At 59.5% G+C, this 56,434-nt stretch carries 54 protein-coding genes and 3 tRNA genes (2 of these 57 cut by a window edge); 11 read left to right on the forward strand and 46 right to left on the reverse strand.

From position 1 onward, the window contains the following. On the reverse strand, nucleotides 1-3,396 hold the 5' portion of the coding sequence (gene dnaE / locus ACP7E0_RS03845; RefSeq protein ID WP_426123100.1) for a DNA polymerase III subunit alpha. The gene continues 111 nt to the left of window position 1, outside the view; the window shows 3,396 of its 3,507 coding nt (coding positions 1-3,396); it begins with the start codon at nucleotides 3,394-3,396; its stop codon lies beyond the left edge, outside the window. Between dnaE and ACP7E0_RS03850 the strand changes: the two genes are divergently transcribed. Both ACP7E0_RS03850 and ACP7E0_RS03855 read left to right on the forward strand, forming a co-directional pair. Further along, complete coding sequence (locus ACP7E0_RS03850) at nucleotides 3,395-3,691, forward strand: hypothetical protein (protein ID WP_426123102.1); 297 nt, start codon at nucleotides 3,395-3,397, stop codon at nucleotides 3,689-3,691. The genes dnaE and ACP7E0_RS03850 overlap by 2 nt on opposite strands. 168 nt (nucleotides 3,692-3,859) lie before the next feature. Further along, on the forward strand, nucleotides 3,860-4,441 hold the full coding sequence (locus ACP7E0_RS03855; protein WP_426123103.1) for a hypothetical protein: 582 nt from the start codon (nucleotides 3,860-3,862) through the stop codon (nucleotides 4,439-4,441). A gap of 48 nt (nucleotides 4,442-4,489) precedes the next feature. On the opposite strand, the gene ACP7E0_RS03860 is transcribed toward ACP7E0_RS03855, so the two are convergent. The 23 genes from ACP7E0_RS03860 to ACP7E0_RS03970 form a co-directional block, all read right to left on the reverse strand. After that, complete coding sequence (locus tag ACP7E0_RS03860; RefSeq protein WP_426123104.1) at nucleotides 4,490-5,173, reverse strand: ABC transporter ATP-binding protein; 684 nt, start codon at nucleotides 5,171-5,173, stop codon at nucleotides 4,490-4,492. Between the two features lie 18 nt (nucleotides 5,174-5,191). After that, nucleotides 5,192-6,499 carry a lipoprotein-releasing ABC transporter permease subunit gene (locus ACP7E0_RS03865; RefSeq protein ID WP_426123106.1) on the reverse strand — a complete coding sequence of 436 codons (1,308 nt, stop codon included), beginning with the start codon at nucleotides 6,497-6,499 and terminating at the stop codon, nucleotides 5,192-5,194. A gap of 11 nt (nucleotides 6,500-6,510) precedes the next feature. After that, nucleotides 6,511-7,839 carry a proline--tRNA ligase gene (proS, locus tag ACP7E0_RS03870; RefSeq protein WP_426123107.1) on the reverse strand — a complete coding sequence of 443 codons (1,329 nt, stop codon included), beginning with the start codon at nucleotides 7,837-7,839 and terminating at the stop codon, nucleotides 6,511-6,513. Between the two features lie 685 nt (nucleotides 7,840-8,524). Next, a complete protein-coding gene (locus ACP7E0_RS03875; RefSeq protein ID WP_426123108.1) occupies nucleotides 8,525-8,794 on the reverse strand; it encodes a DUF1467 family protein in 270 nt (89 codons plus the stop codon). A 129-nt stretch (nucleotides 8,795-8,923) separates the two neighbouring features. Next, entirely contained in the window at nucleotides 8,924-9,328 is a 405-nt protein-coding gene (gene mce / locus ACP7E0_RS03880; protein ID WP_426123109.1) for a methylmalonyl-CoA epimerase, read from the reverse strand. A gap of 18 nt (nucleotides 9,329-9,346) precedes the next feature. Then, nucleotides 9,347-11,014: a ribonuclease J gene (locus ACP7E0_RS03885; RefSeq protein WP_426123110.1), complete on the reverse strand. Its 1,668-nt coding sequence runs from the start codon at nucleotides 11,012-11,014 to the stop codon at nucleotides 9,347-9,349. A gap of 38 nt (nucleotides 11,015-11,052) precedes the next feature. Further along, on the reverse strand, nucleotides 11,053-11,817 hold the full coding sequence (locus ACP7E0_RS03890; protein ID WP_426123111.1) for a biotin--[acetyl-CoA-carboxylase] ligase: 765 nt from the start codon (nucleotides 11,815-11,817) through the stop codon (nucleotides 11,053-11,055). Beyond that, nucleotides 11,814-13,256, reverse strand: a complete 1,443-nt coding sequence (nuoN, locus tag ACP7E0_RS03895) for an NADH-quinone oxidoreductase subunit NuoN (RefSeq protein ID WP_426123112.1) — start codon at nucleotides 13,254-13,256, stop codon at nucleotides 11,814-11,816. Before nuoN ends, ACP7E0_RS03890 begins: the two co-directional genes overlap by 4 nt. Nucleotides 13,257-13,274: 18 nt before the next feature. Next, nucleotides 13,275-14,786: an NADH-quinone oxidoreductase subunit M gene (locus tag ACP7E0_RS03900; RefSeq protein WP_426123114.1), complete on the reverse strand. Its 1,512-nt coding sequence runs from the start codon at nucleotides 14,784-14,786 to the stop codon at nucleotides 13,275-13,277. Then, nucleotides 14,786-16,783 (reverse strand): NADH-quinone oxidoreductase subunit L, encoded by a 1,998-nt coding sequence (gene nuoL, locus ACP7E0_RS03905; protein WP_426123116.1) that lies wholly within the window; start codon nucleotides 16,781-16,783, stop codon nucleotides 14,786-14,788. Before nuoL ends, ACP7E0_RS03900 begins: the two co-directional genes overlap by 1 nt. Nucleotides 16,784-16,790: 7 nt before the next feature. Next, a complete protein-coding gene (gene nuoK, locus ACP7E0_RS03910; protein WP_318417772.1) occupies nucleotides 16,791-17,099 on the reverse strand; it encodes an NADH-quinone oxidoreductase subunit NuoK in 309 nt (102 codons plus the stop codon). Between the two features lie 27 nt (nucleotides 17,100-17,126). Further along, on the reverse strand, nucleotides 17,127-17,741 hold the full coding sequence (locus ACP7E0_RS03915) for an NADH-quinone oxidoreductase subunit J (protein ID WP_426123117.1): 615 nt from the start codon (nucleotides 17,739-17,741) through the stop codon (nucleotides 17,127-17,129). Between the two features lie 139 nt (nucleotides 17,742-17,880). Continuing rightward, entirely contained in the window at nucleotides 17,881-18,372 is a 492-nt protein-coding gene (gene nuoI / locus ACP7E0_RS03920; protein WP_113314430.1) for an NADH-quinone oxidoreductase subunit NuoI, read from the reverse strand. A gap of 64 nt (nucleotides 18,373-18,436) precedes the next feature. Next, nucleotides 18,437-19,480: an NADH-quinone oxidoreductase subunit NuoH gene (nuoH, locus tag ACP7E0_RS03925; protein WP_426123118.1), complete on the reverse strand. Its 1,044-nt coding sequence runs from the start codon at nucleotides 19,478-19,480 to the stop codon at nucleotides 18,437-18,439. 21 nt (nucleotides 19,481-19,501) lie between these two features. Continuing rightward, complete coding sequence (gene nuoG / locus ACP7E0_RS03930) at nucleotides 19,502-21,583, reverse strand: NADH-quinone oxidoreductase subunit NuoG (RefSeq protein WP_426123119.1); 2,082 nt, start codon at nucleotides 21,581-21,583, stop codon at nucleotides 19,502-19,504. 107 nt (nucleotides 21,584-21,690) lie between these two features. Continuing rightward, entirely contained in the window at nucleotides 21,691-22,377 is a 687-nt protein-coding gene (locus ACP7E0_RS03935) for a hypothetical protein (RefSeq protein ID WP_426123121.1), read from the reverse strand. A gap of 5 nt (nucleotides 22,378-22,382) precedes the next feature. Continuing rightward, nucleotides 22,383-23,687, reverse strand: coding sequence for an NADH-quinone oxidoreductase subunit NuoF (nuoF, locus tag ACP7E0_RS03940; protein ID WP_060641218.1), 1,305 nt, complete (start codon nucleotides 23,685-23,687; stop codon nucleotides 22,383-22,385). A 12-nt stretch (nucleotides 23,688-23,699) separates the two neighbouring features. After that, nucleotides 23,700-24,824 (reverse strand): NADH-quinone oxidoreductase subunit E, encoded by a 1,125-nt coding sequence (locus ACP7E0_RS03945; RefSeq protein ID WP_426123124.1) that lies wholly within the window; start codon nucleotides 24,822-24,824, stop codon nucleotides 23,700-23,702. Nucleotides 24,825-24,839: 15 nt separating this feature from the next. Then, nucleotides 24,840-25,106 (reverse strand): hypothetical protein, encoded by a 267-nt coding sequence (locus ACP7E0_RS03950; RefSeq protein WP_426123125.1) that lies wholly within the window; start codon nucleotides 25,104-25,106, stop codon nucleotides 24,840-24,842. Continuing rightward, complete coding sequence (locus tag ACP7E0_RS03955; RefSeq protein ID WP_426123126.1) at nucleotides 25,106-26,296, reverse strand: NADH-quinone oxidoreductase subunit D; 1,191 nt, start codon at nucleotides 26,294-26,296, stop codon at nucleotides 25,106-25,108. Before ACP7E0_RS03955 ends, ACP7E0_RS03950 begins: the two co-directional genes overlap by 1 nt. Nucleotides 26,297-26,353: 57 nt before the next feature. Further along, nucleotides 26,354-26,959 carry an NADH-quinone oxidoreductase subunit C gene (locus ACP7E0_RS03960; protein ID WP_426123128.1) on the reverse strand — a complete coding sequence of 202 codons (606 nt, stop codon included), beginning with the start codon at nucleotides 26,957-26,959 and terminating at the stop codon, nucleotides 26,354-26,356. A gap of 17 nt (nucleotides 26,960-26,976) precedes the next feature. Next, nucleotides 26,977-27,555: a NuoB/complex I 20 kDa subunit family protein gene (locus ACP7E0_RS03965; protein ID WP_426123129.1), complete on the reverse strand. Its 579-nt coding sequence runs from the start codon at nucleotides 27,553-27,555 to the stop codon at nucleotides 26,977-26,979. Further along, on the reverse strand, nucleotides 27,546-27,911 hold the full coding sequence (locus tag ACP7E0_RS03970; protein WP_113245918.1) for an NADH-quinone oxidoreductase subunit A: 366 nt from the start codon (nucleotides 27,909-27,911) through the stop codon (nucleotides 27,546-27,548). Before ACP7E0_RS03970 ends, ACP7E0_RS03965 begins: the two co-directional genes overlap by 10 nt. 546 nt (nucleotides 27,912-28,457) lie before the next feature. Between ACP7E0_RS03970 and ACP7E0_RS03975 the strand changes: the two genes are divergently transcribed. Further along, nucleotides 28,458-28,721, forward strand: coding sequence for a DUF982 domain-containing protein (locus tag ACP7E0_RS03975; protein WP_426123131.1), 264 nt, complete (start codon nucleotides 28,458-28,460; stop codon nucleotides 28,719-28,721). 224 nt (nucleotides 28,722-28,945) lie between these two features. Beyond that, nucleotides 28,946-29,173, forward strand: coding sequence for a hypothetical protein (locus ACP7E0_RS03980; RefSeq protein WP_426123132.1), 228 nt, complete (start codon nucleotides 28,946-28,948; stop codon nucleotides 29,171-29,173). Between the two features lie 87 nt (nucleotides 29,174-29,260). Here the strand turns inward: ACP7E0_RS03980 and ACP7E0_RS03985 are convergent. The 3 genes from ACP7E0_RS03985 to ACP7E0_RS03995 form a co-directional block, all read right to left on the reverse strand. Continuing rightward, nucleotides 29,261-29,337: transfer RNA gene (locus ACP7E0_RS03985), tRNA-Asp, on the reverse strand. 52 nt (nucleotides 29,338-29,389) lie between these two features. Beyond that, nucleotides 29,390-29,466, reverse strand: a tRNA-Asp gene (locus ACP7E0_RS03990). A gap of 95 nt (nucleotides 29,467-29,561) precedes the next feature. Continuing rightward, nucleotides 29,562-29,855, reverse strand: a complete 294-nt coding sequence (locus ACP7E0_RS03995; protein ID WP_426123134.1) for a hypothetical protein — start codon at nucleotides 29,853-29,855, stop codon at nucleotides 29,562-29,564. A gap of 17 nt (nucleotides 29,856-29,872) precedes the next feature. On the opposite strand from ACP7E0_RS03995, the gene ACP7E0_RS04000 reads away from it, so the two are divergent. Both ACP7E0_RS04000 and ACP7E0_RS04005 read left to right on the forward strand, forming a co-directional pair. After that, a tRNA-Val gene (locus ACP7E0_RS04000) sits at nucleotides 29,873-29,948 on the forward strand. A gap of 171 nt (nucleotides 29,949-30,119) precedes the next feature. Further along, the gene (locus ACP7E0_RS04005; protein WP_426123135.1) at nucleotides 30,120-30,377 is read left to right on the forward strand and encodes a hypothetical protein; all 258 of its coding nucleotides are present in this window, start codon (nucleotides 30,120-30,122) and stop codon (nucleotides 30,375-30,377) included. 52 nt (nucleotides 30,378-30,429) lie between these two features. On the opposite strand, the gene ACP7E0_RS04010 is transcribed toward ACP7E0_RS04005, so the two are convergent. From ACP7E0_RS04010 to ACP7E0_RS04025, 4 genes are all read right to left on the reverse strand, one after another. Next, nucleotides 30,430-30,804 (reverse strand): CAP-Gly domain protein, encoded by a 375-nt coding sequence (locus tag ACP7E0_RS04010; protein WP_426123136.1) that lies wholly within the window; start codon nucleotides 30,802-30,804, stop codon nucleotides 30,430-30,432. A 154-nt stretch (nucleotides 30,805-30,958) separates the two neighbouring features. Next, on the reverse strand, nucleotides 30,959-31,357 hold the full coding sequence (locus ACP7E0_RS04015; protein ID WP_426123137.1) for a (R)-mandelonitrile lyase: 399 nt from the start codon (nucleotides 31,355-31,357) through the stop codon (nucleotides 30,959-30,961). A gap of 137 nt (nucleotides 31,358-31,494) precedes the next feature. Continuing rightward, nucleotides 31,495-34,971, reverse strand: coding sequence for an AAA family ATPase (locus ACP7E0_RS04020; RefSeq protein ID WP_426123138.1), 3,477 nt, complete (start codon nucleotides 34,969-34,971; stop codon nucleotides 31,495-31,497). Next, the gene (locus ACP7E0_RS04025; RefSeq protein WP_426123140.1) at nucleotides 34,971-36,248 is read right to left on the reverse strand and encodes a metallophosphoesterase family protein; all 1,278 of its coding nucleotides are present in this window, start codon (nucleotides 36,246-36,248) and stop codon (nucleotides 34,971-34,973) included. The genes ACP7E0_RS04020 and ACP7E0_RS04025 overlap by 1 nt, the downstream gene beginning before the upstream one ends. A 197-nt stretch (nucleotides 36,249-36,445) precedes the next feature. Between ACP7E0_RS04025 and ACP7E0_RS04030 the strand changes: the two genes are divergently transcribed. After that, entirely contained in the window at nucleotides 36,446-36,907 is a 462-nt protein-coding gene (locus ACP7E0_RS04030) for a MarR family winged helix-turn-helix transcriptional regulator (protein WP_426123141.1), read from the forward strand. A gap of 87 nt (nucleotides 36,908-36,994) precedes the next feature. On the opposite strand, the gene ACP7E0_RS04035 is transcribed toward ACP7E0_RS04030, so the two are convergent. The 7 genes from ACP7E0_RS04035 to ACP7E0_RS04065 form a co-directional block, all read right to left on the reverse strand. Next, nucleotides 36,995-39,190: an esterase-like activity of phytase family protein gene (locus ACP7E0_RS04035; protein WP_426123142.1), complete on the reverse strand. Its 2,196-nt coding sequence runs from the start codon at nucleotides 39,188-39,190 to the stop codon at nucleotides 36,995-36,997. Nucleotides 39,191-39,414: 224 nt separating this feature from the next. Beyond that, a complete protein-coding gene (gene hupB, locus ACP7E0_RS04040) occupies nucleotides 39,415-39,687 on the reverse strand; it encodes a DNA-binding protein HupB (RefSeq protein WP_037107702.1) in 273 nt (90 codons plus the stop codon). A gap of 230 nt (nucleotides 39,688-39,917) precedes the next feature. Beyond that, nucleotides 39,918-42,338, reverse strand: a complete 2,421-nt coding sequence (gene lon / locus ACP7E0_RS04045) for an endopeptidase La (RefSeq protein WP_426123144.1) — start codon at nucleotides 42,336-42,338, stop codon at nucleotides 39,918-39,920. Between the two features lie 469 nt (nucleotides 42,339-42,807). Then, nucleotides 42,808-44,085 carry an ATP-dependent Clp protease ATP-binding subunit ClpX gene (gene clpX / locus ACP7E0_RS04050; RefSeq protein WP_068953387.1) on the reverse strand — a complete coding sequence of 426 codons (1,278 nt, stop codon included), beginning with the start codon at nucleotides 44,083-44,085 and terminating at the stop codon, nucleotides 42,808-42,810. 299 nt (nucleotides 44,086-44,384) lie between these two features. Continuing rightward, entirely contained in the window at nucleotides 44,385-45,017 is a 633-nt protein-coding gene (clpP, locus tag ACP7E0_RS04055; RefSeq protein ID WP_426123145.1) for an ATP-dependent Clp endopeptidase proteolytic subunit ClpP, read from the reverse strand. Between the two features lie 270 nt (nucleotides 45,018-45,287). Continuing rightward, complete coding sequence (locus tag ACP7E0_RS04060; protein ID WP_426123146.1) at nucleotides 45,288-46,847, reverse strand: phospholipase D family protein; 1,560 nt, start codon at nucleotides 46,845-46,847, stop codon at nucleotides 45,288-45,290. A gap of 18 nt (nucleotides 46,848-46,865) precedes the next feature. Beyond that, a complete protein-coding gene (locus tag ACP7E0_RS04065) occupies nucleotides 46,866-47,714 on the reverse strand; it encodes an endonuclease/exonuclease/phosphatase family protein (protein WP_426123600.1) in 849 nt (282 codons plus the stop codon). 216 nt (nucleotides 47,715-47,930) lie between these two features. Here ACP7E0_RS04065 and ACP7E0_RS04070 point away from each other — a divergent pair, with 216 nt between their 5' ends. Beyond that, nucleotides 47,931-49,178 carry a cytochrome P450 gene (locus ACP7E0_RS04070; RefSeq protein WP_426123147.1) on the forward strand — a complete coding sequence of 416 codons (1,248 nt, stop codon included), beginning with the start codon at nucleotides 47,931-47,933 and terminating at the stop codon, nucleotides 49,176-49,178. Between the two features lie 309 nt (nucleotides 49,179-49,487). On the opposite strand, the gene ACP7E0_RS04075 is transcribed toward ACP7E0_RS04070, so the two are convergent. The 4 genes from ACP7E0_RS04075 to ACP7E0_RS04090 form a co-directional block, all read right to left on the reverse strand. Continuing rightward, nucleotides 49,488-50,333, reverse strand: a complete 846-nt coding sequence (locus tag ACP7E0_RS04075) for an oxidoreductase (RefSeq protein WP_426123148.1) — start codon at nucleotides 50,331-50,333, stop codon at nucleotides 49,488-49,490. Nucleotides 50,334-50,403: 70 nt separating this feature from the next. Further along, the gene (locus ACP7E0_RS04080) at nucleotides 50,404-50,748 is read right to left on the reverse strand and encodes a cupin domain-containing protein (protein ID WP_426123150.1); all 345 of its coding nucleotides are present in this window, start codon (nucleotides 50,746-50,748) and stop codon (nucleotides 50,404-50,406) included. A 54-nt stretch (nucleotides 50,749-50,802) separates the two neighbouring features. Continuing rightward, complete coding sequence (locus ACP7E0_RS04085; RefSeq protein WP_426123152.1) at nucleotides 50,803-52,083, reverse strand: O-acetylhomoserine aminocarboxypropyltransferase; 1,281 nt, start codon at nucleotides 52,081-52,083, stop codon at nucleotides 50,803-50,805. A 129-nt stretch (nucleotides 52,084-52,212) separates the two neighbouring features. Then, complete coding sequence (locus ACP7E0_RS04090) at nucleotides 52,213-52,641, reverse strand: CoA-binding protein (protein WP_426123153.1); 429 nt, start codon at nucleotides 52,639-52,641, stop codon at nucleotides 52,213-52,215. A gap of 234 nt (nucleotides 52,642-52,875) precedes the next feature. Between ACP7E0_RS04090 and ACP7E0_RS04095 the strand changes: the two genes are divergently transcribed. Next, on the forward strand, nucleotides 52,876-53,712 hold the full coding sequence (locus ACP7E0_RS04095) for an EamA family transporter (protein ID WP_426123155.1): 837 nt from the start codon (nucleotides 52,876-52,878) through the stop codon (nucleotides 53,710-53,712). A gap of 19 nt (nucleotides 53,713-53,731) precedes the next feature. Here ACP7E0_RS04095 and ACP7E0_RS04100 read toward each other — a convergent pair whose 3' ends face one another. The 4 genes from ACP7E0_RS04100 to ACP7E0_RS04115 are packed head-to-tail and all read right to left on the reverse strand — an operon-like array spanning nucleotide 53,732 to nucleotide 55,182. Beyond that, a complete protein-coding gene (locus ACP7E0_RS04100; protein WP_426123156.1) occupies nucleotides 53,732-54,019 on the reverse strand; it encodes a HigA family addiction module antitoxin in 288 nt (95 codons plus the stop codon). Between the two features lie 11 nt (nucleotides 54,020-54,030). Further along, complete coding sequence (locus ACP7E0_RS04105; RefSeq protein ID WP_156383411.1) at nucleotides 54,031-54,114, reverse strand: hypothetical protein; 84 nt, start codon at nucleotides 54,112-54,114, stop codon at nucleotides 54,031-54,033. A gap of 50 nt (nucleotides 54,115-54,164) precedes the next feature. Then, nucleotides 54,165-54,308, reverse strand: coding sequence for a hypothetical protein (locus ACP7E0_RS04110; RefSeq protein WP_426123157.1), 144 nt, complete (start codon nucleotides 54,306-54,308; stop codon nucleotides 54,165-54,167). Between the two features lie 52 nt (nucleotides 54,309-54,360). After that, the gene (locus ACP7E0_RS04115) at nucleotides 54,361-55,182 is read right to left on the reverse strand and encodes an enoyl-CoA hydratase (protein WP_426123158.1); all 822 of its coding nucleotides are present in this window, start codon (nucleotides 55,180-55,182) and stop codon (nucleotides 54,361-54,363) included. 164 nt (nucleotides 55,183-55,346) lie between these two features. Between ACP7E0_RS04115 and ACP7E0_RS04120 the strand changes: the two genes are divergently transcribed. Both ACP7E0_RS04120 and rplM read left to right on the forward strand, forming a co-directional pair. Next, the gene (locus ACP7E0_RS04120) at nucleotides 55,347-55,778 is read left to right on the forward strand and encodes a PaaI family thioesterase (RefSeq protein WP_426123159.1); all 432 of its coding nucleotides are present in this window, start codon (nucleotides 55,347-55,349) and stop codon (nucleotides 55,776-55,778) included. A 226-nt stretch (nucleotides 55,779-56,004) separates the two neighbouring features. Then, nucleotides 56,005-56,434, forward strand: partial view of a 50S ribosomal protein L13 gene (gene rplM, locus ACP7E0_RS04125; RefSeq protein WP_060641245.1) — the 5' portion only. The gene runs 35 nt beyond the window's last position; the window shows 430 of its 465 coding nt (coding positions 1-430); its start codon is at nucleotides 56,005-56,007; its stop codon lies off the right edge, out of view.

Below are 56,434 nucleotides of genomic sequence, written 5' to 3' on the forward strand. Positions count from 1 at the left end.
GTCCTTGATAACGATGAACGACACCAAACCATCGCCGCGCGTATTCAGATGCGTCGCGACCGAGCGTAACGGGCCGCTATCGCGGACATAGACGCGCAGCGCCTTCTGCATCTGCAGCGACCGTTCCTCCAGCGACTGGAGTGTCTGGATGCGCATGCCGATACCCTCCGGCCGCTCTTCGGCCTGCACCGTCATGACCAGCGATTTTCCGGGCTCCAAAAGGTCGCGGTACTGGTTGAGCGCCTCCGAGAACAACACGGCCTCGAACTGGCCGGTCGAATCGGAAAAGGCGATGATGCCCATCTTGTTGCCGGTGCGGGTCTTGCGCTCCTGCTTGGATGTGACCGTCCCGGCTAGACGCCCGGCGGCAGCTCCCTTTTTCACCGATGCAGCGAAATCGGCAAAGGTCTGGACGCGGATCTTGTTCAGCAGCTCATTGTAGGTATCGAGCGGATGGGCAGACAGATAGAAGCCCAGAACCTGGAATTCGCGGTGCAGCTTTTCCGACGCCAACCAAGGCGAATAGGGCGGCAGGTTGATCTTTTCCGGACCGGTCGCCGCGCCTGCGCCAAACATGTCGCTCTGGCCGCTGATCTTGTTGGCCTGGGCAATCTGCGCAAAGCCGAGAATACGGTCGAGGCCACCCACCAGTTCGGCCCGGTCATACCCAAAGCAATCGAAGGCACCCGCGCAGATCAGGCTGTCGAACACCCGCCTGTTCAAAAGCTTCGGATCGATCCGGAGGCAGAAATCCTCAAGATCTGCGAAAGGCTCATCACCGCGCACCTCAACGATATGATCGACAGCCGCTTCGCCGACGCCCTTGATGGCCGAGAGCGAATAGTAGATGCGGTTGTCGCCGGTCTCGAAACGGCGGAACGAGGTCTGCACCGACGGCGGGATGACCTCGATACCGAGCCGGTTGGCGTCCTGGCGGAAGTCGTTGATCTTGTCGGTATTCGACATGTCAAGCGTCATCGACGCGGCGAGGAACTCGACCGGGAAATGCGCCTTCAGATAGGCCGTCTGATAGGAAACGATGGCATAAGCCGCAGCGTGCGACTTGTTGAAGCCGTAATTGGCGAACTTGGCAAGCAAGTCGAAGATCAGGTCGGACTGCGGCTTCGAGACGCCGTTATCGACGGCACCCGTGACGAAACGGGCGCGCTGCTTGTCCATTTCCTCCTTGATCTTCTTACCCATGGCGCGGCGCAGAAGGTCGGCTTCGCCGAGCGAATAGCCCGACAGCACCTGGGCGATCTGCATCACCTGTTCCTGGTAGACGATAACGCCCTGGGTTTCCTTGAGCAGGTAATCGATCTTCGGATGGATCGATTCGATCTCTTCTTCGCCATGCTTGCGGGCATTGTAGACGGGAATGTTTTCCATCGGGCCTGGGCGATACAGCGCCACCAGCGCGATGATGTCCTCAATGCAGTCCGGCCGCATGCCGATCAGCGCCTTGCGCATGCCAGCACTTTCCACCTGGAACACGCCGACCGTGTCGCCCTTGGACAGCATCTCATAGGTCTTCTGGTCATCGAGCGGCAACGCCTCGAGCTTGACCTCGATATCGCGCTTCTTGATGAAATCGACGGCGACCTTCAATACCGTCAGCGTCTTCAGGCCAAGGAAGTCGAACTTGACGAGACCGGCCTGCTCGACCCATTTCATGTTGAACTGGGTGACCGGCATGTCGGAGCGCGGATCGCGGTACATCGGCACCAGCTGCGACAGCGGCCGGTCGCCGATGACAATACCGGCGGCGTGGGTCGAGGCGTGGCGATAAAGACCCTCGATCTTCTGGGCGATATCGAGCAGACGGCCGATCACCGGCTCCTTGTCGACCTCTTCCTGAAAGCGCGGCTCCTCCTCGATCGCCTTGGCGAGCGTGGTTGGATTGGCCGGATTGTTCGGCACCATCTTGCAGATCTTGTCGACCTGGCCATAGGGCATCTCAAGCACACGCCCGACGTCGCGCAAGGCGGCGCGCGCCTGCAGCGATCCGAAGGTGATGATCTGCGCCACCTGCTCGCGGCCATATTTGCGCTGGACGTAGCGGATCACCTCTTCGCGCCGGTCCTGGCAGAAGTCGATGTCGAAGTCGGGCATCGAGACGCGGTCCGGGTTAAGGAAACGTTCGAACAGCAGCGAGAAGCGCAAGGGATCGACGTCGGTGATGGTCAGCGCATAGGCAACCAGCGAGCCCGCACCCGAACCACGGCCCGGGCCGACTGGAATATCCTGAAGCTTCGCCCATTTGATGAAGTCGGCAACGATCAGGAAGTAACCCGGAAACTTCATCTTCTCGATGACGGAGAGCTCGAAATCGAGCCGCTCGCGATAATCGGTATCGCTATAGCCTGGCGACATGCCGAGCATTCGCAGTCGTTCGTCGAGACCCTCGACAGCCTGACGGCGCAATTCGATCTCCTCGGCGCGCTCGGCTTCCTTCGGATCATCCGATGCACCGGTGAAGCGCGGCAGGATCGGAGCGCGGGTCTTCAGGACGAAGGAACAGCGCCGGGCGACCTCGATAGTGTTTTCCAGAGCCTCCGGCAGGTCGGCAAACAGAGCCGCCATGTCCTTGCGGCTCTTCAGATAATGATCCGGCGTCAGGCGAAAGCGCGTGTCATCCGAAACCATCGCATTGTGCGCCACCGCCATCAGTGCGTCATGCGCCTCGAATTCGGCGGGCGACGGGAAGAACGGCTCATTGGTCGCCACGATCGGCAATTCGAGCTTATAGGCAAGATCGACGACCCGGTTTTCATGGCGGCGGTCATATTTGCCGTGGCGCTGAAGCTCGACATAAAGACGATCGCCAAACACCGCGGCAAGGGTCTTCAGCCGCGTTTCCGCTAGCGCATGGTGACCCGACTTCAAGGCCATATCCACCGGCCCGCCCGAGGCGCCGGTCAGAGCAATCAAGCCTTCCGCTCCGCCTTCCTGCAGCCAGGACAGCGCAATGCGAACCGACTGGTTTCCTTCGCCGCCGAGATAGGCCCGGCTGACGATATCGACGAGCCGGACATAGCCGGCATCCGTCGCCGCAATCAGAACGATGGCCGGCAGCTTGGCCAGATGCTGTGCGTGGCCACGTTTCTCGCCCTCGCCTTCATCCTCCATGTCGATCGACAGCTGGCAGCCGATCAAAGGCTGCAGACCATCGTCCATGCATTTCTGCGAGAATTCGAGCGCTGCAAACAGGTTGTTGGTATCGGCAATGCCGATAGCCGGCTGGCCGTCGGCAACAGCCTTGCCGATGATCTTCTTGATCGGCAAAGCCCCTTCGAGCAGCGAAAAGGCGGAATGAACCCGAAGATGAACGAACTGGGGAGACGCGCCGCCCTCGGCGGAACTATCCTGCCGCTTGCCGTTTACCGCATCTGCCATGGCACACCCCGATTCCCGTGAAGGCATCAGGATATCCCGTTTCCATCCGCAGATGTCCAGTTTTCATCTGCCATGCGGCAGCAATTTCAAACTTGATCCATCTTGTCCACAGCCGGGCACTCTTCCATTTCCGCACGACGGCGAATGCGCGGAATGGCGGTGGCTGACGCCGGTTTTACATCCCTATGACGATGATCGAAAAGCTGGCGATGAACATGGCGATGGAGGTCAAAGCGGCGAGATCACGAATGAAGTCAGTCATTGGTCGGCTCCCTTTTCCGTTATGTTCTTATAATGTTCTATTTATGTTCGTGCGTCAAGCAGCAACTGCAAATCTTCGGCCAGCGAGGAACGGAGATGGTAAACACTTTGCAACCGGCCTTTCCGGCAATGGCCTCGGCATCTGGACGCCGGCCGGGCGGCCGATTAGTCTGCGTCCCAAATGCAAATCAGGGAATGATTGATGAAGATGTCACTGGCCGTCATGACGGCATTCCTGGGCCTGACTGCCACCACAGCGCAGGCGGCAGAGACCATCGATCCGGGTCGCATCGTCGTTGCTGCGACAGGCGATTGGGACAAGGACGGCAGTTCAGACCTTGCCATGCTGGTGGCACCGGTTGAGGGCACCGATGAAGATCACGCGGTCTACATCTATCTCAATGACGGCGACACCGACCGGCTGAAATTGAAGACTGTCGTGCCGAACAAGGTCTGGGGAGATCTAACCATGGCCGGGCGGGCGCCATCGATCACCGCGCTTGAGAACGGCTCGATCCTGATAACCACCCACAATGATAGCGTCGGCCGCGATCGCTGGGAACAGAAGCTGACGGTCGCCTATCGCAACTTCGACTTCGTCGTGGCGGGATATACCTATACGTCCTACGACACGCTCGACCCCGACAACACGGCAGAATGCGATCTCAATGTACTGACTGGCAAAGGAAAGAGCAGCGGCAAGCCCGTCGCCACCAAGGGCGAAATCGTGCTGCTGAAGGATTGGTCCGACGATCGCGGGCAAACGGTCTGCGGTATCGAGTAGATATCAGCCGCCCCGCCCCGATCGAAGCGGAGGCTGTGAGAGACAGCCTTAAAGCTCGACGACCTTGCCGTCTTCGATGGTGACGCGGCGGTCCATGCGCGCGGCCAGTTCGTAATTGTGCGTGGCGATCATCGCCGCAAGGCCCGACTGGCGCACCAATGCTTCCAAAGCTTCGAAGACATAGCCAGCGGTTTCCGGGTCGAGGTTGCCGGTCGGCTCGTCGGCCAGGAGCACCAGCGGCGCATTGGCGACGGCACGGGCAATGGCGACGCGCTGCTGCTCGCCACCGGACAGCTCCGATGGACGATGTTCGGCGCGGTGGCCGATGCGCATGTAATCCAGAAGCGCGGCCGCCCGTTCGCGGGACTCCGCCTTGTTGAGGCCGGCGATCAGCTGCGGCATCATGATGTTTTCGATTGCCGTGAATTCCGGCAGCAGATGATGGGCCTGATAGACAAAGCCGATCTCGTTGCGCCGGATCGCCGTGCGCCGCTCGTCACTAAGCGCACCGCAGGATTGGCCGTTGACCAGCACTTCGCCGGCATCCGGGCGCTCCAGCAGTCCAGCCAGGTGCAAAAGCGTCGATTTGCCAGTGCCTGACGGGGCAACAAGCGCAACGGTCTGTCCGCCATGAAGCGAAAAGTCCGCACCCTTGAGGATCGACAGGGTTTCCTCGCCCTGGCTGAAATGACGTTCGACGCCGGAAAGCTGCAATGCCACGCGCGCATTCATCGTGTCTGTAATCCCTCGTTATTCGTAGCGCAGAGCCTGAACCGGATCGAGGCGCGATGCGCGCCAGGCCGGAAAGATCGTGGCAAGAAAGGACAGGCCGATAGCCATGACGACGACCGATGTGGTCTCGCCGAGGTTCATATCGGCCGGAAGCTGGCTTAGGAAATAGAGTTCGGGATTGAACAGTGTCGTGCCCGAAATCCAGGAAAAGAACTGGCGGATCGACTCGATGTTGAGGCAGACCAAAACACCCAGAAGCACGCCTGCGATCGTACCGACAATGCCGATCGCCGCCCCTGTCATGAAGAATATCCGCATGATTGCGCCTGACGAGGCGCCCATGGTGCGCAAAATGGCGATATCGCGGCCCTTGTCCTTCACCAGCATGATCAGGCCGGAGACGATGTTCAGCGCCGCCACCAGAATGATCAGCGTCAGGATCATGAACATGACGTTGCGCTCGACCTGAAGGGCGGAGAAGAAGGTCTTGTTGCGATCACGCCAGTCGCTGATCAGCACCTGACGGCCGGCCGCATCCTCGATCGGCTGGCGCAGGTCATCGACCAGATCCGGGTCGGTGACGAACAGCTCGATAGACTGGGCAATGCCCTCGGCGTTGAAATAGAGCTGGGCTTCTTCCAGCGGCATGAAGATGATCGAGGCGTCATATTCGGACATGCCGATCTCGAAGATAGCCGAGACGGTATAGGATTTGACGCGCGGGTTGACGCCCATCGGCGTGATGTCGCCTTCCGGAGCCACCAGCGTGATCGTGCCGCCGGCGGTGATGCCGAGCTGCTGGGCCATGCGCGAACCGATCGCAACGCCTGTTCCAGCGGCGTAACCGACGAGATCGCCGGACTGGATGTGATCGGAAATCGACTTCATCTTGGCGAGATCGTCAGCGCGCACGCCGCGCACCAGCGCGCCGGTCCCGGCGCCGTCCGGACCGGAGGCGAGCGTCTGCCCCTCGATCATCGGGATCGCCATGGTGATGCCCTTGACGCCGGAAAACTTGGTCGCCAAGTCGGCATAGTTATCCAGCGGGCCATCCAGCGGCTGGACGATCATGTGACCGTTGATGCCGAGAATGCGCGAGATCAGCTCGGTGCGAAAACCGTTCATGACAGCCATGACGATGATCAGCGTTGCCACACCGAGCATGATGCCGATGAAGGAAAAGCCGGCGATCACCGAAATGAACGCTTCCTTGCGGCGCGAGCGCAGATAGCGCCAGGCCACCATGCGCTCGAATGTGGAAAACGGACGGCTCGACGGCGCCTGAGCAGTCGTTGCCTTTTCCTGTTCTAGCGTCGCAGCGCTCATTCCTTGGTCCCTTATTTCGAGGCGGTCAGCTTGTTGATGGCAGCCTCGATCGTCAATGTTTCGCGGGCGCCGGTCTTGCGGTCCTTGAGTTCGACCTCGCCACTGGCGACCGAACGCGGACCGGCAATGATCTGCACGGGCACGCCGATCAGGTCGGCGGTGGCAAACTTGGTGCCGGCGCGGTCGTCCTTGTCGTCGTACAGTGTGTCGAGTCCTGCGTTGTTGAGCGCAGCATAGAGGGTTTCGCACGCCGCGTCGCAGGCTTCGTCGCCGGATTTCATGTTGATCACAACGGCATCGAACGGCGCGATCGAGGCCGGCCAGATGATGCCGTTCTCATCATGCGACGCTTCGATGATGGCGGGAACCAGACGGGTCGGGCCGATGCCGTAGGAGCCCATGTGCACCGTGTGCTCCTTGCCGTCGGGGCCTTGAACCTTGGCACCCATGACTTCGGAATACTTGGTGCCGAAATAGAAGATGTGGCCGACCTCGATGCCGCGCGCCGAAACCTTCGAGGCATCGTCGATGGCGTTGAATGCAGCCTCGTCGTGCATCTCCGAGGTGGCGGCATAGAGCGACGTCCACTTGTCGAAGATTGCCTTCATCGCTGCCGCGTCCCAGAAATCGATATCGTCGGCTGGGATGTCGAAATCGAGGAAGTGCTTGTGGCAGAAGACTTCCGATTCACCGGTATCGGCGAGGATGATGAACTCATGGCTGAGATCGCCGCCGATCGGACCGGTATCGGCCCGCATCGGAATGGCGCGCAGGCCAAGCCGGGCGAAGGTGCGCAGATAGGCGGCAAACATGCGGTTGTAGCTGTCCACAGCACCTTCGCGGTTGAGATCGAAGGAATAGGCATCCTTCATCAGGAATTCGCGGGAACGCATAGTGCCGAAACGCGGACGGCGTTCGTCACGGAATTTGAGCTGGATATGATAGAGATTGAGCGGCAGGTCCTTGTAGGACTTGACGTAGGAGCGGAACACGTCCGTGATCATCTCCTCGTTGGTCGGTCCATACAGCATGTCGCGCTTGTTGCGATCCTTGATCCGCAGCATCTCGTCGCCATAGGCGTCGTAACGGCCGCTTTCCTGCCAGAGTTCCGCCGATTGCAGCGTCGGCATCAAAAGCTCGACTGCGCCGGCGCGGTTCTGTTCTTCACGGATGATCCTGGTCACCTTGTCGAGAACCCGCTTGCCGAGCGGCAGCCATGTATAGATGCCTGCCGACTGCTGGCGCACCATGCCGGCACGCAGCATCAGCCGGTGCGAGACAATTTCCGCTTCCTTCGGGGTTTCCTTCAGAATGGGCATGAAAAAGCGGGACAGGCGCATGAACGGGTTCCAGAAGTTAAAAGCACTTCGCACTATCGTTTGAATCGGGCGAAATAACGTTGAGCCTGCAGGCCGCGCACGCGTCAAGCGCGCAAACCGGACACTGCCGTTTGACTGTTTGCCGCGACGATCCGGCCAGCTGATTCCAGAAGGGGATGCACCGCGCTCACGCGTTCATAGACGCTTCGCGGCAGGAAGAAAACCCGTCATCTTCTTTGGTATGACCGGTGAAGGAGCGGTGGATTTCAAGGCTCGGAAAAACAAAAATACCTGCGGCAAAAAGGCACGGTAGTAACAGGATTTTGACAGAAGTTGTCAACGGAAAAATTTTACTAGAGTGTAGCAAAAATGCAAAAAAAATTGATGACAACGCATAATGTTTGGGCTAGTTTTGGCCCACAAAAGAGGCAGGGAGATTAAATTCTTGTCGATTTCGCGGTCAAGTCTTGGGAGGATAAGATCTTAGGCGCGTTTACACGCAGCCACCGGTAACGGATAAGGATCACGCGATACTTTAAAGAGCAAGGCTTCTAGCCTTGTTTTTTTTTGACTTTTATAATGGGCACAGCTGCAGAAAAGCTATCACCGCCTGAATTGCGGCAATTCTGTGGCACTTATGTTCGCTTGCAGGTCCCGCAGCCGGTAAGCCGCCGCTATCGCAGCCGCGGCAACGCCGATCCTTCCCTCAATAGAACTTCGGAGAAAACTGCGGGATGGAGTCCAGGCCGTAGCCCATACGGACCGAAAGGACGTACCATGTGGCATGGATCACGGCGGCGAGCACCGAGGTTATCAGAAAGACCCGAAGTGCGCGGAAACGCGCGGGCGCACTTTCGACGCTGCCCGGCACGACCTCGTTCTCTTCGGCCTGTGTCCGCAAGCCGATCGGCAGGACGATGAACAGCGCCAACCACCAGATGATGAAGTAGATCGCGAAGGTGGAAAAGATCGGCATTATGGTCTCTCATTACGAAGGGAGATGGATGTCTCGCCTCTTGGCATGGCACGCTGGAGCGACGTTATAGCGCTTTCGCCTCTGTCCGACAAATACTGCGCCCGATAAATAACGGCGCGCGGTCTTCTGTCACACCTGCTCGAGTTCGATCAGCGTGCCGAAGAAATCCTTCGGATGGAGAAACAGGACGGGCTTGCCATGCGCACCGGTCTTCGGGTTGCCATCGCCAAGCACCCTGCCCCCGGCCGCAACCAGACTGTCGCGCGCGGCAAGGATGTCTTCGACCTCGTAGCAGATATGGTGCATGCCGCCGGCGGGATTTTTTGCAAGGAAAGCCGCGATCGGCGACGCCGTCCCAAGCGGCTCAAGAAGCTCGACCTTGGTATTTTCAAGTGTGACAAACACGACGGTGACACCGTGTTCCGGCAGCGCCTCCGGCGAGGTCACCGAGGCGCCGAGCATCGACCGATATCGCTCCACCGCTTCGGCAAGATCCGGAACGGCAAGAGCGATATGGTTGACACGTCCAAGCATTGGATCGGATCCCGGCTATCAGAGCTTGTTGATGAACACGGTGACGACAGGCTTCTTGCCCCACACGCCGTTGGCGGTGCCACGAATGGCCCGGCGTACGGCTTCCGTGACCATGGCGATATCCTTGCGCTTGCCGCGCGGGATGCTTTCGACGGCACCCAGGACCGCATCATAGAGCGTATCGTTCATGTCCTCGCCCTCGTCGTCGAACTCGGGCAAGCCGATTGGAACAACGATCGGATCGGCCGCGAAATCGTAGCGTGCGTCCAGAACCACATTGACCGCGACATGGCCGGCAAAAGACAGCTTGCGGCGCTCGCCGATCCCCATCTCCTCGAAGTCACCAATCAGGCTGCCGTCCTTGTAGATGCGGCCATGCGGCGCCGTGCCGATCACGGTCGCCGGGCCTGGAGCAAGGCGGAGAATGTCACCATTGCGGACACGCGGAACGGTCTTGATGCCCGATTGCAGGCCAAGTTCGGCCTGCGCCGTCAGATGCGCGGCTTCACCATGCACCGGCACCAGCATCTGCGGGCGCGTCCACTGGTACATCTGCTGCAGCTCGTTGCGGCGGGGATGGCCGGAGACATGGACCAGCGCTTCCGTATCGGTGATGATGTGGATGCCCTGCTCGACAAGGCCGTTCTTGATGTCGTTGATCGCCTTCTCGTTGCCGGGAATAGCGCGCGAGGAAAACACCACGGTATCGCCAGCCGTCAGCGCCACATTGCGCATCTCGTCGCGCGAGATCTTGGCAAGTGCAGCGCGGGATTCGCCCTGGCTACCGGTCAGGATCACCACCACCTTGTCGCGCGGGATATAGCCGAATTCGTCTTCGGCGATGAACGGGTTCAGACCTTCCATCAAGCCGACATCCCGAGCGACGTCGCAGACGCGCTTCATCGAGCTGCCGAGAAGCAGCACTTCGCGGCCGGCAGCGGCCGACGCCTTAGCAATCGAGCGGATGCGGCCAACGTTCGACGAGAAGGTGGTGATCGCCACGCGTCCCTTGGCGTTCTCGATGATCTTGGTCAGGCTGGTCGACACTTCCTCTTCGGAGGGAGAGACGCCATCGCGCATGGCATTGGTGCTGTCGCACATCAGCGCCAGAACGCCCTCGTCGCCGACAGCGCGGAACCGCGCTTCGTCGGTGAATGGTCCGAGCGACGGTGCGTGGTCGATCTTCCAGTCGCCGGTATGGACGACATTGCCGAGCGGCGTGCGGATGACCAGCGACATCGGTTCGGGGATCGAATGATTGACGCCGATCGCTTCGATCTCGAACGGCCCGACATTGATGCGGTCGCCTTCCTTGAAGATGGTGATCGGCACCTGGGCGCGGCTGCGCTCGTAGGAACGTTTGGCTTCCAGCATGCCGGCCGTAAACGGCGAGGCATAGACCGGCACGTTGAGGCCCGGCCACAGATCGGCCAGCGCGCCGTAATGGTCTTCATGGGCATGAGTGATGATGATGCCCTTGAGGTTCTTGCGCTCTTCGGCAAGGAACCGGATATCAGGCAGTACCAGATCGACGCCGGGCAAATCGAGGCCCGGGAAGGTCACGCCGCAATCGACCATGATCCACTGGCGGTGGGCGGGCGAACCATAGCCGTAAAGGGCCAGGTTCATGCCGATTTCCCCCACTCCGCCTAGCGGCAGGAAGACGAGTTCGTCTTGTTTGCTCATTGATTGATTGCGCCTTTTGTCACCCGAAATGGGTTCTATCAAAAAAATACATCGCCTGCGGCGATGCGTTGAACCGTGCCTGCCCCAAGATCGAGCATCAGCCGGCCGTCTTCATCTATGCCTTCAAACCTGCCGGAAAGCGAGCGATCCGGCAGGTTGACTGTGATCTTCTGGCCTATACCGCCTGCTGCGGAGCGCCATTGTGCAATAATCTCTGCGATGCCGTCGCCGCGGTTCCAAATGTTCAACGCGTCGCTCATGCTGCGGAACAGATGGGCAAAAAGCTCGTCCGGCGAAACGGCGGCACCTTCTGCCTGCAGGCTGGTGACGGGATAAAGCCCATGATCCGGTGCCAGCGCGACATTGATGCCGCAGCCGATCACCAGCGCATGATGCCCGTCCGGCAGTCCCTCGCCTTCCAGCAGGATACCGCAGCACTTCTTGCCCGCAATCAGAATATCATTCGGCCATTTGATCGAGACCGGATTGGAACCTGCCGGCATCACCGCCTGGATCGCCCGATGCACCGCAACGGCGACCGCGAGCGGCAGCGATTGCAGTTTCTCCATCGGCGCCGGATCGATCAGAAGCAGCGAGGCGTAGAGATTGCCCGGCTCCGATGCCCAGCTGCGGCCACGCCGGCCACGGCCGAAAATCTGCCGCGTCGCGGTGATCCAGTGAAGTCCCGGATCACCCGCACGTGCCCGGATCAGGCATTCCGTGTTCGTCGATCCGACATCGCCAAGCGCTGTATGCCGGAAATTATCGAGCGAAACCCTGCCGATCCGGTCCTGTCCTGTCAAAAGAATGTCCGCGCTGCAACTTCGGCCGCCGTACCGATCGGTCCACCGATCAGCACATAGGCGAGAACAAACAGGCCGGAGAGCCCATAGACCAGGCGCAGCACGCCCGACGGACGCGCGAATTCGCCCTTCGGATCATCGAACCACATCAGCTTGATGACGCGCAGATAGTAGTAGGCTCCGACGACGGAGGCGAGAACACCGATAATCGCCAGAGCGTAGAGATGCGCTTCGATCGCCGCCATGAACACAAAGTACTTGGCAAAGAAGCCGGCAAGCGGCGGAATACCGGCCAGCGAGAACATCATCACTGTCAGGACCGACGCCATCAACGGATTGGTCTGCGACAGGCCGGCGAGATCGTCGACGCTTTCGACGTGATTGCCGTCCTTGCGCTTCATCGCCATGATGCAGGCAAAGGTGCCGAGCGTCATGACCATATAGACCAGCATGTAGATCAACACGCCGCGCACACCGGCCATCGAGCCGCTGGACAGGCCGACGAGCGCATAGCCCATATGACCGATCGACGAATAGGCCATCAGTCGCTTGATGTTCTTCTGGCCGATCGCTGCAAACGAGCCAAGCAGCATCGAGGCAATCGAGATGAAGACGATAATCTGCTGCCAGTCGGTGACGATCGGCTCGAACGGCATGATCACCAGCCGAATCAGCATCGCCATGGCCGCAACCTTCGGGGCGGCTGCGAAGAACGCGGTCACGGGTGTCGGCGCACCTTCGTAGACGTCCGGCGTCCACATATGGAACGGAACGGCGGAGATCTTGAAGGCAACACCGGCAAGAATGAAGACGAGACCAAAGACCAGGCCGAGCGAACGGCCCTCTGCCGACAGGGCAGCGGCGATGCCTTCAAAACCGGTATGGCCGGTAAAGCCATAGACCAGCGACATGCCATAAAGCAGCATGCCGGACGACAGCGCGCCGAGCACGAAATATTTGAGACCGGCTTCCGTCGAACGCAGATTGTCGCGGTTCATCGCGGCAACGACGTAGAGTGCCAGCGACTGCAGTTCGAGCGCCAGATAGACCGAGATCAGGTCGTTGGCCGAAATCATCAGCAACATGCCGAGGGTGGCCAGCACGATCAGAACGGGGAATTCGAACCGGTCGATACCGCTCGAACGCGCTTCACCCGCCGACATGATCAGCGCCACCATGGAGCCGAACAGCGTCAGCACCTTCATGAACTTGCCGAACGGATCGGAGAGGAAGGCGCCGTTATAGGCCTGACCGTCGCCGGTCTGCCAGATCAGCCAGACGCCGGAAACAGCGAGCAGGCCAACGGCAAGCCACGTTACCAGACCGGACGATTTCTCGCCGGAGAAGACGCCGATCATCAATAACACCATGGCGCCAACCGCAAGGATCAGCTCGGGCGTCGACAGGTGCAGGCTAGCGAGGAATGTTTCAGCAGTCATTTCAATCCCGTCCTGTCGTCATTTCGCCGAAAGCGCAACGTCATGCGCTGCCTGCACGGCCGCAGTGTAGTTGTTGATAAGCACGTCCACCGAGGCTGCCGTCGCATCGAAGACCGGAGCCGGATAGACGCCGAAGAAGATGGTGAGCACGATCAGCGGATAGAGCAGCGCCTTTTCGCGGCCTGAAAGATCCAGCAGCGATTTCAGCTTGTCCTTGTCGAGTGTGCCGAAGATCACCCGGCGGTAGAGCCACAGAGCATAGCAAGCCGACAGGATAACACCGGTCGTCGCAAAGAACGCAACCCAGGTGTTGGCCCGGAAGGCGCCGACCAGCACGGTGATTTCACCGACAAAGCCGGATGTGCCCGGCAGGCCGACATTGGCCATGGTGAAGACCATGAACGCGACCGCATATTTCGGCATGTTGTTGACGAGCCCGCCATAGGCGCTGATCTCGCGGGTGTGGGTGCGGTCGTAGACCACGCCGACACAGAGGAAGAGCGCGCCGGACACGAGGCCGTGCGAGAGCATCTGGAAGATCGCACCCTGCACGCCCTGCGTATTGGCGGCAAAGATACCCATGGTCACGTAGCCCATGTGGGCAACCGACGAATAGGCGATCAGCTTCTTGATGTCGGACTGCATCATTGCCACCAGCGAGGTGTAGATGATCGCGACGACCGACAGCGTGAAGACGAAGGGCGCGAAATATTCGGATGCCAAGGGGAACATCGGCAGCGAGAAGCGCAGGAAGCCGTAGCCGCCGAGCTTCAACAGAACGCCTGCCAGGATGACCGAACCCGCCGTCGGCGCCTGAACGTGCGCATCAGGAAGCCAGGTATGGACCGGCCACATCGGCATCTTCACCGCGAACGAGGCAAAGAATGCCAGCCATAGCCATGTCTGCATCTGGGCCGGGAACTGATAGGCAAGCAGTTCGGCGATATCGGTCGTGCCGGCCTGCCAGTACATCGCCATGATGGCGAGCAACATCAGCACCGAGCCGAGCAGCGTGTAAAGGAAGAACTTGTAGGCAGCGTAGACACGTTCCTTGCCGCCCCAGACGCCGATGATGATGAACATCGGGATCAGGCCTGCTTCGAAGAACACGTAGAACAGCACGATATCGAGCGACACGAAGACGCCGATCATGAACACTTCCAACAGAAGGAAGGCGATCATGTACTGCTTCAGGCGCTTTTCGACCGAGAGCCAGCTGGCGACGACGCAGAACGGCATCAGGAAAGCCGACAGCACCACGAACAGCATGGAAATGCCGTCGATGCCAAGATGGTAGGAGATGCCAGTGCCGAGCCAGGCATGCTTCTCGACCATCTGGAAGCCGGGGTTCGAATTGTCGAAGCTCCACCAAATCCAGCAGGAAAGCAGGAAGGTAACAATCGTCGTCAAAAGCGAGATGTTCAGGATATTGCGGCGGCCGGAAGCGCTGTCTTCACGCGTCACAAGCAGAAGAGCAACGCCGACCAGCGGCAGGAAGGTGACCGCGGAGAGAATGGGCCAATCGGTCATCAGAAGGAGCTCCCGAGCATCATCCAGGTAACGAGCGCCGCAATGCCGATGAGCATCACGAAAGCGTAGTGATAGAGGTAACCGGTCTGCAGGCGAACGACGCGGTCAGTCACGTCCATGACGCGCGCGGCAATGCCGTTCGGGCCATAGCCGTCGATGATCCGGCCATCGCCTTCCTTCCACAGGAAGGTGCCGATGCGCTTGGCAGGACGAACGAACAGGAAATCGTAGAGTTCGTCGAAATACCACTTGTTGAGCAGGAACTGGTAGAGACCGCGATGCTGCTCGGCCAAGTACTTTGGTGTCTCCGGCGAGCGGATATACATGTACCAGGCGGTGACGAAGCCGAGGATCATGGCGATGAACGGGCTGAGAGCAACCAACGCCGGAACGTGATGGAATTCATCGACAAGCTCGTTGCCCGGCAGCGTGAACAATGAGCCCTGCCAGAATTCGGCATATTCGTGGCCGTAGAAATATCCCTCACCGAGGAAACCGGCAACCACGGCGCCCAAAGCCAGGATGTAAAGCGGGATCAACATGACCTGCGGCGATTCGTGCACGTGGTGCATGACCTCGTGCGAGGCGCGAGGCTTGCCGAAGAAGGTCAGGAACATCAGGCGCCACGAGTAGAAGCTCGTGAACAAGGCTGCAATGACCAGAAGCGTGAAGGCGAAGCGGCCAACCGAGGAATGCGACGCATAGGCCGCCTCGATGATCACGTCCTTCGAGAAGAAGCCAGCGAAGCCAAACGACGTGAACGGGATGCCGACGCCGGTGATCGCCAAGGTGCCGATCAGCATCATGGCGAAGGTCACCTTAATGTGCGGACGAAGGCCCCCCATGTTGCGCATGTCCTGTTCGCCATCAACGGCATGGATAACCGAGCCGGCGCATAGGAACAGAAGTGCCTTGAAGAAGGCGTGCGTGAACAGGTGGAAGATCGCCGCACCATAAGCGCCCGTTCCGAGCGCCACGAACATGTAGCCGAGCTGCGAGCAGGTCGAATAGGCGATGACGCGCTTGATGTCGTTCTGAACGAGACCGACAGTCGCCGCAAAGAACGCGGTGATCGCGCCGATGACGGTGACGACCATCAAAGCCGTGTGGGATAGTTCGAACAGCGGCGACATGCGGGCGACGAGGAAGACACCGGCTGTAACCATGGTCGCGGCATGGATGAGTGCCGACACAGGTGTCGGACCTTCCATGGCGTCCGGCAGCCAGGTGTGCAGCAGGAACTGCGCCGACTTGCCCATCGCGCCCATGAACAGCAGCAGGCAGACGCCGGTGATCGCATCGGCCTTGTCGAGATGCATGCCGAACAGTCTGATGACGACTTCACCACCATCGGCAGCGCCTTCAGCCGGCAGATAGCTGGCAGCGGCGGCAAAGATCGTTTCGAAGCTGATCGAGCCGAACAGGTAGAAGACGCCGAAGATGCCGAGCGCGAAACCAAAGTCACCGACGCGATTGACGATGAAGGCCTTCATCGCCGCAGCATTTGCCGACGGCTTCTTGTACCAGAAGCCGATCAGCAGATAGGACGCGAGACCCACGCCTTCCCAGCCGAAGAACATCTGCAGCAAGTTGTCAGACGTTATCAGCATCAGCATGGCGAAGGTAAACAGCGACAGATAGGCAAAGAAGCGCGGCCGATGCGGGTCGTGGTGCATGTAGCCGATCGAATAGAGGTGAACCAGGCAGGATACCGTGTTGACGACGACGAACATAACGGCCGTCAGCGTATCTACCCGGAAAGCCCATTCAGCATCGAAGCTGCCGGATTGGATCCAGCGCATCACGGTGACCCTGATCATCTCCGTCTCGCCGAGCGCGACCTGGAAGAACACCACCCAGGACAGGACAGCGACAATAATCATGAAGCCGGTTGTAACGTATTCCGAAGCCTTGGCGCCGATCGAGGTGCCGAACAGACCCGCGATCAGAAAGCCGATCAGCGGCAGGAAGACGATGGCTTGAATAATCGTATTCATTGGCCGCTCAGCCCTTCATCATGTTGACGTCTTCCACGGCGATGGAGCCGCGGTTGCGGTAGAAGACGACGAGAATTGCAAGACCGATGGCGGCTTCCGCGGCCGCGACGGTCAGAATGAACAGGGCGAACACCTGGCCGGTGATGTCGTTCAGGAAGTGCGAGAACGCGACCATGTTGATGTTGACCGCCAGCAGGATGAGTTCCACCGACATCAGGATGATGATGACGTTCTTCCTGTTGAGGAAGATGCCGAAGACGCCCAGTATGAACAGGATGGCGCTGACGGTCAGATAGTGGGAAATACCGATTTCCATGATGTGCTCCTTGACCTCGCGTCCGTCTTAAAGGCCCTGCCCCGACTTCACCTTGACCACTTCAACAGCGGTCTTGGGCGAACGGGCAACCTGTGTGGGAATATCCTGGCGCTTGATGTTGTCGCGATGGCGCAGCGTCAGAACGATGGCGCCGATCATGGCGACCAAAAGAACCAGGCCGGCAATCTGGAAGAAGTAGATGTAGTGCGTATAGAGCACGTCGCCGAGTGCGGCCGTGTTGGTTCGATCGGTAATTGCCGGGATCGGCATCGAGATTGACTTGGCAATTTCGGGCGAGAACGAGCTGCCGCCAACCACGATGATCAGCTCGGCTGCCAGCACCAGGCCGATCAGCGCACCGACCGGCGCATAGTCAAGCACGCCCGACCTCAGCTGCGTGAAGTCGATGTCGAGCATCATCACCACGAATAGGAAGAGAACCGCGACCGCGCCGATATAAACGACCAGCAGGATCATCGCCAGGAATTCAGCCCCCGTCAGAAGGAACAGGCCGGCGGCGTTGAAGAACGTCAGGATCAGGAACAGCACGGAATAAACGGGGTTCCGCGCAGAAATCACCATGAACGCCGACGCAACCGCGACGAATGAAAAAAGATAGAAAAAAAGAGCCTGCAGACCCATGATCGGTGCCTTTTTCGTCTTCCCCGGGTAGGCATGACCGACAGGCCATCCTTCCCACTGGCGCACCGGTCATCCCGGCCACGCCCAAGATCAGTGTAACGCCTGCCTTAAACGGCAGGCGCATTCCCCATGCAAAGTCTCAGCGGTACGGCGAGTCCATTGCGATGTTGCGGGCAATTTCGCGCTCCCAACGGTCGCCGTTGGAAAGCAGCCGGTCCTTGTCGTAGTAGAGCTCTTCGCGCGTCTCGGTGGCGAACTCGAAGTTCGGGCCTTCGACGATCGCATCTACCGGACAGGCTTCCTGGCAGAAACCGCAATAGATGCACTTCACCATGTCGATGTCGTAACGGACCGTGCGGCGCGTGCCATCGTTGCGGCGCGGGCCAGCTTCGATGGTGATCGCCTGGGCAGGACAGATCGCTTCGCACAGCTTGCAGGCGATGCAACGCTCTTCGCCATTCGGATAACGGCGCAGTGCATGTTCGCCACGGAAGCGCGGGCTGATCGGCCCCTTTTCAAAGGGATAGTTCAGCGTCGCCTTCGGCGCGAAGAAATAGCGCATCGACAGGAAAAACGCGTTGACGAATTCCTTGAGAAACAGCGAACTGACGGCTTGCGACAGACCTGCCATCATCAACCTCCAAACATGCCGGCCTGGGAGGCGCCGGCTGATTTTGCGAAACAGGGAGTAAGCATCAGGCCCACACCACCAGTTTCAACGTGACTGCAACAATGAAGACCATGGCAAGCGACAGCGGAAGGAAAACCTTCCAGCCGAGACGCATCAACTGATCGTAGCGATAGCGCGGCACGAAGGCCTTCACCATGGCGAACATGAAGAACACCATCGAAGACTTCAGGATGAACCAGATGATGCCCGGAACCCAATTGAGGAACCATACATCGACCGGAGGCAGCCAGCCGCCGAGGAACAGGATCGTCGTCAGCGCGCACATCAGGCAGATGGCGGCATATTCGCCGAGCATGAACATCATGTACGGGGTAGAGCCGTATTCGACCATGAAGCCGGCGACCAGTTCCGATTCCGCTTCGACCAGGTCGAAGGGCGGACGGTTGGTTTCAGCCAGTGCCGAGATGAAGAAGATGATGAACATCGGGAACAGCGGCAGCCAGTACCAGTCGAGGAACGAACCCGGCAGGCCCATCATTGTGCCCAGGCCATCACGCTGCGAATCGACGATATCCGTCAGATTGAGCGAACCGGCGCAGAGCAGCACGGTGACGATGACGAAGCCGATCGAGACTTCGTAGGACACCATCTGGGCGGCCGAACGTAGCGCCGAGAGGAACGGGTATTTGGAGTTCGATGCCCAGCCGCCGATGATGACGCCGTAAACCTCAAGCGAGGAAATGGCGAAAACATAAAGGATGCCGACATTGATATTCGCCATCACCCAGTTGGCATTGAGCGGGATAACCGCCCAGGCTGCGAGCGCCAAAGTCACGGAAACCAGCGGTGCCAGCAGGAAAAGGATCTTGTTCGAACCGGCTGGAATGACCGGCTCCTTGAAGACGAACTTCAAAAGATCGGCGAAGGACTGGAAAAGTCCCCACGGGCCTACCACATTCGGTCCACGGCGCATCTGCACAGCTGCCCAGATCTTGCGGTCAGCCAGCAGAACGTAGGCGATGAAGACCAAAAGCGCGACCAGAAGCAACAGCGACTGGCCGATCATGATGGCCGTTGGCCAGACATAGGTCGAAATGAAAGCGTCCATTTTCGTCTTATTCCTTCGCGCTCATTCCGCCGCAGCTTTGAAATTGTTGCGTGCCAAAGCCGAACATTCGGCCATGACGGCGGATGCGCGTGCTATCGGGTTCGTCAAATAGAAGTCTTTGACCGGAGACGCAAACACCGATTTGCCCATCTCACCGGCTTTTTGTGCAAGTGCGGCAATTTCACCCGTTACGCCCGTTGCGATCATGTCGATTGCAGCAAAATGCGGGTGCGCCGCGTAGAGTTTCCCGCGCAATTCGCCAAGCGAATCAAATGGCAACTTCTTGCCGAGCACGTCGGACAGCGCGCGGATGATCGCCCAGTCCTCACGGGCGTCGCCCGGTGCAAAGCCGGCACGGTTGCCCATCTGGACACGGCCTTCTGTATTGACCCAGAGGCCCGACTTCTCGGTATAGGTCGCACCCGGCAGGATGACGTCGGCGCCATGCGCACCTTCATCGCCATGCGAACCGATATAGACGGTGAAGCCGGCGGTCTTGCCGGAGAAATCCATTTCGTCGGCGCCGAGCAGGAACAGAACGTCGGTTCCTGTCAGCATCTCGGCAGCAGTCTTACCCCCCTCTCCCGGCACGAAGCCGAGATCGAGACCACCGACGCGGGACGCGGCGGAGTGAAGAACGGCAAAACCGTTCCAGTCTGCAGTGACGGCACCAACGGCGCCTGCGAGCTTGGCGGCTGCGGCCAGAACCGAGGCACCATTCGCCCCGGAGATCGCGCCCTGACCGATGATGATCATCGGACGCTCTGCTTTCTTCAGGACGCTCAGGAACTTGCCCTTACCTGCGACGAGTTCTGCCAGCGAATCCGTGCCTGCGCCGAGATACTCATAAGAATAGCGCAGCTCCGCCTGCTCGCCGATCACGCCGATAGGGAAATTGGCCATCCGGAAGCGCTTGCGGATCCGGGCGTTCAGAACAGAGGCTTCAAAGCGCGGGTTCGATCCGATGATCAAAAGCGCGTCGGCGCTTTCGATGCCCTGGATCGTCGGGTTGAACAGATAGCTTGCACGGCCGAACGACGGATCGAGCGCTGCGCCATCCTGGCGGCAGTCGATGTTCTTCGAGCCGAGCGAAGAGATCAGTTCCTTCAGCGCGTACATTTCCTCAACGGACGCCAGATCGCCGGCAATCGCGCCGATCTTGTCGCCGCTGGTCTTTGAAACTGCTGATTTGATGGCGGCAAAGGCTTCATTCCAGCTGGCAGGCTGCAGGCGGCCGTCCTTCTTCACGTAAGGGCGGTCGAGACGCTGCGTCTTCAGGCCATCCCAGATGAAGCGGGTCTTGTCGGAAATCCACTCTTCGTTGATCTCTTCATTGACGCGCGGCATGACGCGCATCACCTCGCGGCCACGCGTATCGACGCGGATCGCCGAGCCGACGGCGTCCATGACGTCGATCGATTCGGTCTTGCCGAGTTCCCACGGACGGGCGTTGAAAGCATATGGCTTGGAGGTCAGGGCACCAACCGGGCAGAGATCGACGACATTACCCTGAAGTTCCGACGTCATCGCCTGTTCGAGATAGGTGGTGATCTCGGCATCTTCACCACGGCCGATCAGGCCGAGTTCGGCAATGCCGGCCACTTCGGTGGTGAAGCGGACGCAACGCGTGCAGTGAATGCAGCGGTTCATCACGGTCTTGACCAGCGGACCAATATACTTGTCTTCGACGGCGCGCTTGTTCTCGTTGTAGCGGGTCGAATCGACGCCGAAGGCCATGGCCTGGTCCTGCAGGTCGCATTCGCCACCCTGGTCACAGATCGGGCAATCGAGCGGATGATTGATGAGCAGGAATTCCATCACGCCTTCGCGGGCCTTCTTGACCATCGGCGTGGTCGTGAAGACTTCCGGCGTTTCGCCGTTCGGGCCGGGGCGCAGGTCGCGCACGCCCATGGCGCAGGAGGCTGCCGGTTTCGGTGGCCCTCCCTTCACCTCGATCAGACACATGCGGCAGTTTCCGGCGACCGACAGCCGCTCATGGAAACAGAAGCGCGGAACTTCGGCGCCGGCTTCTTCGCACGCCTGCAGCAGCGTGAAATGATCCGGGACCTCGATCTCTTTTCCGTCGACTTTCAGCTTTGCCATCTTAGTCTCAATCCTGTCTTTCGTTCACCAGCGTCAGCAGCGAACAGATATTATTAGGCACGCCAATCTTTGAGCTAAAACCACCGGTCTCCGCCCGAAACTCAATCTCAACCCTTCATCAGGGCCTTTGCCTGCTCGACCCAGCCGTCCCGCGCGATACGACCGGCAAAACCGAGCTGATCGTCGAAGCGCTGCACGTCCTTATCGCTCCACAAAGCGACATCGGCATAACGCCGCACGCCCATTCCATTCAAAACCTGCTCCAGCTTCGGGCCGATGCCGGAAATCCGCTTCAGATCATCCGCTTGCGTTTCGACAACGCGGGCGGCCTTCTGCCGCTTCGGCTTATCCGTCGCCGCTGGAACAACCGCGACCGGTTCCGTAGCAACTGGCTTGGCCTTTACCGGCCGAGCCTTGCCTGGAGCCTTGGCAGGCGCCTTCGCCTTCACCACCGGGCCAGCATTTGCGGCATAAACCGGTGTTTCCGCGGGTTCGGCCGCCTTTGCTGCCGGCTTTTCATTTGCCGCGACACCGGTCTTCTGCGCCGTGTGCGCCAGTCCCTGCATCGTACCGAGCATGAAACCGGCGATCTGGCTGGTCATTCCGAAACCGATCGCCGTTGCCGCAGCCATTGCTGCTGCCGGGTGCTGCATCAGCGGATGCAAAGGCACCTTCGGCATGTCCTTCAGCCATTCGGCCATGCCGAACGGATCGTTGCCGGCCGGCGGCACAGTCGAAGGGCCGGCAGATCCTGCCTGCGTTCCCTTGCCCGTTTCGTTTCCCGGCCTGGCCATAGCGCTTACTCCGCCGCAGCCAGCACCGCGCCATGCGATGATGAATTGCGGGTGTATTCGTCGATGCGTGCTTCCATCTCCGGACGGAAGTTGCGGATCAGGCCCTGGATCGGCCATGCGGCCGCATCACCGAGCGCGCAGATGGTGTGGCCTTCGACCTGCTTGGTGACATCGAACAGCATGTCGATCTCGCGCTTTTGGGCGCGCCCCTGAACCATGCGTTCCATGACGCGCATCATCCAGCCGGTGCCTTCGCGGCATGGCGTGCATTGGCCGCAGCTCTCGTGCTTGTAGAAGGCTGCGAGGCGCCAGATGGCCTTGATGATGTCGGTGGAGCGATCCATGACGATGATGGCGGCGGTACCGAACGACGACTTGACGTCACGCATGCCGTCGAAATCCATCGGTGCGTCGATGATGTCCTCAGCCTTGACCACAGGACAGGACGAGCCGCCCGGAATGACGGCCAGAAGATTGTCCCAGCCGCCACGGATGCCGCCGCAATGGCGTTCGATCATCTCGCGGAACGGCGTGCCCATCGCGTCTTCGAACGTGCACGGCTTGTTGACGTGGCCGGAAACCATGAACAGCTTGGTGCCGACATTGTTCGGGCGGCCAATGGCCGAGAACCAGGAGGCGCCACGGCGCAGGATGGTCGGGGCAACGGCGATCGACTCGACGTTGTTGACCGTGGTCGGGCAGCCGTAGAGACCCATATTGGCCGGGAACGGAGGCTTCAGGCGCGGTTGGCCTTTCTTGCCTTCGAGGCTTTCGAGAAGTGCCGTTTCCTCGCCACAGATATAGGCGCCGGCGCCGTGATGGACGTAGATGTCCATATCCCAGCCGAGCTTGTTGTTGATGCCGAGAAGACCGGCGTCATAGCATTCGTCGATCGCCGCCTGCAGCGCTTCTCGCTCGCGGATATATTCGCCGCGCACATAGATATAGGCGACATGCGCGCCCATCGCGAAGCTCGCGATCACGCAGCCTTCGATCAGCGTATGCGGATCATGGCGCATGATGTCGCGGTCCTTGCAGGTGCCGGGCTCGGATTCGTCGGCATTGACGACCAGATAATGCGGACGGCCGTCGCTTTCCTTCGGCATGAAGGACCACTTCAGGCCGGTCGGGAAGCCTGCACCACCACGGCCACGAAGGCCGGAGGCCTTCATCTCGTTGATGATCCAGTCGCGGCCCTTTTCCAGGATCTGCTTGGTGCCATCCCAGTGACCACGCCCCATGGCGCCCTTGAGCGACTTGTCATGGATGCCGTAGATATTGGTAAAAATTCGATCTTTATCGTCGAGCATGGTTCACCTAACTTATCGCGGCTTCTTGCCGAAAACTTTGATGTATTCGGCTTCGCCGCCCTTGGCCAGCGCCTCGGCCTGCTTGACCCAGTCGTCACGTTCGATACGGCCCTTGAAGTTCAGATAGCCGTCCACCCACTCCCGCTCGACCAGCTTCCAGCCCGCGACCTGCGCGAAGGTGAAGATACCGAGTTCGTGCAGCGTGCCTTCGATCTTCGGGCCAACGCCGGAGATCAGCTTCAGGTCATCGACAGCATCCGGCTTGGCAATGCCGGCGGGACGGTTCTTGTCCTCGAGCGACGGCTTTGCGGCAGCAGCGGCAGGCTTGACGTCCGCGCCGCCTTCAGCCTTGGTCTCGCCGGAAACCTTGTCGTTTGCAGCGGATTCGGACTTTGCCGTCACCGGTGTCTTTAAGGCCGGATCAGCTTCCGGAGCGTCGGTCTTCGCACGTCCGGCATTCGACGGCGTTACGTTGACGGCAGCCTCGTCGCTGACCTTCTTGGCGCGTGGCGCTGCCGGCTTCTTTTCCGGTGTCAGCAACGTGCTCAGACCGCCAACCGGAGCCGAGAAGATACGGTCGATCTGCGGGCCTGGCTTGACGTCGGCACCCCTGCCTGCGTCGAAACGGTCGATGATGTATTCCAGCTGCGGAACCGTCAGGTCTTCATAGGTATCCTTGAAGATCATCACCATCGGCGCGTTGACGCAGGTCCCCTGACACTCGACTTCTTCCCAGGACAGCGTGCCGGCTTCGTTCGGCGTCAGCGGATTGGGATGAATACGCTTCTTGCACAGGTTGATCAGGTCTTCAGAGCCGCGCAGCATGCACGGCGTCGTGCCGCACACCTGAACATGGGCACGCGTGCCAACCGGCTTCAGCTGGAACTGGGTATAGAAGGTGGCGACCTCAAGGGCGCGGATATACGGCATGGTCAGCATGTCGGCGATGCTTTCGATCGCTGCCTTGGTGACCCAGCCATCCTGCTCCTGCGCCCGCATCAACAGCGGAATGACCGCAGATTGCTCGCGGCCCTTCGGATATTTCTTGATGGTTGCCTTGGCCCATACGGCATTGTCCTTGCTGAACGCAAAGGTCGCTGGCTGGACGTTTTCTTCGGCTAGTCGACGAACGGACATTCTTCCCGCACCTTATCAGTTAATCGAACCGCACCGCGATGTCGTCAGGGTGACGAATTCGCAGGCATAGGCTGACTGGTCTTTTTGCAAAAATACGATGTAACGCGTGCCGTTCGGCACTGCAGCCCTGATCTCGTAGCCCTGGCTCAGAAGCTTGGCCATGCCGTTGCCCGACGAACCACCGCTCATGGCAGGTTCATCAGACTTCGGTGCGGTTTCCTGCGCAAAGGCAGGAGCCGCAGCAAGCATCGACGCCAAAACTGTCAGGGCCATCCTGCACATCAACGATCAACCTCGCCGAACACGATATCGAGCGAACCGAGAATGGCGGAAACGTCCGCCAGCTGGTGGCCGCGACAGATATAATCCATGGCCTGAAGATGGGCATAACCCGGCGCGCGGATCTTGCAGCGATACGGCTTGTTGGTGCCATCGGAGATCAGATAGACGCCGAACTCGCCCTTCGGCGCTTCGACAGCCGCGTAAACCTCGCCCTCCGGCACGTGATAGCCTTCGGTATAGAGCTTGAAATGGTGGATCAGGGCTTCCATGGACCGCTTCATCTCGCCGCGCTTCGGCGGCACGATCTTGCCATCGAGCGAGGAGACCGGGCCAACCTTTGCGTCGCCCAAGAGGCGATTGACGCACTGGCGCATGATCTTGGCCGATTCACGCATTTCGATCATGCGGATCAGGTAACGGTCGAAGCAGTCGCCGTTCTTACCGATCGGAATGTCGAAATCCATATCAGCATAGCACTCGTAAGGCTGCGACTTGCGCAGGTCCCAGGCAGCGCCCGAACCGCGCACCATGACGCCGGAGAAGCCCCAGGCCCAGGCATCGTCCAGCGTCACGACGCCGATATCGACGTTGCGTTGCTTGAAGATGCGGTTGCCGGTCAAAAGTTCGTCGATATCGTCGACGGTCTTCAGGAACGGATCGATCCACTTTCCGATGTCCTCGACCAGTTCGTGCGGCAGGTCCTGGTGGACGCCGCCCGGACGGAAATAGGCCGAGTGCATGCGCGCGCCGCAGGCACGCTCATAGAACACCATCAGCTTTTCGCGTTCTTCAAAGCCCCAGAGCGGCGGCGTCAGCGCACCGACGTCCATGGCCTGCGTCGTGACGTTGAGGAGATGCGACAGGATACGGCCGATTTCCGAATAGAGAACACGGATCAGCTGGCCGCGGATCGGCACTTCCGTCGCGGTGAGTTTCTCCACGGCCATCGCATAGGCATGCTCCTGGTTCATCGGTGCGACATAGTCGAGCCGGTCGAAATAGGGCACAGCCTGCAGATAGGTCTTGGTCTCGATCAACTTTTCGGTGCCGCGATGCAACAGGCCGATATGCGGATCCACGCGCTCGACGATTTCGCCGTCGAGCTCGAGAACAAGCCGCAGAACACCATGCGCCGCAGGGTGCTGGGGTCCGAAATTGATATTGAAATTGCGAACGTTATGTTCGTTCATTGCCGCTTGCTCCAAGCCGGACAAGCCCGCGTGTTCGCGAGCCCTCGGCCTTCATCGTCACTTCGCGTTTGCTTTTTCATCGCCCGGCAGAACGTAATCCGTTCCTTCCCAAGGCGACATGAAATCGAAATTGCGGAATTCCTGCTTCAGTTCGACGGGTTCATAGACGACACGCTTGACCTCGTCATTGTAACGAACCTCGACAAACCCGGTCGTCGGAAAATCCTTGCGCAGCGGATACCCTTCGAAACCGTAGTCGGTCAGGATGCGGCGCAGGTCAGGATGGCCGGTGAAGAGGATGCCGTACATGTCGTAGGCTTCCCGCTCGAACCAGTCGGCGCCCGGGTAGACGGCGCAGGCCGACGGTACCGGCTGATCTTCGCCGGTTGCGACCTTCACACGGATGCGAAGGTTCTGCTTCGGCGACAGCATATGATAGACGACATCGAAACGGTCGGGGCGCTGCGGCAAGTCGACACCGCAAATATCCGTAAAGTTGATAAAGCCGCAGCGGGGGTCGTCGCGCAGGAAGGTCAGCAGCTCGATAATGGTGTCCGCTGTCGCCGTCAGCGTCAGTTCGCCATAGCTGATGACGGCATCCGAAATCAAAGCGCCACGCGTTTCGCGGATATAGGTAGCAAGTCCGTTCAGGGCTTCACTCATGTTCAGGTCCCCTGCCCTTACCGTTCGATCGTGCCTGTGCGGCGGATCTTCTTCTGCAGCAGGAGCACACCGTAGAGGAGCGCTTCTGCCGTGGGAGGACAGCCCGGCACATAGATATCGACTGGCACGACGCGGTCACAGCCGCGCACCACCGAATAGGAATAGTGATAGTAACCGCCGCCATTGGCGCAGGAACCCATCGAGATGACGTAGCGCGGCTCAGGCATCTGGTCATAGACCTTGCGCAGAGCCGGAGCCATCTTGTTGGTCAGCGTGCCAGCAACGATCATCACGTCGGACTGACGCGGTGAGGCGCGCGGTGCAAAGCCGAAACGCTCGGCGTCGTAACGCGGCATCGACATCTGCATCATTTCGACGGCGCAGCAGGCCAGACCGAAGGTCATCCACATCAGCGAACCGGTACGGGCCCAGTTGATCAACTCGTCCGTCGAGGTAACCAGAAAACCCTTGTCGGCGAGCTCATTGTTGATCTCGCCGAAATATTTGTCATTGCTGCCGATCAACTGGCCGGTCGAGGGATCAACGACCCCCTTCGGCTTAGGCGCAACGAGCGTCGTGCTGGATGTCAGTTCCATTCCAGCGCTCCCTTCTTCCATTCATAAATAAAGCCGATGGTCAGCACGCCGAGGAACGACATCATCGAGAAGAAGCCGAACCAGCCCATGTCCTTGAACGATACCGCCCAGGGAAACAGGAACGCCACTTCGAGGTCGAAGATGATGAAGAGAATCGACACGAGGTAGAATCGGATGTCGAATTTCATGCGGGCGTCGTCGAATGCGTTGAAGCCGCACTCATAAGCCGAAAGCTTTTCATCGTCAGGCGCCTTGTGGGCGACGGCGAACGGCGCGATCAGCAGCGCCAGCCCGATAACCAGCGATATACCGATGAAAATCGCGATCGGAATGTAGGAGCCGAGAAGGTCTGTCATTGTATCCGTCCCTGCCTGCGAGGCGCGCTGGAGAAGCGCAAAACAAAGGCTCACAGGCCGAAAAATATGTTGCAACGCCAAAGTGGTTAGCGCAGCCAGCGCCGCTGTGCAAGCCTTGAGAACGGTTTTCACCCCCTTGTGTCGCGGGAATGAAGACCGGCCAAAAGCTAGCATCTCCGGTGGGCAGGCGTAAATACCGCGGAATCCCGGCCGCCCCATGCAAGACAGACCGCCAAGCCCTTGCGCGGCAACGCCGGGGACATATGGTCGCGCTCGTTAAAATCGATTGAAATCGAGAGGGAAAAACCCCGGAAGAGGAACACGGCAGCGCACCTGGCGCACCAACAGGAGCTGCCACAAGACTGCATGGCCCCCATCCGCGTTTTGCATGGGTAGCCATGAAGCCTGCCCCACTTTTGTCCGAAAATCCAAGGCTGGCCACACAATACCAAAGGCTGTCTTCGGCGAACTTCGCAACCCTGAAGGATAAACACAACCCTCGCGCAAGCCTACTTAGGTAATGTGTTTCTAATAGAGGGCGAACTCATGGATGATATTCCCTGGCATGAGAGTGTTTTATTCGAACTGAATGACCGCCAAGACGTGATCACTGTTTCCAGCTCGCTGGAGGCCGCAGATCTGCTTCTGAACAAATGGCCGAAGAAACGCGGTCCCAGCTACAAGCTGGCAGTCATGACCTGCCTCGATTCGTTTCGCGGAAAACAACCACCCGAACTTGTCCGGCAGGATCTGATCGCAGCAGCGATCGAAGCGCATATCTATGTGAAGCCGCGCTCCATCAGCGTCTGAGACGCTGACCGTCAGCACACGGGAATGGCGGCCGGGTATCGGCCACCACAGACACAAGCCTTTCAGCCATTGCCTGCAACGGAACAGAGGAAGGCCTGTATGCCGTGAAAAAGATCGCGCATCATCGCTACCCCCTCGTCGCGGGGATGAGGCCGCCGGCATGACGGCACACGCCTGATATTCTCGAAAGCGACAAATGGCGCGCCGGGCAAGTTGGCACATACATGCCGCATACCGGGCGGATCAGCCAGTTGTGCGACGAGGGCGAACGCTGCGGCGAACCCAAGCCGCTGACGGCAGCCGACCTGCAGGACATGTTGTCTTTGACCTTCGGGCTGAACGAGACAACAGTGCGTTTCGTCTGCAATCAGATGGAGGAAGCCGGCATATGCGAACTGCGCAATGAGACCGGCACCTCAGGCTACCTGATCGAGAGAATCCTGCACGCCTGATGCATAGGGAAAACGGCAAGAACCGACCGGGACCAGAGGTCCCGTCGGCTTTCAAATCACACTTGCATTTGAAATCTTAGCGGAAAATGGCGCGAGTGACGGGGCTCGAACCCGCGACCTCCGGCGTGACAGGCCGGCACTCTAACCAACTGAGCTACACCCGCGCATTATGTTACAAACATCACCGGACATAAGCAGAAACTGCTATTCTTGAAATGGCGCGAGTGACGGGGCTCGAACCCGCGACCTCCGGCGTGACAGGCCGGCACTCTAACCAACTGAGCTACACCCGCGCATTTCATTTCAAGTCGTCCGGATGCTTTTGCATCCGCTCGAAGCGGCTAGGCCGTTTCGATGAGCGGCTAACTACGAGGTTCGTCTTTGGGTGTCAAGCAGGTTTGGAGACAAAACCGTGACAGCCGTCGAATTGTTTCCACAGGTCCGAAAAAGCGCCCCGAAAAATTCCGGACACCCAGGCAAGCACTTCCTCTTGCACCATATTCTGGCTCTTTACCCCTCCCCTTTGCTGTTCATCATGGCCCTGCCGGTTTTCCACATCCGATTTATCAGGTGACAGCCGGCGATCATGGGACTTTGCAAAAAAAATCAAAAAAATCTTCCATTCCGCTCTTGCGGTTTCCTGCCGATACGCATAGATCACGGCCACCGACGCGGCAGACACTGCTTCTGCTTCGCGAAGGGCGATTAGCTCAGTTGGTAGAGCGCCTCGTTTACACCGAGGATGTCGGCGGTTCGAGTCCGTCATCGCCCACCATTTTCCTTTCTCCCCTTTGATTTGATTTGGTTGTTTTCTCTGGTGTTTTTGCACACCGTCTTGAACAGCAATATTGAACCCTCTTGCCAGTTGGTATTGGCGTCGCCATGTGTTGCCAACGCAAATTCGAGGCATGGCTCGTCCTATAGAGTCGCTGAAAAGGAAACCGGTATGAGGAAAGCAATTTTGGCAGCTGCGCTTGCCGCAGGTCTTGGCGCCTGTAGCGCCATTCCGGAGATCGAGCCGATCCCCGGGAGCATAACCTATGGCGGCCAGCCGGCTACCAAGCCGGTCAAGGCGCCCGTTGGCAGCGTTATTCATCATCAATTGAACGATCAGTACGGCCACCGGGCCGAAGAAACCTACATTATCGAGCCGGACCGCTCGCTGCGACTGGTACGGCGGGAGCAGATCGTCGATCCGAACTGAGGCGCCAAGTCCCGCCTGCCCCATCGGCAAACGGGTCTTTCCCTCTTGACGACTAGACTTCTTCCTTCTTGCGCACCGGTGCCTTGCGCTTGGGCTCTTCCGGTGCCTCCGGCACATAGGGCTTCTCGCCCTTCGGCGCCGGTGCAAGCAGGTTTTTTAATGCCGAGAGCCGGTCTTTCAGCAGCGGCCGAAAACGCGTCGCGCGATAGGGCATGTCGGCAGCGCCATACCCTTCGGGACCGTCATCATTACCGCGATGGATTTCCGTGAGCTTGACGCCGATAAACTCGCCGTCGATGTAATGCTTGTAGGGACCGACCCAACGGATGGTGTAGATCTGCCCCTTGCGGATGCCCTGATCGATAGAGACATTCTTGAACTTGTCGTCGATGCAGACGACCTTCTGTCCGACGTGAAAATTGTTCATTGGCAAACCCTTCAGAGGTTCTCCGGACGCAAGATCGCCGGGACCGCAAATATTTGACCGTCAGATAGCCGTTTTCCACATCGTTTTGCAACGAGGAGGCGCGAGAAACGCCGGCTGCTGCAGGCGGTGCACCGGCCCCCTGCCAGAAGAACCTTCATCGTCCCTGATATTGCTCGTCGCTGACATGTTCCATCCAGTCCACAGCCTTGCCGTCAAGCGCTTCCTGAATGGCGATATGGGTCATGGCCGTTGCCGGCGAGGCGCCGTGCCAGTGTTTTTCGCCCGGCGGGAACCAGATCGTATCACCAGCCCTGATTTCGCGGACAGGACCGTCCCAGGTCTGCGCAAGACCACTGCCGGAGGTGACGATCAGAGTCTGTCCGAGCGGATGGGTATGCCAAGCCGTGCGTGCGCCCGCCTCGAATGTGACGCAGGCACTGCGAACCCGGGCGGGCTCCGGCGCATCCAAGATCGGGTCGAGCCGGACGCTGCCGGTAAAATACTCCGCCGGTGGGCGAACCGACGGACGCGATCCACAGGGCTTGATTTCCATGACGATGGCTCTCCTTGGCAAAATTGTCTGCGCATGCGCAGAAGACAGAGTTCAAGATCGCAACATAGCGCGTTCCAGCCGGATGTCCCGCATCGCAGGCGAGAACCAGTTCGGTCACGGCAGCAGCGTCAGTACAGTCACAGTGTGTGGATCGCCGCGTCCGGACAAGCCTTGAGAGCGATGTCGCAGAGGTGCTGGTGATGTGTCAGGTAGATCACTTGCCCAACACCGGCCATATCGCCCATCAGCGAAAAGGCATGCTCGGCGCGGCCATCGTCGAATGTCTCCATGATATCGTCGGCAACGAATGGCAATGATTCGCGCGTGGCGGCGATCTCGTGATAACCGGCCGTGCGCAAGGCCAGGTAAAGCTGGAACCGCGTGCCCTTGGAAAGATCACGCGCCAGCTTCGAGCCGCCACCGGCGGCATTGGCGATCAAAAACTCCTCGCCCTTCTCGGCCTGCGTCGCCAGCCCTTCGTAATCGCCACCGCTGATGGCGCTGAAGGCCGCAGACGCCCGCCGCATCATCGCGCTGCGATGGCGCTCGCGATAGAGCCTGAGTGCCGTTTCACTGGCCAATATACCGACGCGCAGCCGAAGATAGGCGATAGCCCGCTCCTCGATCTCGGCCATGACTGTGCGTCGGCGCTCGTCAATATGAGCAGCCGCATCGCTGCCGCCGATGGCGGCGAGAGCTTTTTCCGCATCGCGGCGCTCGGCGTGCAACTCGCTGGCGTCGCGATCGTACTGTTCCCAGCGCGTATGCAGTTCCGCCATTTCCAATAGCAGGCCGTCCTTGTCGAGCGAACTCAGGATCGTCTCCGCTTCGTCGGCACGCGAGACGCCCAGGCGGGCGGCGAGATCGGTTTCCGCTTCCGCGATTCGCCCCCGCAGGCGCGCGCGGCTATTGGCTGATTCGAGATGCGTACCGACCTCCGCCAGAGTGGTACAGCCGAATAGATCCAGCATGTCCCGCCTTTGCGCCTCATGGCGCTGCCGCGATTCGCCGAGCATCTGCTGCTCAGCTATGCGCGCATCATTCTCCTCCGAAAGCCGCCGGAAAAGCGCCTCCTGCCGCAGTGCATCGGCCAACCGCTCCCGGATCACCTGGAGATCGGCCAAGGGATCATCCGATGCTGCCATGGACAGCTTCCCCGCAAGCACGCCGGTGATTGCGGTAAACGTCGCCTGATCCCGGCGCATTCCGTCGATGCGGTGATCCAGATCCGCCTTGCGCTGGATGAGTTTGTCGAGGTCCTGAAGCACGGCAAGGACAGGAACGACCTCCTGCACCGGCGCGGTTTCTGCCTTTTCGGCCAACCAGGTCGCCTCGAGCGTTTCATCCCATCGCGCAGTCCAGTTTGCCATGTCAGCCTCGGCCGAGGCCCATGCGGCGTCGCGGGAACGCAAGGCCGCCTGCGTCCGGTCCAGTGCTTCCGAAGCGGCAGCACGCGAATGGCGGACGGATTGCAGGGCAGTTACCCCCCGTTCGGCGAAAGCGATTGCCTCTTCCAGCCCCTTGGGCACTGCCTCGCCGAGCCCGCGCTCCTCGCATATCCCCGTCAGTCGCTGCAGCGCCTTTTCCTCGTCCGCCTTGGCAATCCGCAACTCTTGCTGCGTCACGCGAAGCTGGTTGCGAACCTCCAGTGCTGCCAGCCGGCGGGTTAGCCATGCCACCAGCTGGTTCAGCTTGGTTTCTTCCGGCAGGCCACAATTGCGCGCGACAACGGAAATTTCTGCTCTGAGACCGGCAATTTCCGCAAGCACCGTCGCATGCTGCTGCCGGAAAGCTGAAAGCCTGCCATTGCGCTCGACAATGGACAGGGAAAGCGCCCGCGCCTGGGCAAGGTCCTGTGCCCGGGCCAACCGCAAAGCTGTGGCTTCATCGTCTTTCCTCAGCAGTGATACGAAGATGCGCGCCGTTTCGCCATCCAATCGCCCGGCATGGGTCTGCCAAGCGAGGTCCCGCTCCTGTCGTAGCGCCAGTGCTTCGTCATCGCCGGCAAAGCCGCCTGTCCGCGTCAGTTCCACGAGCCGCGCGTCCTCAGCCATAATCAAGGCCACGTCTTCGGCAATCTTTTCATCCAGCCGCTTCAGCTGCTCGGTCAACGCCGACCGCCTTGCCGTCCATTCGGCAATCTCAGCGTCGCCGGGGATGGCGAGGGCCGCCAGTGCGTCAGGATCAAGCGGCGACGGTGCGAGTGCTGCAAGCCTATCGGTCAATTGGTCCTGAAACACCACGCTTTGCCGCGCCGCCATCTGTTGCCGCAACAGGCAATCATTCTGGCGCAGACTTTGCAAGACGTCGGCAAGAGGCGCGGGATCGTTGTCGTGAATGGCCGCATCCGGCGTTGTGAGCGCTGCATACGCCTTTGTTGCCTCGATGCTTGCGTCTGTGGCGAGCTGGCGTTCACGCGCGGCCGTGAAGAGCCGCTCGTTCAATGCCGGATATTTCTGGGCGAGATCCTGGATGCGCGCGGTGACCGCTGCAGGCAGAATTAACTTTGCCGCATTGTCGATACCGGTTCGATCAAGCCGTGCGAGGCATACGGCGATGTCGGCGGCTATCTTGCCGCGCTCGTCGAGGCGGTTCGGCATGTCCGTGGCGGCCGTCCTGTAGCGCGCCTCCAGCCCGGATTGCTCAAGATCGCGGATATCGGCGGCAAGCGCAAACACGGCCGTATCCCGCTCGATCGCGGCGATGGCGGCGGCTCGCCTGGCAATGTCGCTCTCCAGCTGTTCCAGCCTGGCGCCGATCTCGGTCTCCTCGCGCTGCAGCTGCGGCAGTATGGTGTGCCAAACGGCGGGTGGCTCGGGCGTATCGCCAAATTCGGCCAGTTCGGAGCGCAGGCCGCGCAGCCGGGCGAGAAGCGGCAGGCCTTCGATGCGGTCGCGGCCATGATCAAGCGAAACGCGCAGCTCCGCCCGCGCCTTGACGGCGGCCTCGTGCCGTTCGGCGGCGGCGTCCCGCGCCTTGCGCAGGCTGGCGAATTCGCGGGCGTTGACATCGATGGCGTTCTTTTCTTCTTTGAGAACGTCGAGTTGAGCCTTCAACTCGCCCAGTCGATGTTTTTGCCCCCGCGGCTTGTAAAAAGCATCGGCCTGCGCCTTCAGACCGGATAGGATCGCGCTGCTGTCCGGCAGGCCGGAGCTCGCCGAAAACAAGAGGGCACCGAGCTCCCCTTCACTCTTCAAAATGCTTTCGCCACCTTTTTCGATGCTGTCGTCGTCGAGCGAAAACATCATCTGATAGGTCGCCCGGTCGATCGAGCCAAGCGCTGCAGAAAAGAGATTGTCCGGCAGCGGCTGATCATCCGGCCCCAGCAGCGAATTCTGTTTGCGCTTGATCCGGGCAACGGTCTGCGTTCTGCCGCCGGTCTCGATGACGCCGCCGATGCGCATCGTCTCGTAGGGATGCAGAAAGCCATAGGTACTGCGATTGTCGATCCCGAACAGGAGATCGAGAAAAGCGGAGAACAATGTCGACTTTCCAGCCTCGTTGGGACCATAGACGATATGAAAATCCGGGCGCCCGGGACGCGCCGGCCCAAAATCCAGGCTGCGCCCGGTGAACTTGCCGTAGCGGACGAGATCAAGACGATGAAGGCGCATCAGCGGTCGGTCTCCCCGGCACCGCCGTGCAGATGGGCAAGGACATCATCGCTGCCAGCCAGCGCAATAGTATCGGTCAGCACCGCCGCGGTCTCCTCGTCACCAGCCAGGCTGTCGCGCAACTCGCGCGGCAATTGCTGCAGCAGCTCGTCAAGCATTGCACTGACCTCCCGGCGAAAACCGTGCGACGGCAGCACGTCCGACCGAATGAGACCCGCCAGCTCCTCGACCGGATCAGGGCCGGACAGGGAGGTACCGGGATCCACGCCCCGGCATTCGATATCGATCTTCTCGATCCAGCAGCCGGAGAGACCGGCGGCAAGATTGGAGAGTTCGGCAGACAACAAATCTGGATCCCGCCTCAGCTTCCAGGCAAGTGGCGTCGAGCCCGTCAGGGAAATGCGCAGGATCAGATGGTCGGCAAGGGAACGGTGCCTCAGCGACGAGAGCGCCTCGCCAACCGTCTCCAGCATCTGCCGCCAGTCCTGCACAGCGCTGAGGTCGATGGACAGACGCTCGAACACGGCCTGCCCGATATCGCGCTCCCGGTGCTCGAAGCGGCCGTCGTCACCGATGGTCACAAGTGTCACGGTTTTGGGTCCGGCTTCATTGATATCGCGCCCTTGCGGCATGCCGGGCATGACGATCAGCGGTGCCTCGGCATGAACCTGGCGCATATGGACATGCCCCAAGGCCCAATAATCAAACCCATGCCGTGCAAGCTCGGCCACACTCGTCGGCGCGTAAGGATCATGGCCCGGCGTGCCGGCCAGACTGGTATGCAGCATGCCGATATTGACGGCATCGGCGACCGGCGGCTGGAAGGATGGCAACAGACTGTCAGGCGCATGCGGATTGGCAAAGCTGATGCCATGGATATGGACGCCGCGGCCGTCACTGAGTGACTTGGCAAGAACCGGTTTTGCCCGACCGGCAAACACATGCACATTGGCCGGGAATGTCAGCTCGCGCGTCATTGCCGACTGCGAATCATGATTGCCGCGGATCAGGAACACGTTGATCCCGGCCGCTTCCAGCCGGCGCAATTCGCTCGACAGATAGAGAGCGGTGTTCATCGATGTTTGCGAGCCGTCGTAAAGGTCGCCCGCAATCAGCAGCGCATCGACGCCCTCTTCCAGGCACAGATCGACAATCCTTGCAAGCGCGGTGCGGGTCGCGCCGCGCACCAGCTCGGCGAGTTCCGGGTTTTTCAACGCAAGACTACGCAAGGGGGAATCGAGATGAAGGTCGGCGGTATGGACGAAACGAAAGGGCATAGCCGACCATGGCCTGCCGTCCGGCCTTGCGTCAATGCCACGAGTGCCATGCCGCCAGGTCTATTCAGCGCTTTCAGCAAAGCAACATTTTTGGGGAGATGCGGAACCTTGGCGCAAAGGTCCCGAATTAGACTTGACTACCCCACCAATATCACCGTCATTTGACATGGCCCCTCATAATATCCATATGAAACATCATGAAATCCACATTCGAAGTCTCCGACAAGCTCTTTGAGCTCTACCATCGCGTTCACCGCCTCATCAACGAATCGATGACGGAGGAAGGCGTGTCGCTGGCGCGCAGCAAGTTCCTGTTCTTCCTGAGCAAGCTTGGCCCCTGCCGGTCGACCGACATCGCCGGCGCGCTGAATTTTGCACCGCGAACGGTAACGGAAGCGATCGACGGGCTGGAGCGCGACAAGCTGGTGATGCGCAAGCCAGATCCGGAAGACCGCCGCGCCAAGATCGTCTCAATCACCGATGTCGGCCGTGTTGTTCTTGAGGCTGCCGAACATCCGCGCAAGCAGCTGATCGAGGAGATTTTCTCAGCCCTGGACGACGAACAGCTCGACCAGATGCACGATATTGTCAGCCGGCTTGTCGTCAAGGCCGAAGAAATCCGCAAGCGTAAGGAAAGCGGCGAAACGGCAGCCGAATAAACCCACCTTCACCCAATTGCATCAGATGCAAATAGAAAAGGCCGGGACATCATGTCCCGGCCTTTTCCGTTACCAGTACCGACGCACTTACATCGCGTTCATCGTACCGATCGAGAAGAACAGCGTTTCGCCTGAGGAGCCGTCGACCCCATCATTGTCGGTCACGACAAAGCCGTTGCCGGCAGCATCGACGGTGAAGCCTTCGACCTTGTCGACGACGTAGCCGTTGGTGGCGGACTTCAGGTCAGGAATGAGATCGCGAACCTCTTCCTTCTTGACGACAGGCAGCTCACCGCCGAGCTTGGCCGGCTTCAGGTCGGCAAGCGCCACGCGGTAGAGCTTCTTCAGCTTGGCGGCCTGGCCGATCAGGTTGTCACGCTCGATGATGTAGGCGTGGTCGCCGTTCGCGGTGATTTCGGAAAGGCCGACCCAGCCTTCTTCGGTTTTCTCGAGGGGATAACGCACGGCGCCCCACTCCTTCGAGGACGGCTTGTAGGAGACAAGCTTCACAAAGCCCTTCTCGTCATCGCCCCATTCGCGCTGCATGGCCATCCAGAGAACCTGGTCATCGCCTTCGCCAACGCTGGTGATGCCTTCGAAGCCAAAGCGCTTATCGCCGGAACGCAGCTCGGCGGGAATGGCGATTTCCTTTTCGATCTCGCCTTTCTTGTTCACGTGGATAATGGCGTGGCCGACGAGCTTGTCGGCGTCACCTTCGTTGGCGAGCCAGAAGCCACCCTCGCCGTCCGGCGTCAGGCCTTCGCTGTCGAGCTTCTGCGCGGCAGCGCCGTTGCGCGTGATGCGCAGAGCATCGACGATTTTCGCCGGCTTTGCGTTTGCGTCGATCGTGAAGATCGTCGGCTGCGAGGCGTAGAAGGAATCGTTGACGGCGTAGAGCATGCCCGGCTTGTCCTTGACCGGAGCAAGGCCGGAAAGCGCGCCGAAGCCGATCAGTTCGCCGTCCTTCTCGGTGGAGACGATTTGCGGATAGGCGGCTTCGCCTTCCGCACGCTCATAGAGCATGACGTGCGAACGGGCGCCGCCATCTTCGACGAGGTCGGTTTCGTTTGCGGTCACGAAGAGGTTGCGGCGCGGAATGGCAACGGCGCCTTCAGGACCGACGCCCGACGGCAGAAGCTGGAGAAGCTCCGGCTCAGCGCCGGTGTCCTTGTAGACGCCGACGACAGACGCACGCTCGGCAAGCACGAAGAACAGGTTGTCGTCACCGAACTTGGCAGCTTCCAGGCCTTCCGGCTCGACGCCTTTCTTGTTGCGCTTGTCCGGGTAGTGACCAATCTTGGCGATCTCGCGCTCGAAGCCGGCGCCGTTCTCGTAAAGAACCTTGCCGGTCTTGTCGAAGATGGTGAAGCCGCGGGCGCCGCCCTTCCAATCGCCTTCGTTGGCAACGACGAAGCGGTTGTCGTCCAGCCACTTCACGGCGTCGGGTTCACGGGCGACATCCTTCATATCGCCTGTGAACTTCAGTGCACCGTCCTTCTTGGTGTCGATGCCTTCAAGGTTGACGGTACCAGCGGAGAAATGGCTCTTCACGGTGCCGGTCTTGCCGTCGATGATGAGGATATAGTTGTTTTCCTGGAGCGTCAGCGCGATCTCGTCCTGGCCATTGAAGGTGACGAATTCCGGCTCCGGATCGTCGCCGGCGACATCGGCAAGGCCGGTCAGCGTGACGTGCTTGATCGAGCCGCAATCGACGACGCCGTCCTTGAGCGACAGGATCACCAGGTCGCCGGCCGGCATCTGCGGGATGTCGCCGTCATTGACCTCTTCGTCGCGCTCGTTTTCGATCGCGATCGCGGCAATCGTCTTGTCCTTGTTGAGGGCGATGGAGTCCGGCTGGCCGCCGAGGTCGCAGGTCGTGTCGATCGCCTTGGAGGCAAGATCCACCTGCGCCAGGATGCCCGACGGCTTGACGAAGCTTTCGCGCGTATTGATCGCGACAAGCGCCTTGCCAGCCGCGATGGTCACCGAGGTCGGCTCACCGTCGAAAGCGACGGAACCGCCAGCCTTCGGAGCCTTCGCATCGGTGATATCGATAAAGCCGATCGCCTTGTTGGGGCTGTCGGAATAGACCAGCATGTTGCCGTCTTCGCTGGCGGCGATGATTTCGGCCGAGGTGACGGATTTCTTGTCAACGCCTTCAGGCAAATTGCCGGCGACGGCGAATGAGGCAATACGATTGAATACGGGTTCTGCGCTGACCGCCGACGCGGTCGAGGCAGCAAGCACGGCAGCGAATGCTGCGGTGAGCGAAAATGTCTTCACGGGGATGTCCCTCCTGAGCAATGAATACGGAGGGGTTTTGAGCGTGCAGTGTAACACCCGCATGACAGCCAAAGTATATTAGAAATCGGGCGCCAACACGAAGCGATACGCTGCCCTGGAAAACACCTGAAACGAAAAGAGGCCCGGGAAAACCCGGGCCTCAAATCAACCTGCTCTCGAACCGTTGGCGTCTTCGCCACGGTGCTGCAGACGAAACATGAAACTTAGTTCACGGCGTCCTTGAGACCCTTGCCGGCCGAGAACTTCGGCACGTTACGGGCAGGGATATCGACTTCTGCGCCGGTGGACGGGTTACGACCCTTGGATGCTTCGCGGCGGCTGACCGAGAAGTTGCCGAAGCCAACGAGGCGAACGTCGCCGCCGTTCTTCAGTTCTGCCTGGATAACGTCGAAGATTGCATCAACTGCAGAAGATGCATCTGTCTTCGAGAGTCCGGCCTTCTCGGCAACTGCGGACACGAGCTCATTCTTGTTCATGTTTCCACCCCTTTCAATACTGGTTCGAAACGACTCAATTTTCAAGCCGAGGGCAGCATACGCGCGACCCTCGCCTTGGCAAACCCAATCGCTCCGAATCCCATGGAATGCAAGGCTTTGCGAGAGGTTTTACATAAAAAAGACCGGCAAAAATGCCGGTCTTCCACTGTTTCAGCTCCAAATCAGTGCACAACCTGTGGCAGGCACCAGTTCGAGCTCAAGTCAAGTGCCTAGTGGGCAATCAACGCGCCGGCGTCATCTGCCGGATCGGCTGCCGCAACCGGCACCGCCTGCTTGGCCGGATCCCACTCGATCGCGACCGGAACCCTCAGCAGTGCATGTTGCAGAACCTCGCCAATATGCGAAACCGGAACGATCTCCATATTGTTCTTCACATTGTCCGGAATATCCGCCAGGTCCTTGGCGTTTTCTTCCGGGATCAGCACCTTCTTGATGCCGCCGCGAAGGGCTGCGAGCAGCTTTTCCTTCAGGCCACCGATCGGCAGGACACGGCCGCGCAGGGTGATTTCACCCGTCATCGCCACGTCCTTGTTGACGGCAATACCGGTCATGATCGACACGATCGCGGTTGCCATGGCCACACCGGCGGACGGACCGTCCTTCGGTGTCGCGCCTTCCGGCACGTGCACATGAATGTCGCTCTTGTCGAACAATGGCGGCTCGATGCCGAAATCGATGGCACGCGAGCGGACATAGGATGCCGCTGCCGAAATCGATTCCTTCATCACGTCGCGCAGGTTGCCTGTCACCGTCATGCGGCCCTTGCCGGGCATCATGACGCCTTCGATCGTCAGAAGCTCGCCGCCGACTTCCGTCCAGGCGAGACCGGTGACGACACCGACCTGGTCAGTGCGCTCAGCTTCGCCATGGCGATAGCGCGGAACACCAAGATAGTCGTTGATGTTCTCGGCAGTCACCTCAACCTTGTCGGTGCGACCCTTCAGGATTTCCGTGACGGCCTTGCGGGCAACCTTCATCAGCTCGCGCTCAAGGCTACGCACACCGGCTTCGCGGGTGTAGGTCTGGATGATCGCCGACAAGGCACCGTCGGTGATCGAGAACTCCTTCTGCTGAAGCGCGTGGTCGGCAATCGCCTTCGGCAAAAGGTGCCGCTTGGCAATTTCCAGCTTTTCCTCTTCGGTATAGCCAGCGATACGGATCACTTCCATGCGGTCCATCAAAGGTGCAGGGATATTGAGCGTGTTCGCCGTGGTGATGAACATCACGTTCGAGAGATCGTATTCGACCTCCAGATAGTGGTCCATGAACGTCGAGTTCTGTTCCGGATCCAGCACCTCCAGGAGAGCCGACGACGGATCGCCGCGGAAATCCTGGCCCATCTTGTCGATTTCATCGAGCAGGAAGAGCGGATTGGACTTCTTTGCCTTCTTCATCGACTGGATGACCTTGCCGGGCATCGAACCGATATAGGTACGGCGGTGGCCACGGATTTCGGCTTCGTCACGAACGCCACCGAGTGCCATGCGGATATATTCGCGGCCGGTCGCCTTGGCGATCGACTTGGCAAGCGAGGTCTTGCCGACGCCCGGAGGACCGACGAGGCACAGGATCGGCCCCTTGATCTTCTGCGAACGCGCCTGGACCGCCAGATACTCGATAATCCGCTCCTTGACCTTGTCGAGGCCGAAATGATCCAGTTCCAGCACCTTTTCGGCGTGGTTGAGATCGGTCTTGACCTTCGACTTCTTTGACCATGGAATGCCCAGCAGCCAATCCAGATAGTTGCGCACGACAGTGGCTTCCGCCGACATCGGGCTCATCTGGCGCAGCTTCTTGACTTCCGCGTCGGCCTTTTCACGCGCTTCCTTGGACAGCTTGGTCTTGGTGATGCGGTCTTCCAGCTCGGCCATCTCGTCGCGGCCTTCCTCGCCGTCGCCGAGCTCTTTCTGGATCGCCTTCATCTGTTCGTTCAGGTAATACTCGCGCTGGGTCTTTTCCATCTGGCGTTTCACACGCGAACGGATACGCTTTTCGACCTGCAGAACCGAGATCTCGCCTTCCATGAAGCCGAGCGCCTTTTCAAGGCGCAGCTTGACGCTGGTCGTCTCAAGCATTTCCTGCTTTTCGACGATCTTGATGGAGAGATGCGATGCGACGGTATCGGCCAGCTTCGAATAGTCTTCGATCTGGCTGGCAGCGCCGACGACTTCCGGGGAAATCTTCTTGTTGAGCTTCACATAGCTCTCGAATTCCGACACCACCGAACGGCTCAGCGCCTCGACCTCGACCGGATCTTCTTCCGGCTCGGACAGCGGATGTGCCATTGCTTCATAGAATTCCTCGCGGCCGGTATAGCCGTCGATTTCGGCGCGCGCACGGCCTTCGACCAGAACCTTGACGGTGCCGTCGGGCAGCTTCAGCAGCTGCAGCACATTGGCAATGGTGCCGATCTGATAGATCGCAGCCGGTTCCGGATCGTCGTCGCTGGCATTGATCTGGGTCGCAAGCATGATCTGCTTGTCGGTCCCCATGACCTCTTCCAGCGCTCGGATCGACTTTTCACGGCCAACAAACAGCGGCACGATCATGTGCGGGAATACCACGATGTCGCGCAGCGGCAGCACCGGGTAGGTCGCGCTCTCGATTGCCGGAGACGTTTTGCTCGTCATGTCATTTCCTTTCCGTCCCGTTTCCGGGCCCGTTACCCGAAGCGTTCAAGGGCGCTCCCGGTCCTCATTCTTTCCACTGTCAGGTGGAGTGTGTGACGTCTGTTTTCAACCCTTTGCCGACTACCGACCTGGGAGGGGGCGTAGTCGGATAGTAAACGGCATCTGACTGTTGCGGGCCTTGCCGCGGGAGTGAACGCACACGCTTCGTGCCGGGACACATCGACACAGAATCGTTACATAATCGCGTTGTTGACCGCTTTTAGCAATCGCTGATTCTCGCGAATTTTCATCCAGAAGCTACGTCCACCGGTCAAGCTTTCAACGGATGGATATCCGCAAAATATGCAGGGCTGACCTGCACTTATTGCTTATGCGCACCCTGCCCGGCCGACACTGGCCAAACAATTCAGCACATTTCCGCATAAAAAAGGCCCGCACATGGCGGGCCTCTTTGAAAATACCGATCCGATCACGCCGAAACGTTGGCCTTTTCCTCGGAACGTTCCGAGTAGATGTAGAGCGGACGCGCTGAACCCTTGACCACCTCGTCGGAGATGACCACTTCGCGAACGCCTTCCAGCGTCGGCAGTTCGAACATGGTGTCGAGCAGGATCTTTTCCATGATCGAACGCAGGCCACGAGCACCCGTCTTGCGGATGATGGCGCGCTTGGCGATTTCGCGCAGCGCATCCTCGTGGAACGTCAGTTCCACGTCTTCCATCTCGAACAGGCGCTGGTACTGCTTGATCAGCGCGTTCTTCGGTTCCGACAGGATCTGGATCAGGGCCGGCTCGTCGAGATCCTCGAGCGTTGCCAGAACGGGCAGACGGCCGATGAATTCCGGGATGAGGCCGAACTTTACCAGATCTTCCGGCTCCAGTTCGCGCAGAACTTCGCCGACACGGCGATCTTCCGGAGACTTCACCGAAGCGCCAAAGCCGATCGAGGTCTTTTCGCCACGCGCCGAAATGATCTTGTCGAGGCCGGCAAAAGCGCCGCCGCAGATGAACAGGATGTTGGTCGTGTCAACCTGCAGGAATTCCTGCTGCGGATGCTTGCGGCCACCCTGCGGAGGAACGGATGCGACCGTGCCTTCCATGATCTTCAGCAGTGCCTGCTGCACGCCCTCGCCCGAAACGTCCCTGGTGATCGACGGGTTGTCGGACTTGCGCGAAATCTTGTCGACTTCGTCGATATAGACGATGCCGCGCTGTGCACGCTCGACATTGTAATCGGCCGACTGCAGGAGCTTCAGGATGATGTTCTCGACGTCTTCCCCGACATAACCGGCTTCGGTCAGTGTCGTGGCATCCGCCATGGTGAACGGCACATCGATGATGCGGGCCAAGGTCTGGGCAAGATAGGTCTTGCCGCAGCCGGTCGGGCCGACGAGCATGATGTTGGATTTTGCAAGCTCGATGTCGCTTCCCTTCGCGGAATGCGCCAGACGCTTGTAGTGATTGTGGACGGCAACTGACAGGATGCGCTTGGCCTGTTGCTGGCCAATGACGTATTCGTCGAGAACCTTGATGATCTCCTGTGGCGTCGGAACGCCATCGCGGGACTTGACCATCGATGTCTTGTTCTCTTCGCGGATGATGTCCATGCACAGTTCGACGCATTCATCGCAGATGAATACTGTCGGTCCGGCAATCAGCTTGCGGACCTCGTGCTGGCTCTTTCCGCAGAAGGAGCAGTATAGGGTATTCTTGGAGTCACCGCCGTTGCTACCGCTGACCTTGCTCATATCACTTTCCTTCCAGCACGCCGGACACCCAGACAAGGTGTAACGGACTACTCAACCCGCTCCGCACACTTTGCGCGTTCATGCGCATAATGACGGCGCTTTCGGGAGTACGAACCGGCCTCAAACAACCATGTTTGATGCCCGGCAGCAACGAATCTCCCACCGACTACCGAATGCTAGGACTTCAAACTTCAACATAGCATTAACGGTCGATACTAACGGCTTTGGCCTGCGGATAAAGCCCCATGACTATTACAAATGTGTCACAAATGCATCTATCCGCACACAAAAGCTTGAATTCACACTTCAGCAGCGGATTCCATGGCCTCACGTGAGGTGATGACCTTGTCGACGACACCCCAGCTCAGCGCTTCGTCCGCAGTCATAAAGTGGTCACGATCAAGCGTCTGTTCAACCTCTTCCAAAGTCCGGCCTGTGTGCTTGACGTAGACTTCGTTGAGACGGCGCTTCATTTTCAGGATATCGCGGGCATGCCGTTCGATGTCGGATGCCTGGCCCTGGAAGCCGCCGGACGGCTGGTGAACCATGATGCGGGCATTCGGCGTCGCAAAGCGCATGTCCTTGTGGCCGGCGGCCAGAAGCAGCGAACCCATGGATGCGGCCTGGCCGACGCACAATGTCGAAACAGCCGGCTTGATGAACTGCATCGTGTCGTAGATCGCCATGCCGGCGGTGACGACGCCGCCCGGAGAATTGATGTAGAGGGCGATTTCCTTCTTCGGGTTTTCGGCCTCGAGGAACAACAACTGGGCGCAGATCAGCGTTGCCATGTGGTCTTCCACAGGACCCGTCAAAAAGATGATGCGCTCTTTCAGGAGACGCGAAAAGATATCGTAGGAGCGCTCGCCGCGATTGGTCTGTTCAACGACCATCGGCACCAGAGCCATAGCGGTATCAACGGGATTTCTCATGTCAAACCTTTGTCTATCTGGCGCGCAAACCCTCTTGCACACCGGGAATCATCGGGAATATCTCTTGTCCATACATAGAGTGTCCAAGTACCCGACTTCAAGTCGCGAAGTCTTCATAACGTTAATACACGTCCCGGACCGGAACGTTGCCACCGAAGCGTCCGGTCGATCCTTTAGCGGGTTCTAACTGTCAGGATAGGGGCAATCGGCCATTTTTCCTTTTCCACACAGGCTTTGGCGCATTCTGAGTGAAAAATCGGTAAATGCCGATCAGAGCTGCGATTCGATCGGCAGAATGCCGATAATCCCGGCCGTCAGGCGACGCCAGAAACCGGCTTCCGGTTCGCGGCGAAGGACGCGCTCCTCATCGCCTTGCCGGTCGTGCCAGCGCAGACGTCCCTTTTCGAGCGACAGGCGGAAGCTGTTTTCAGGGCTGGTTTCCGCGTCAAAAATAGCCTCGACCTCTCTCACCAGCGCCGGGTGGGTAAAGAGCACGCCCATTTCCGTATTCAGAGACGCCGAGCGGGGATCGAAATTCATCGAGCCGACAAAGCCGGTTTTTCCATCGACAGTGAAAGCCTTGGTATGCAGACTGGCGCCGCGCGAACCGAAGAGCGACATCCGCTGCGGATCGCCGAATTCGTGCGTCGCCTTCAGTTCGAACAGAACCGCCCCGCCTCTCAGAAGCGCCTTGCGGTAATTGGCGTAGGCGCCGTGGACTGCAGCGACGTCAGTGGCGGCCAGCGAATTGGTCAGCACCTCGACCTTAACCTGCCGCTGCACAAGCCGCGCGATCTCGGCAATGCCCTGCGCACCGGGGATGAAATAGGGGGAAATCACCCGGACGCCATGCTGCGCCGACGTCAGGGCCGGCATCAGTTCGCGCATGACCCAGTTATTGCGCTTCTGCAGAAATGCCTTTTCCGGCGGATCCGACACCAGCATGGCAGCGCTTGTCCAATGCAGCACTGTGTTGGCGGGCAACAGGGCGCCGTCCGATATCATCGTATTGACATGAGCCAGATAATCCCGGCCGCCGGGCGTCGCCGCGATTGTTTCCAGCTTGGCTCTGAAGGCCGGCAGGTAATGGGCGCGCGGCGTGCGCAGCGAGCCGATAGGCACCACGACCGGGCTGTTCCAGTAGCGATCGAAGACGGTTGATGCATCGTCGGCGACGGGCCCCAGCATCCAGACATCGAGATCGCGAAAATTCGACTGTTCATCCGCATCGAAATAAGCGTCGCCGATGTTGCGGCCGCCGGCGATCACCAGGCGGCCATCGGCGATCCATTGCTTGTTGTGCATACGCCGCGTCGCCCGGAAGGGCCGCATCATCATTTCCAAGCCGCGCTTCAACCGATCGGTGCGTGCGCGGCTGGGATTGAACAGCCGGACCTCGATATTTTCATGACCATCCAGCGCAAGGCACATGCGGTCGTGCAGGCCGGCATTGATATCGTCGAGGAGAAGCCGCACGCGCACACCGCGATCGGCTGCCGCCAGCACTTCGCGTATCAGCATCCGTCCGGTCAGGTCGTTCTTCCAGTAATAATATTGCAGATCGAGGCTGCGGCCGGCCCTGCGCGCCGATAGAGCCCTCAGCGCGAAAGCAACCATATTATCGGAGATCAGCGAAATTCCGTTCAGGCCGGCGTGCTCGTCCAAAAGCGGCGCTGCCAGCCGGTCGATTTCCGTCCGGTCAGCCTGCGGCTGCAGGGCGGCCGATTCCGGCCCCTGAAGGTGGCGTCCGAAGCGGCCATAGGTGTAGACGGCAACCAACGCCAGAAGGCCGAACACGGAAGCGGACAGAGCGACGATATGGGCACGCATGCTATGACGGCCTGTTGGTCATGATTGAGCGGCGGAAACCGATTCGATCGGGTTTCCCTCGCCAACTGCGGCCTTGAGATCGATATAGGCCTTGATCGGCAGGTGATCGGAAGCGACGCGGGAGAGCGGTGTATTGTGTACCTCCACCGCGGTGACCAGATTGTGCGGGCTGCCCATCACCCGGTCGAGCGCCAGAAGCGGAAAGCGCGAGGGGAAACTCGGCACCGCCGTTGCCGCGTGATCAAAGATGGGGCTGAGCGAACTCAGCGCCGAGCGGCGTCCCATGCGCCACTCGTTGAGATCGCCGATCAACAGCGTCGGCCGCTCTTCCGCCTCGCTGATGGCGGCGATGATCGCTTCCGCCTGGCGGGCACGCGAATGCCGCAGCAGTCCGAAATGCGCGGCAATGATGCGCAGCGGACCGGCCTTCAAATCGAGATCGACGACCAGCGCGCCGCGCGGCTCGACACCGGGCAACTTCAATTGATGAACCTTGGCGACGGCGCCCTCACGCAAAAGAAGCACATTGCCGTGCCAGCCATGCCCCTTGGCGGAGAAGGCGGCGATCGGCACCGCGATCAGGTGACAGTCGCGATGCAGCCGTTCAAGATCGAGCAACCCTGCCCGTTCGCCAAACCGCTGGTCTGCCTCCTGCAGCGCGATGATGTCGGCGCCGATCTCGCTGATCACGTCGGTGGTGCGGCCGGGGTCGAAGCGCTTGTCGGTGCCGACGCATTTGTGGATGTTATAGGAGGCAATCACCGTGTCGCCCCGTTCGCCTGCCGGATCTCTGCCCGCCAGCGACACGCGCTTTCCGCGGATGGCGGCCAGAATGCCCTTTGACAGGCTGGTATGCGACGATGCCATAGTCTCTCTCTGGTCGTTGCCGTTCATCATCCATGACATAGACATGTCCCACCGCAAGGCAAGACAGTATCCGGCATAAGCATGTTTTTCGTGACCTGAGCGACGATTTTACGGGGTAGGAAAATCTGCTAGCGGCAAGACAATTTCCTTGTCGCGCGACCTCCGCTGACCATAAATCACGGCATAGTCCGCCATTTCATCCAGTGAGAATGCAAAATGCCCGCGCCATCAGCCATTTCCATCACGCCTTCGACCCGCACCGCCAGCATCGACGTTCGCGATCCCGGCTTTTACAAAAACCCGCTCGCCACCTACGCTGCCCTGCATGCGCAATGTCCGTCGTTCTTTTGGGAAGAGCAGCAGCAATGGTATTTTGCAGGCTATGACCAGGTGAGCAGCCTGCTGCGCGATCGCCGCTTTGGCCGGCAGATCCTGCATGTGGCGACCCGCGAGGAGCTGAACTTGCCGGAGCCCAAGCCGCATCTGGCAGATTTCGACCGGCTGGAGGCCCATTCGCTGCTCGAGCTCGAGCCGCCGGCGCATACCCGGTTGCGCACGCTGGTCAATCGCGCGTTCGTCTCGCGCCAGATCGAACAGCTGAAGCCCGAGATCGCCGCCCTCTCCCATTCCCTGATCGACGGTTTCGAGAAAGAAGGCCGGGTCGAGCTTCTGAAGACCTATGCCGAAATCGTTCCGGTCACGGTGATCGCGCGCATGCTCGGTGTGCCGCTGGATATGGCGCCAAAACTGCTCGACTGGTCGCACCGCATGGTGAAGATGTATGTGTTCAATCCGTCGCTGGAGACCGAACATGACGCCAACCGGGCCTCGGCCGAGTTCGCCGATTACCTGAAGGGCATCATCGACTGGAAGCGCAAAAATCCCGCCGACGATCTTTTGACCCACATGATCACCACCGAAAAGGACGGCGAGCGGCTGTCCGACGACGAGTTGATCTCGACGGCAGTGCTTCTGCTCAATGCGGGACACGAAGCCACCGTGCATCAGCTCGGCAACGCCGTGCGCACCCTGCTTGAGACCGGCACATCGGTAAAAGACGTATTTTCCAGCGACACGGCCACCGAACGGACCATCGAAGAAACGATGCGCTATGCTGCGCCTCTGCACATTTTCCAGCGATACGCGCTCTCCGACATCGAACTCGACGACGGCATCAGCCTGAAAAAAGGTGACAAGATCGGTCTTCTGCTGGGTGCCGCCAATGTCGATCCGAAGAAATTCTCCGATCCCCTCAGCTTTCACCCCGAGAGAAACGAAGGCGCCCACGTTTCCTTCGGCGCCGGCGTGCATTTCTGCATCGGCGCACCGCTGGCACGGCTGGAGCTGAAACTGTCGCTGCCGATCCTGTTCGAGCGGCTGCCGGGTCTGAGGATGACAAGCGAGCCACAGATCAAGGACAGCTATCATTTCCACGGACTGGAGCGGCTGGAACTGGAATGGTAGCCAGAACGGCGCAGCATTCGTGCCGCGGTACAGACTGCTGACAAGCTCATTTTCTCACCGTTCGACAGGTCATTTGGGAAACCGTGCGCTTGCCAAATTCCCCGTCATCTCTGTGCTTGTCACAGAGATCCAGCCAGCCCAAGTCATTGGGCTGAAAGAGTCTTTTGACCCGACGGACGTCGGGTCGCTGGATCCCCGCCACAAGGGCGAGGATGACGGAAAGTGGAGTGCCACTCTCGCCCAGACAGTCGATTTTTAGTGTTTGTCAGCAGTCTGCGGCGCGGCTCTCACGCCGCGCCAGATCACATTTTACTCCGGAAAATCCGCAGCTTCGGTCACATCGGCCCAGGCTTCGAAATCGCGGCGCAGCGTCTCGATCTTGGCCCGGCCGCCCGCCAGCGCCGCCTTGCCCAAAAGCAGGCGTAGCGGCGGATTTTCGGCTTCGACAGCCTTGATGATGGCTTTGACGGCGCGCTCCGGATCACCGGCCTGCTTGCCGCTGCGTTCACGAATGACCGAGGCATTCTTGCCGGCCGTCTCGCAATAGTCCTCGATCGTCTGGGGCGCCTCATTGGCCGAACGTCCGGCCCAATCGGTTCGAAAGCCGCTGGGCTCGACCAGAAGAACCTTGATGCCGAGCGGCGCCGTCTCGAGAGACAAGGCCTCGGACAGGCCTTCGACGGCAAACTTGGTTGCGTTGTAGAAGCCGACGGCCGGTCCGCCACGAATGCCGCCGATCGACGATATGTTGACGACGGTGCCCGAACGCTGCTTGCGCATGGCGGGCAAGACTGCCCTCGTCATCGCAGCAAGGCCCCAGACGTTGATTTCGAACATGCGGCGGACTTCGTCCAGTTCACTTTCCTCGACCGAGCCGAAATAGCCGATGCCGGCATTGTTGACAAGCACGTCGATGCGGCCGAACCGGGCAAGCGCCGCCTTGACTGCGGCGTCGACCTCTTGCGGCTTGGTGACGTCGAGCTTCAAAGCCAGAGCCTTGTCTTCGTTGCCCTTCACGAGGTCTTCGACCTGCGCCGTATTGCGGGCGGTCACGACGGTCGGATAGCCCAGCGACAGCGTTTGCTGCGCCAGTTCCCGGCCGAAACCGGTCGAACATCCGGTGATGAACCAGACGGGTTTGTCGGCTTGAGACATTGGATTTCTCCTAACGATGGAAAGGACGGCGAATGCCGCCCTCGGGGTACGCCCATCGGATATAGGAAGGCTAGACCCGAATGACATAGTCCTTGCGAGTCGTTTCAATCACTTCCCAGGTTCCCTTGAAGCCGGGTCTGAGGATCATGCTGTCGCCGGCCTTGAGATGCGTTTCGGCACCGCCGTCTTCAGTGACGATGGAAACGCCGGACAGGATATGGAAATATTCCCATTCGTCATAGACGATCCGCCATTTGCCCGGCGTCGCCTCCCAGATGCCGGCATAGATGCCCCCTTCGGCTTCCTCGAAATTCCAGGTGCGGAATTTTGGCGCGCCGGAGATCAGCCTGTCCGGTGCCGGGGCGCCGGCTTCGGGCTCGAGAGACGTAGGATCGAATGTCAGCGCGTGGGTCATGAAATGCTCCGCAACGAAAAAGAGATGGCCGGCGAACGGCCATCTCTGGATGGATCAGGCCTTCGCAAGCGACTGTTCGAGATCGGCGATGATGTCGGCGACATCCTCTATGCCGACCGACAGGCGCACGACTTCCGGGCCAGCGCCGGCTGCCGTCTGCTGTTCCGGCGTCAACTGCCGGTGCGTGGTCGAGGCCGGGTGAATGACCAGCGAGCGGGTGTCGCCGATGTTGGCGAGGTGCGAAACCATTTCGAGGCCCTCGACGAAACGCTTTCCGGCCTCGTAACCGTCCTTCAGACCGAAGGTGAAGACGGCACCTGCGCCGCGCTTGGAGTATTTCTGCTGCAGCGCATGGTTGGCGTCGCTCTCAAGACCCGCATACTTCACCCAGGCAACCTTGTCATGGGCGCTGAGCCAGGTGGCGACGGCAAGCGCGTTGTCGCAATGGCGCTGCATCCGGAGCGGCAGCGTCTCGATGCCGGTCAGGAGCAGGAAAGCGTTGAACGGCGAGATCGCCGGGCCGAAATCGCGCAGGCCCAGCACCCGGCAGGCGATGGCGAAGGCGAAATTGCCGAAGGTCGCATGCAGTACCATGCCGGCATATTCCGGGCGTGGCTCCGACAGGATCGGATACTTGCCGGATTTCGACCAGTCGAACGTGCCGCCATCGACGATGACGCCGCCCATCGAATTGCCATGGCCACCCATGAACTTGGTCAGCGAATGCACGATGATATCGGCGCCGTGCTCGATCGGCTGGATCAGGTAGGGTGTGGCCATCGTGTTATCGACGATCAGCGGCAGGCCATGTTTCTTGGCGATGGCGGAAATCGCGGCGATATCGACGAAAGTGCCACCCGGGTTGGCAAGGCTCTCGATGAAGATCGCCTTGGTGCGGTCGTCGATCTGGCTTTCGAAGGAGGCGATATCGTTGGTATCCACCCAGCGTACCTGCCAGTCGAACGACTTGAAGGCGTTGCCGAACTGGTTGACCGAGCCGCCATAGAGCTGCCGGGCCGCCAGGAAATTGTCGCCAGGGCTCATGATCGCATGGAACACCAAAAGCTGGGCTGCATGGCCGGAGGCGACAGCGAGCGCTGCCGTTCCGCCTTCAAGCGCTGCAACGCGCTCTTCCAGCACCGCCTGGGTCGGGTTCATGATTCGGGTGTAGATATTGCCGAATGCCTGCAGGCCAAACAGCGAGGCGGCATGATCGGTGTCATTGAAAACGAAGCTGGTCGTCTGGTAGATCGGCGTTGCCCGTGCGCCCGTGGTCGGGTCTGGTGCTGCACCTGCGTGGATCGCGAGCGTGTTGAAACCGGGTTTGTTCGTCATGGATGTGTCCTCCCTTGATCAAGTTCGGCGCACTATTTCAGAGGCGATGCCGTGCGGTCAAAGACTGTTTTGCCTGATTTGCACGCCGGGCGAGCAAGGAATTCCAAAACGGCACCGCAAGGTCTAAAATCAGCCAACCAATCGCGGGTACTCGATCGCCGGACAGCGGTCCATCACCACCTGAATGCCGTTTTCCTCAGCCTTTGCCGCAGCTTGGTCGTCGCGCACTGCCAGTTGCGTCCAGATGAATTTGGGGCGGTTTTTCAAAGCAAGGATTTCATCGACCAGCGCCGGAAGGGCATCTGCAGCGCGGAAAACGTCGACCATGTCGATCGGTTCGGCAATGTCGGCAAGCGTGGCAAAGACCTTTTGACCGTGAATTTCCCTGCCGGCCTGGCCCGGATTGACCGGGAAAACCGTATAGCCCTTGCGCAGCAGGAACGCCATCACGCGGTAGCTCGGCCGCTCGGTATTCGGCGAAGCACCAACGAGGGCGATGGTTTTCGTCGAGCGCAGAATGTCGGTCAGATAATAGTCCGGATACACGTCATGATTCATTGTCGAATTCCACGCTCTGTAATCTTCGCCGATAATTGGGACAGCATTCCTATCTGTCAACCGATCACCTGCGGGTTCGCATGTAAATTCGCGGGGGACAACGGTTCTCGCGTGACCAAATCTGGCCTTCCGTCAAAATCGCATTGCTTTTCAAGAATTGCCGCCGCAAAACTCGATCAAATACTGCGTCGCCTCTCTCGGCCCTCTGTCTTCTCGCATTCCTGAAGGTTTCCCGTGCCTCTCGACGTCATCGCTCTCGTTCTGTTCGGGGCGCTCCTGCATGCAACCTGGAATGCACTGGTTAAAGCCGGAACCGAGAAATCGCTGGATGCCGCAATGATTGCGCTGGGTGCCGCCGTCGTCGCCCTGCCCTTCCTGCCCTTCATGCCCCTGCCGCATGCGGATGCCTGGCCGTTCATCCTGGTCTCCGCGCTGTTTCAGTTCGCCTATTTCCAGCTTGTCGCCGCAGCCTACCGCGCCGGTGATATCGGCCTGGTCTATCCACTGATGCGCGGCGTCGCTCCCTTGCTGGTGGCGGCGACAAGCGGTGCGATCATCGGCGAAAACCTGTCCAGCGGCGCAATCGCCGGCGTGCTGACGATCTCGACCGGCGTGCTGACGCTGGCGTTTGAGGCGCGCAAGGGCGGCACGCGTGCCATTCTGCTGGCGCTTGCCAATGCCGTGGTGATTGCCTGCTACACCTATGTCGACGGGATCGGTGCCCGGGTGGCGCTCAACCCGATCTCCTACACGCTGTGGATGGCGCTTTTGCCGCCGGTGCTGCTGTTTTCCTGGGCTTTTGCCAAGCGCGGCCTTGCGCCAGTGCTCTTCCACGTGCGTCATCAATGGTGGCGCGGCCTGATCGGCGGCGGCGGCTCGATCGGCGCCTATGGCCTGGCGCTCTGGGCGATGACCAAGGCCCCGGTCGCAACGGTCGCGGCGCTGCGCGAAACATCGATCCTGTTTGCCATCGTCATATCCATTGTCTTTCTGAAAGAACGCGTCAGCCTCTTCCGCATTGCGGCCGCCTGCCTGATCGCACTCGGGGCGCTGCTGCTGAAGCTGGCTTGAGCGATGATTTACGCCAACTTCAGGCGGCAGATTTTGCGGGAAGAACTTCGGCCTTGATCCGATCACCGTTTTGCCGCGATGCGACCGCGAGATTATAGGTGGCCTGAAGTCCGAGCCAGAACTGAGGATCATTTCCAAAGAACTGACCGAGCCTCAAAGCGGTATCAGCGGAAATTGCACGTTTTCCAGTCAGAATTTCGGAAATACGTCCGGAGTTTATGCGCAACGCGAGTGCCAACGCGTTGCCCGTCATGCTGCGCGCATCCAATTCTTCCCTGAGCATTGCGCCCGGGTGAACCTCAAACATTCCAGTCTCCTTCAATGGTAATCCACGATTTCAACGTCATAAGCATGTCCGTCTTCAAATCGAAAACACAGCCGCCAAGGTCCATTGATGGTCATGGCCCATTGGTTTTTTCGATCGCCAGACAACTTATGCAGGCCAACCGATTTCAAGGAGCCAGATCATCCAGAGACCGGGCATTCTGCAGCATTACCAGCCGCATTTTTGCCTTGTCGGCATCCAAGCCGGAAAACTTTGATTTTCCACTCTCGGCAAATTGCCGCGTCGCGCTGTTGGCGATCGATTTGATCATCCGGCAAACATACTACGCGTCGCGATGCATGTCTATCGTACAACGCTCCGCGTTACTCCTTCGACCACTCCGGCGTCCGCTTGCCGAGAACCGCGTCGATCCCCTCCTTGGCATCCGACTTCAGCATATTGTCCACCATCACCCCTGTGGCAAAATCATAGGCCTCGGTGATGCTCATCTCGGCCTGCTGATAAAACGCCCGCTTGCCGATTCTGAGCGCCTGCGGCGACTTCGAGGCGATGACGGCGGCGTATTTGTTGACGACCTGCTGCAGATATTGTTTCGGCACGATGCGGTTGACGAGGCCGAAGTCCTTGGCGGTGGAGGCGTCGATGGTTTCGCCAGTCAAAAGCATTTCCATCGCCTGCTTGGGGTGGGCAGCGCGGGATACCGCGACCATCGGCGTCGAGCAGAACAGGCCGATATTGACGCCGGGCGTGCAGAAGGTCGAACTATCGGTGCAGATCGCCAGATCGCAGCTTGCGACCAGCTGGCAACCGGCAGCCGTTGCCAGGCCGCCGATCTCGGCGATCACCGGCTGCGGCAGCTGGTTGATCTTCAGCATCAGATCGGCGCAGAGCCGCAGGGATTTTTCGAAAAATGCCTTGCCCGCGTCTTCATCGGTACGGTGCGCGGTCAGTTCTTTCAGATCGTGGCCAGCACTGAACAGCGAACCGGACGCCGCCAGAATGACAACCCGGATGTCTTCGGATTGAGCAACCGCGTCCAGTTCTGCGGTCAGCGCTTCCATCAGCGCAATCGACAGCACGTTGGCCGGAGGATTGTTGAGAGTCAGGCGCAGCACATTGCCGGAAACCTCGCGCAGCAGCGGCCCACGGGGTTCTTCCTTGTGCAGGGCGACGATATCCGCCATCTCTCTTCTCCTCTGTCTGATCTTTCGTCACGGCGTGCCGGGATCAGCGTTTGGTACGCTGCCCCAAGCAGCGTTTCAAGCTGCCGTGAAACCGATAGGACTTTTGTCCGGCTTGCTTGAGCCACATGCCGGGTTCGAAAACGCCTCAATTCTGGGAGTGAACCATGCCTTTGGAACCGATCCTCACCGTCGCCGATCTCAACCGCTTCCTCGAAACGGATTTTTCCGAGGTGCATACCGACGGCAAGATCTTCGAGGTGATCGCCACCGCCCCGGGCTCTGCGACGATGCGACTCGATCCGCAGGAAAAGCACCTTCGGCCCGGCGGCACCGTCTCCGGGCCAACGCTGTTCGCGCTCGCCGATGTCACCGCCTACATCACCCTTCTTGCCCATATCGGCCCGGTGGCGCTCGCCGTCACTACGAATCTCAACATCAATTTTCTCAGAAAACCCCGGCTCGGGCCGCTGCAATGCACCTGCCGAATCCTCAAACTCGGCAAACGGCTGGCCGTGCTCGATGCGGAGATTTCAGGGCTTGATGGCACTGAACTGGTCGCCCATGCCACCGCAACCTATTCGATTCCGCCGAGATAATTTGTGGTACCAAAATACCCCATACCTAACTTCATGTTTTATAACGATAATTTTTCTAACCGACAAAAACGGCGATCTTGACCGCATTTCATCCTTTGCGTATAAGCCGCACCAGATCGCGGTCCCTTGGGGCCGCTTTCATTTTTGGCTGGCTGAATGCCTGCCAAATTCAAGCAACAAGAAACGCCCGGCGGCAACGCATCGGGTTCAAACGAAAGAGTTTAACATGTCAACCTTCGTTCAGAAGCCTGCAGAGGTGGAGAAGAAGTGGATCCTCATCGACGCCGAAGGCCTCGTTGTTGGTCGCGTCGCTTCCATTATCGCCAACATCCTGCGCGGCAAGAATAAAGTCACCTACACGCCCCACGTTGACGATGGTGACAATGTCATCGTGATCAACGCTGAGAAGGCTGTCCTGACCGGCAAGAAGTACACCGACAAGAAGTACTACTGGCACACCGGTTACCCGGGCGGCATCAAGGAGCGCACCGCGCGCCAGATCATCGAAGGCCGCTTCCCGGAGCGCGTTCTCGAAAAGGCTGTCGAGCGCATGGTTCCCCGTGGCCCGCTTGGCCGTCGCCAGATGAAGAACCTGCGCGTATACGCCGGTACAAATCATCCGCATGAAGCACAGCAGCCGGTGACGCTCGACGTCG

Source organism: Pararhizobium sp. PWRC1-1, assembly GCF_049897905.1.
Taxonomy (GTDB): Bacteria; Pseudomonadota; Alphaproteobacteria; order Rhizobiales; family Rhizobiaceae; genus Pararhizobium.

Bases quoted from the DNA above. Each gene is read 5' to 3' on its own strand.
- ACP7E0_RS03980 (WP_426123132.1), top strand. From the start codon at position 28,946: ATGCCGCATACCGGGCGGATCAGCCAGTTGTGCGACGAGGGCGAACGC.
- ACP7E0_RS03865 (WP_426123106.1), bottom strand. From the start codon at position 6,499: ATGAGCGCTGCGACGCTAGAACAGGAAAAGGCAACGACTGCTCAGGCG.
- nuoG (WP_426123119.1), bottom strand. From the start codon at position 21,583: ATGGCAAAGCTGAAAGTCGACGGAAAAGAGATCGAGGTCCCGGATCAT.
- ACP7E0_RS03915 (WP_426123117.1), bottom strand. From the start codon at position 17,741: ATGGGTCTGCAGGCTCTTTTTTTCTATCTTTTTTCATTCGTCGCGGTT.
- ACP7E0_RS03860 (WP_426123104.1), bottom strand. From the start codon at position 5,173: ATGAATGCGCGCGTGGCATTGCAGCTTTCCGGCGTCGAACGTCATTTC.
- ACP7E0_RS04075 (WP_426123148.1), bottom strand. From the start codon at position 50,333: ATGTCTCAAGCCGACAAACCCGTCTGGTTCATCACCGGATGTTCGACC.
- clpX (WP_068953387.1), bottom strand. From the start codon at position 44,085: ATGAGCAAGGTCAGCGGTAGCAACGGCGGTGACTCCAAGAATACCCTA.
- ACP7E0_RS03850 (WP_426123102.1), top strand. From the start codon at position 3,395: ATGGCACACCCCGATTCCCGTGAAGGCATCAGGATATCCCGTTTCCAT.
- ACP7E0_RS04015 (WP_426123137.1), bottom strand. From the start codon at position 31,357: ATGGAAATCAAGCCCTGTGGATCGCGTCCGTCGGTTCGCCCACCGGCG.
- ACP7E0_RS03970 (WP_113245918.1), bottom strand. From the start codon at position 27,911: ATGACAGACCTTCTCGGCTCCTACATTCCGATCGCGATTTTCATCGGT.
- nuoH (WP_426123118.1), bottom strand. From the start codon at position 19,480: ATGGACGCTTTCATTTCGACCTATGTCTGGCCAACGGCCATCATGATC.
- ACP7E0_RS04005 (WP_426123135.1), top strand. From the start codon at position 30,120: ATGAGGAAAGCAATTTTGGCAGCTGCGCTTGCCGCAGGTCTTGGCGCC.
- ACP7E0_RS04065 (WP_426123600.1), bottom strand. From the start codon at position 47,714: ATGGCATCGTCGCATACCAGCCTGTCAAAGGGCATTCTGGCCGCCATC.
- ACP7E0_RS04030 (WP_426123141.1), top strand. From the start codon at position 36,446: ATGAAATCCACATTCGAAGTCTCCGACAAGCTCTTTGAGCTCTACCAT.
- clpP (WP_426123145.1), bottom strand. From the start codon at position 45,017: ATGAGAAATCCCGTTGATACCGCTATGGCTCTGGTGCCGATGGTCGTT.
- ACP7E0_RS04020 (WP_426123138.1), bottom strand. From the start codon at position 34,971: ATGCGCCTTCATCGTCTTGATCTCGTCCGCTACGGCAAGTTCACCGGG.
- nuoI (WP_113314430.1), bottom strand. From the start codon at position 18,372: ATGGCAGGTCTGTCGCAAGCCGTCAGTTCGCTGTTTCTCAAGGAATTC.
- ACP7E0_RS04115 (WP_426123158.1), bottom strand. From the start codon at position 55,182: ATGGCGGATATCGTCGCCCTGCACAAGGAAGAACCCCGTGGGCCGCTG.
- ACP7E0_RS04110 (WP_426123157.1), bottom strand. From the start codon at position 54,308: ATGATCAAATCGATCGCCAACAGCGCGACGCGGCAATTTGCCGAGAGT.
- ACP7E0_RS03960 (WP_426123128.1), bottom strand. From the start codon at position 26,959: ATGAGTGAAGCCCTGAACGGACTTGCTACCTATATCCGCGAAACGCGT.
- lon (WP_426123144.1), bottom strand. From the start codon at position 42,338: ATGACGAGCAAAACGTCTCCGGCAATCGAGAGCGCGACCTACCCGGTG.
- proS (WP_426123107.1), bottom strand. From the start codon at position 7,839: ATGCGCCTGTCCCGCTTTTTCATGCCCATTCTGAAGGAAACCCCGAAG.
- ACP7E0_RS03950 (WP_426123125.1), bottom strand. From the start codon at position 25,106: ATGTGCAGGATGGCCCTGACAGTTTTGGCGTCGATGCTTGCTGCGGCT.
- nuoN (WP_426123112.1), bottom strand. From the start codon at position 13,256: ATGACTGCTGAAACATTCCTCGCTAGCCTGCACCTGTCGACGCCCGAG.
- ACP7E0_RS03945 (WP_426123124.1), bottom strand. From the start codon at position 24,824: ATGTCCGTTCGTCGACTAGCCGAAGAAAACGTCCAGCCAGCGACCTTT.
- nuoL (WP_426123116.1), bottom strand. From the start codon at position 16,783: ATGAATACGATTATTCAAGCCATCGTCTTCCTGCCGCTGATCGGCTTT.
- ACP7E0_RS03955 (WP_426123126.1), bottom strand. From the start codon at position 26,296: ATGAACGAACATAACGTTCGCAATTTCAATATCAATTTCGGACCCCAG.
- ACP7E0_RS03885 (WP_426123110.1), bottom strand. From the start codon at position 11,014: ATGAGCAAACAAGACGAACTCGTCTTCCTGCCGCTAGGCGGAGTGGGG.
- ACP7E0_RS04060 (WP_426123146.1), bottom strand. From the start codon at position 46,847: ATGCGTGCCCATATCGTCGCTCTGTCCGCTTCCGTGTTCGGCCTTCTG.
- nuoK (WP_318417772.1), bottom strand. From the start codon at position 17,099: ATGGAAATCGGTATTTCCCACTATCTGACCGTCAGCGCCATCCTGTTC.
- ACP7E0_RS04120 (WP_426123159.1), top strand. From the start codon at position 55,347: ATGCCTTTGGAACCGATCCTCACCGTCGCCGATCTCAACCGCTTCCTC.
- hupB (WP_037107702.1), bottom strand. From the start codon at position 39,687: ATGAACAAGAATGAGCTCGTGTCCGCAGTTGCCGAGAAGGCCGGACTC.
- ACP7E0_RS04085 (WP_426123152.1), bottom strand. From the start codon at position 52,083: ATGACGAACAAACCCGGTTTCAACACGCTCGCGATCCACGCAGGTGCA.
- ACP7E0_RS03965 (WP_426123129.1), bottom strand. From the start codon at position 27,555: ATGGAACTGACATCCAGCACGACGCTCGTTGCGCCTAAGCCGAAGGGG.
- ACP7E0_RS03975 (WP_426123131.1), top strand. From the start codon at position 28,458: ATGGATGATATTCCCTGGCATGAGAGTGTTTTATTCGAACTGAATGAC.
- ACP7E0_RS03855 (WP_426123103.1), top strand. From the start codon at position 3,860: ATGAAGATGTCACTGGCCGTCATGACGGCATTCCTGGGCCTGACTGCC.
- ACP7E0_RS04025 (WP_426123140.1), bottom strand. From the start codon at position 36,248: ATGCCCTTTCGTTTCGTCCATACCGCCGACCTTCATCTCGATTCCCCC.
- ACP7E0_RS04100 (WP_426123156.1), bottom strand. From the start codon at position 54,019: ATGTTTGAGGTTCACCCGGGCGCAATGCTCAGGGAAGAATTGGATGCG.
- ACP7E0_RS04070 (WP_426123147.1), top strand. From the start codon at position 47,931: ATGCCCGCGCCATCAGCCATTTCCATCACGCCTTCGACCCGCACCGCC.
- ACP7E0_RS03935 (WP_426123121.1), bottom strand. From the start codon at position 22,377: ATGGCCAGGCCGGGAAACGAAACGGGCAAGGGAACGCAGGCAGGATCT.
- ACP7E0_RS04080 (WP_426123150.1), bottom strand. From the start codon at position 50,748: ATGACCCACGCGCTGACATTCGATCCTACGTCTCTCGAGCCCGAAGCC.
- ACP7E0_RS03875 (WP_426123108.1), bottom strand. From the start codon at position 8,794: ATGCCGATCTTTTCCACCTTCGCGATCTACTTCATCATCTGGTGGTTG.
- nuoF (WP_060641218.1), bottom strand. From the start codon at position 23,687: ATGCTCGACGATAAAGATCGAATTTTTACCAATATCTACGGCATCCAT.
- ACP7E0_RS04105 (WP_156383411.1), bottom strand. From the start codon at position 54,114: ATGACCATCAATGGACCTTGGCGGCTGTGTTTTCGATTTGAAGACGGA.
- ACP7E0_RS04010 (WP_426123136.1), bottom strand. From the start codon at position 30,804: ATGAACAATTTTCACGTCGGACAGAAGGTCGTCTGCATCGACGACAAG.
- ACP7E0_RS03900 (WP_426123114.1), bottom strand. From the start codon at position 14,786: ATGACCGATTGGCCCATTCTCTCCGCGGTCACCTTCCTGCCGCTGGTC.
- ACP7E0_RS04090 (WP_426123153.1), bottom strand. From the start codon at position 52,641: ATGAATCATGACGTGTATCCGGACTATTATCTGACCGACATTCTGCGC.
- mce (WP_426123109.1), bottom strand. From the start codon at position 9,328: ATGCTTGGACGTGTCAACCATATCGCTCTTGCCGTTCCGGATCTTGCC.